The organism is Pseudomonas sp. UM16 (assembly GCF_050312595.1).
In the GTDB taxonomy this organism is placed as follows: domain Bacteria; phylum Pseudomonadota; class Gammaproteobacteria; order Pseudomonadales; family Pseudomonadaceae; genus Aquipseudomonas.
Window position 1 is genome coordinate 57,672 of record NZ_JBNPJT010000003.1, and the last position, 56,547, is coordinate 114,218.

Here is a 56,547-nt window from a genome sequence, read left to right on the forward strand (position 1 = left end):
CGACACCGGTAATCGCCGATGCGTATTGCGACGGTCTCACGCCATGCAACACCCATTGCTGCTCGTCCCCCTCGAGCGCCATTCACGAACGTCCTCCTGCGGCGCATTCGTTTTTATCCCGTTTCCCAACACCTCCTGGACCACCTCCGACTACCTGCCGATGCGCCAGGGTTCTTCGGGTGGACTGGATCACATGCTCAATACCTTTCACCACCGTGCAGATAAGCCCAGGACAAGCGCCTCGATAGCGTCCCTGGGCGCGTATGCCCTGACCGATCCTGCCAGCAAATAGTTGCCCCCCTGCAGCGCCTGGTTGACAGGGCTTCGTGCAAGCCGCAAACCGTGCCTGCAACACACCCACGTTGAAACCGGCCTTCAAGCCGGAGAGGAATATCCATGCCCAAGACTTTACTGGTCAAGAACGCCGAACTTGTGGTGACCATGGACGGTGAGCGCCGAGAGATCAGGCGCGGCGGCCTGTACATCGAGGACAACCTGATCAAGCAGGTCGGCCCTAGCGAAACTCTGCCACAGGAGGCCGATGTGGTCCTGGACATGACCGGGAAAGTGGTCATTCCTGGCCTGGTCAACACACACCACCATATGTACCAGAGCCTCACCCGCGTCGTACCGGCGGCCCAGGATGGCGAGTTGTTCAACTGGTTGACCAACCTGTACCCCATCTGGGCACGACTGACGCCAGAAATGATCGCAGTGTCGACCCAGACGGCGATGGCTGAGCTGATTCTGTCCGGCTGCACCACCTCCAGCGACCATCTCTACATTTATCCCAACGGCTGCAAGCTCGACGACAGTATCCATGCCGCCGAGGAAATCGGCATGCGCTTCCACGCAGCGCGCGGAAGCATGAGCGTAGGTCAGAGCCAGGGCGGTCTGCCGCCTGATTCAGTGGTGGAGAACGAAAGCGACATCCTCAAGGAGTCTCAGCGTCTGATCGAGGACTACCATGATGCCCGTCATGGCTCGATGCTGCGCGTGGTCGTGGCGCCCTGCTCGCCTTTTTCGGTGAGCCGCGACCTGATGCGTGAAGCCGCAGTGCTGGCGCGCCAGTACGGTGTGTCGATGCACACGCACCTTGCCGAGAACGTCAACGACATTGCCTACAGCCGTGAAAAATTCGGCATGACGCCTGCCGAGTACGCCGAGGACCTGGGCTGGGTCGGTCACGATGTCTGGCACGCTCATTGTGTGCAACTCGACCAGCACGGCATTGAGCTGTTTGCGCGTACCGGTACCGGCGTCGCCCATTGCCCATGTTCGAACATGCGCCTGGCCTCGGGGATCGCGCCGATCCGTAAGATGCGCGACCACGGCGTACCGGTGGGCCTGGGCGTCGACGGTTCGGCCTCCAACGATGGCGCCAGCATGATCGGTGAAGTACGCCAGGCGCTGCTGTTGCAGCGCGTCGGGTTTGGCCCCGATGCGATGACCGCCCGCGAGGCGCTGGAAATCGCCACTTTAGGCGGCGCCAAGGTACTCAACCGTAACGACATCGGTGCGCTGGCGCCGGGCATGGTTGCCGACTTCGTCGCTTTCGACCTTGGCCATGTAGCCTATGCCGGTGCCCATCACGATCCACTGGCAGCGCTGGTGTTCTGCACCCCGACCCACGTTGACACCAGCGTGATCAATGGCCGTGTAGTGGTCAAGGACGGTCGTATCACCACCGTCGACCTGCCTCTGGTGCTGGAACGCCACAATCAGTTGGCCCGCCAGCTAGTCTGCGGCGACTGACCTGTTCAGGCCGTTGCGCTCAACGCTGAGTGCAACGGCCAGACACCCGTTCTGCATCCAATGCGACAGGGACCTGCTGACGATGTAGAGGGGCAGCACCGCATCACAGTGCCGGTCCGAACCGGTGCCCATCGGGCGCTCAGTGGAAAACACAAGCCACGGCCGTAATTGCGCAGCGCGGTCAATACCGCCGGCATTGCCCATCGGCTATGATGATCGCCCGTCAGACAGCTGGACGTCCGGTCTTCATGCTCAAACCCTTGGCCGTTCTGGCCCTCGCCAGTGCTGCTGGCTACGCCAATGCCGCGCCCAACGACCTCGCCGGTGTTTGGAAAGGCACCCTCGGCAAGTCGTCGATCACCGCTTGCTTTAACGCCGCCCCCGACAGCAATGGCAGCTACTACTACCAGCGCTTCCTAACGCCGATTCAGCTAAGTCAGGAAAAGGCCGGTGAACCCTGGGCTGAAGAGGGCAACACGGGGCTCTGGCAACTGGACGCCCGCCAAGGTGATACGTTGACCGGAACCTGGAACAAGGCCGCAGGCGGCACGCCGTTGCCCTTGGCCCTGACACGCTCAAGTGCCGAAGGCTGCGGCGGCGATGCCTTTAACGCGCCAATGGAGGCGGCACCGCTGCCCGTCAAGGCAGAGAAAAACACCTTCGGCGAGCACGCCTATCAGGTCAGGACCCAAGGCGCCCAGGTCACCTTAAAGCTGGAGGGGAATGAGCCGGCTATTGACAAGATCAATCAACACCTGGCACGTCTGGCCATCGGCCCCGAGGGCCAGAACGCGTTCTTCAGCGAGCGACGTGAATACCTGGGCCGCAACGGCTCCGCCTACACCAGCGAGATCAGCGTTGCCCCCACGTACTGGTCGTCTCAGTGGATCACCGTCAGGTTTTACCGCTGGAGCGCAGGCTTTGGTCGCAACGGCATCAGTTGGGGCTTGCACACCTGGAACCTGCAAACCGGTGAAAGCGTCGATCCCTGGACCTGGCTCGGTACGCGTTTTGAGTGGTACAGCCCCTTCTCCGGGTATGTCAATCTGCCGACAAATGTCGCCACCTGGCTCAAGACCCAGGCCACGGCGGACAGCGACTGCCCCGACGTGGCGAGCTACGAGAACTACGACCTGAGTTTCGACACCCAAGGCATGCGCCTGGCCAATCAGCCCACCGGCGATGGCTGTGACGTTGACCTGACCTTCAGTTGGAAACAGCTGGAACCGATGTTCTCGGCACAGGGGCGGGCAGCGCTGCCGAGCTTGCAGGTGCCGTGAGCAACACCTGGATGTAGCCGGTCAGCCGTTCTTCTCGCGGGCCTTGCGAGCGATCCTGGCTGTTATGGGCCAGGCGCACGGCCTGTCCCACACAGTGCATCATCTGCTTGCCATCGCCCGCAAGCGCAGCGCGCAGCGCCAGGCAGCGCGGCCGGAAGCTTGGCGAACACCAGTCGGTTTCGTCGTTGAACAGATAGCCCTGCAGCTCGCCGGCATCGCCCTCAAGCATCGCCCGGGAGAAGGTCAACTCCGCACGCACAATGGCAAGCAGTAGCATGCAGTGCATCAGCGCCAGGGGGTGCGATGCCAATAGGGCCTCCAACTCATCCCCAAGCGCCACGGCACCTGCCCAATCCGCCCGGTTTTGCCGGGCATATACGCGATAACCCAGCGCACTCAACGACGCTGGCAGCGGCTCGGCACCCAGGTAGTCAAGATCGGCACCGGGCAAATCCTCAGCCTGCGTACCCGCAACACTCAGGGCGATCAGCCGCACACGGGCCAGCGCCTGGCCCTGTTCATCTGGTTTGTGCAGCCAGGCTAGAAATCCCGCACCATCACTGACCCGCCCCGCCCCGACCGTGGGCACCAGGTTGGCCAACCCTGTGCTCAGATTGCACACCCCGAGCGCCAGCACCAGCGCGGCGAACGCGCCGCCAAGCAGCGGATAAAGAACCAGGCACAAGCCCGCGAGCAACAGGTTGAGCAACGGCCCCATCACCGTGAATACCAGCATGGCCCGACGCAATGGCTGGTGCGGCGGATGCGCTGCCATGACATAGCCGCCCAGTGGCTGGCCTTTGGCGCGGCGCGACCAGCGCACCTTCCAACCACGTCGCAGCGGTTGAATCTCCATGGCCAGCACCCGCACCGACAGCACCGTCATGCCACACCATTTGGCGCCCAGATAATGCCCGCCTTCATGCACGCAGAGGCTGACCACCCCGAGGAGGAAGGCCATGAACATGGCTGAAAACGGCTGCAGGCCGATATCAATACTTTCGCCCAAGATGAGCGCTGGCAGAAAAAAGCCTACGGCGCCAATGATCAGTTGCAGCAGTACCAACAGCCGATGGATCCCTTTGAACAGCATTATCGAGTCCTTTATAAACGGCCACGCTGGCGTGCCGGGTCAAGCGGGCCGCGCATTGAAACACCGGTATTGGAGCCAGATCAATTTTCATTCTCAGACCAATCGACCGGGCGCTGCTTCACCTCACATCAGGCAATAAAAGTCGCTGACTTGTGCAACAATCTCACGCTTGTCGTTGTACAACCGACCTTCAGGCGTGAACGCCATCGAGCGCCCCTCAAGCACATAACGTTTGCCCGCTTCGAAATGCGCGTAATTGAAGGTCAGGTAACAAAGGCGTACGGACGGGCCACCCATCAAGCCTACGCCCGCGCCGCCGGCCACTTCGAAGTCAAACCGAACGATCAGTTCATGGCTGCCAGGGGTGACTTGGAAAAAGCGCCCATCGCTCAGCCTCTGCTTATCCAGGCGCTCAGCCAAGAGCAATCGGTCATTAGGGAATGGCGTAGAGAAATCGACCCAGGCCATCTGTGGATTCGCCACCGGCAACGGCGCCTGACAACCTGCGACAACACAGGCAGCGAGTAACAGCATCAAGGTACGCATGTTGAATGTCCAAGGGTTAGGCGCTCAGCATAACGCCGACCAGAAAGGTTGGCAGCCCGTTTGCGGAGGCTTGCTCGTCACTCCCCTGTGACGCTTCGTACAATTGCACAGCCTTGATAAAAATGAGATATTCGCGACTGTGAACCATTCTCATTAAATCAAAGAAATCATGCCCCCTAACCTGCTTTTGGTAGAAGACGACGCTAGGCTGCGCAACGATCTGACCGCGCACTTCCGCCAGCGCAACTTTGTCGTCACCGCCTGCGCAGACGGTTCCCTTGGGCTGGTCGCTATACAGACCAAGCGCTTTGACCTGGTACTGCTGGATATCATGCTGCCCGGTCTGGACGGGTTATCGCTGCTCGAATCCTTGCGCTGCAACCAGAACATACCGGTGATGCTGATGTCGGCGCTGGGTGCCGAGCAGCACCGGATTACCGGTTTTACCCGGGGCGCCGACGACTACCTGCCCAAGCCGTTCAGCCTGGCTGAACTGGATGCCCGCGTCGATGCGCTGCTGCGGCGCATAGCGATGGTACAACGTGCACCGACGACCCGGCAGGACGGCGCGCTGCTGTTTGACGAACCCGCTCAGGACATCACCCATCAAGGCCGCTACGCCGGCTTGACTGCTTCCGAATACCGCTTGCTGGTCACCCTGTACGAGCACCCGGGTGAGGCCTTGAGCAAGGTGTTTCTCTATCAGCACGTGCTGCACCGGATCTACACCCGCCTCGATCGCGGGCTTGATGTGCATGTCTGCAATCTGCGGCGCAAGCTGAGCGCGGTCGGTGCAAACCATCTGCAGATCCAGGCAGTGCGCGGCCAGGGCTATCTGCTGGTAGACACGGAAAAAACCTGATGCGTCGCCATCCCTTGCTGTGGAAGCTGGCGCTGTTGCAGGTCTGTTTCTGCCTGTTGTTGACCTGGTTCATCTGGATCTGGGGCCTGTCGGCGGAGCGTCAGACCTATTTCCTCGACCCCGCCGACCGCATTTACCTGGCGCGCTACGCGCAGCAGGCCCAGGACATCTGGCGCACAGAAGGTGAGCTCGGGATCGAGCGATTTCGCGCCGAACTGTCGGCCAAAGAAGACACTTGGGTGGCGATCATCGGCCCGCACCTGCAGAGCCTGGGCAGTACACCTCTGAGCGCTGAAGAAGCCAGCCACCTGACCTTCATGCGCAAACTCGACTGGCCCATGAGCCGCCGCCTGCAGGATGAGTTGCCGTATGTCAGCATCGAGTTTGCGCAGTACCCACAACAGGGGCGTCTGGTCCTGCAACTGCCCGAGCGCCTGCTGCCCGGCGGCCTCACGCCCTGGACCCACCTGATCAGCCACGGCCTGCTGCCGACCCTATTGGCCGCCCTGCTCGGCCTGTTGATCTATCGCCACCTGGTGGTACCGCTCAACCGCCTGCGTAACCGCGCCGATGCCCTGCGTGCCGACGACCTGGACAGCGACGGGCCGGGCATGCCACTGCTCGACCGGCGTGACGAGCTCGGTGAACTGGCGCACGCCTTCGAGCATATGGCCGAGCGCCTGCGCCAGAGCCTGGGCCAGCAGCGAATGTTGCTGCGCACCTTGTCCCATGAGCTGCGCACGCCTCTGGCGCGTCTGCGTATTGCCCATGACAGCGGCCTGGCGCCGGAGCAACTACGCCAGCGCCTGGACCGCGAAATCGACGATATGCAGCGCCTGCTGGAAGACACCCTGGACCTGGCGTGGATGGACACCGAACGCCCGCAACTGCCCAGCGAACCGGTGTTGCTGCTCTCGGTATGGGAAGCGCTGCGCGAAGACGCTTGTTTCGAAAGTGGCTGGGATCCGGTGCGTTTGCCTTGCTCCCTGGGCCTCGACTGTTGCGTCCAGGCACACCTCGACAGCCTGGCTCAAGCCTTGGAAAACCTGTTGCGCAACGCCATCCGCCACTCGCCGGTAGACGGCCAGGTGAGCTTGAGCGGACGCCGCGAGGGTGACTGCTGGCACCTGTGCCTAAGGGATCACGGTCCCGGAGTCGACGAGCAGGACCTGGAACGGATCTTCCTGCCCTACCAACGCCTGGCCAACCACAGCAGCGAGGGCTTCGGCCTCGGCCTGGCCATTGCCCGCCGCGCTATCGAGCTGCAGCAGGGCCGTTTATGGGCCAGCAATGGCCAGCCCGGGCTGTGCCTACACCTGCTGTTACCCGCGGCAGAGGGCGAGAAGTGTTTAGAAAGTTAATGCGCTTTACTATCAAACAATAGTTATTATCATTCGTGATCTTCCCGTTCCACGCTGTCCCCGGAGATCAACGATGTCGTCCCGTTCGCTGCGCCCTTTGGTTCCCTTCCTGCTGTCCAGCTGCTACCTGCTGTCCTGCGCCGTACACGCCGCCACCGAAAACCCTGAGGACAGCCAACCGCCGGCCCTGGTACTGCAAACCCAGACCATCGTCGCCACCGCCAAGGAAGAGACCAAACAGGCCCCCGGCGTGTCAGTGATCACCGCCGAAGATATCCAGAAGCGCCCGCCCGCCAACGACCTGTCACAAATCATCCGCACCATGCCGGGGGTCAACCTGACCGGCAACTCCACCAGCGGCCAGCGCGGCAACAACCGGCAGATCGATATCCGTGGCATGGGCCCGGAAAACACCTTGATTCTGGTGGATGGCAAGCCAGTGGGCAGCCGCAACTCAGTGCGTTATGGCTGGCGCGGCGAGCGCGACAGCCGTGGCGACACCAACTGGGTGCCGGCCGATCAGGTCGAGCGCATCGAGGTTATCCGTGGCCCGGCCGCTGCCCGCTACGGTAACGGTGCGGCTGGCGGGGTGATCAACATCATCACCAAACAGGCCGGGGCCACGACCCACGGCAACGCCACGGTCTACACCAACTTCCCGACGCACAAGGACGAAGGCGCAACCAAGCGCATGAGCTTCGGCCTCAACGGGCCGCTGACCGAAAACTTCAGCTACCGGGTCTACGGCAATGTGGCCAAGACCGATGCCGACGACTGGGATATCAACCAGGGTCACGAATCGGCGCGCACCGGTAATCAGGCCGGGACGCTGCCGGCGGGCCGCGAAGGCGTGCGCAACAAGGACCTCAACGGCCTGCTGAGCTGGCGCCTGAGCCCGGAACAGACCGTGGATATCGAGGCCGGCTTCAGCCGCCAGGGCAACCTCTATACCGGCGATACCCAGAACACCAACAGCAACGCCAATGTGAAAAGCATGCTCGGCCATGAGACCAATCGCACCTACCGCGAAAACTACTCGCTGACCCATCGCGGCGAATGGGACTTCGGCAGTTCCATGGCCTACCTGCAATACGAAAAGACCCGTAACAGCCGCATCAACGAGGGGCTGGCCGGCGGCACCGAGGGCATTTTCAGCGATACTAACTTCTACACTGCAGTGCTGCGCGACCTCACTGCCCACGGCGAGGTCAACCTGCCCCTGCACGTTGGCCTGGATCAGACCCTGACCCTGGGCAGCGAATGGATGCAACAGAAACTCGACGACCCAAGTGCCAACAGCCAAAGCACCACTGAAGGCGGTGCGGTCGATGGCCTCACCAGCAGCGGTCGTGACACCTCGTCGTCGGCGCAGATCTTCTCGCTGTTCGCCGAAGACAACATCGAGCTGGCGCCCGGCACCATGCTCACCCCGGGCCTGCGCTTCGACCACCACAGCATCGTCGGCGACAACTGGAGCCCTTCGCTCAACCTGTCCCATGCCTTGACCCAGACGCTGACCCTCAAGGCCGGTATCGCCCGGGCCTACAAGGCGCCGAACCTGTATCAGCTGAACCCCGACTATCTGCTCTACAGCCGTGGCCAGGGCTGCTACGGGCAAACCACCAGTTGCTACCTGCAAGGCAACGAGAACCTCAAGGCCGAGACCAGCGTCAACAAAGAACTGGGCCTGGAGTACAAGGCTGACGGCTGGGTGGCTGGCCTTACGTACTTTCGCAACGACTACAAGAACAAGGTCGAGTCCGGCCTGGCGCCGGTGGACCAGGCTTCAGGTGGCAGCGGCAGCAATGCCAACGCCGCGGTATACCAGTGGGAGAACGTACCCAAAGCACTGGTCGAAGGCCTGGAGGGCACCCTGACCATTCCACTGGCCACGCAACTGACCTGGAACAACAACTTCACCTACATGCTGCAATCGAAAAACAAGGAAACCGGCGATTACCTGTCGGTAACCCCTCGCTTCACCCTCAACTCGATGCTCGATTGGCAAGCCAGCGACGACCTGTCGCTGCAGGCGAGCGTGGCCTGGTACGGCAAGCAGACACCGAAGAAATACGACTACCACGGCGACCGCGTGACCGGCAGCGCCAACAACCAACTGTCGCCCTACGCCATTGCCGGCGTCAGCGGCACCTACGCCATCACCCGCAACCTGAGCCTGACCGCCGGGGTCGACAACCTGTTCGACAAACGCCTGTACCGCGAAGGCAACGCCCAAGGCGTGAACAACATCGCAGGCGCTGGCGCCGCGACTTACAACGAACCCGGCCGCACCTTGTACACCAGCCTGACCGCATCGTTCTGAACCTATAACGAGATCGCCTGATGAGATTTTTTACCCGGCCCCTGGCCTGGGCCTTCGCAATGCTGTTGCCTGGGCTTGCACCCCAGGCGCAGCCGGCGCCGGACCAGTCGATGGACACACGGCTGCTGCAACGCCAGGATCTGCCCTACCGCTTCAGCAGCCTGCAACTGGACTCGGCCGACGGCCAGCGCCATTACCAGCTTTGGATCGGCCAACCGCGCTACCCTGCCCCCAAAGATGGCTACCCAGTGCTATGGATGCTCGATGGCAACGCTGCAATCGGTGCTCTGGATGCCGAGCAGCTCAAGCGGCTGGAGCCAAGCCGTGCGCCGCTGCTGGTGGCCATCGGTTACCAGACACCGCTACGCATAGAGCGCACCGCCCGCACCTTCGATTACACTCCGCGTCTTGCAGGGGTGGCGAAGCAGGAAGATCCACTGACTGGGCAACCCAGCGGTGGTGCCGACGCGTTTCTCGAGCTGCTGCGCGAACGCATCCAGCCGACTGTAGCCGCGCAGGTGCCGATCGATACCCACGAGCAAACGCTATGGGGGCATTCCTACGGCGGCCTGTTGGTGCTGCATGCGTTGTTCACGCAGCCGGGAGCGTTCCAGCATTATGCGGCGGCCAGCCCATCGCTGTGGTGGGGAGATCAAGCGATCCTCACGCACACCCGGGGCCTGGCGCAGCGCCTGCACGGACAGCACGCTCAGCTCCTGTTGATGCGCGGTAGCGCCGAACCCGCCACCCCACGCGGGCCGGTCGACCCGCAAGCGGAGCGCCTGACGCGACAATTGCTGGAGGCGCTGCAAGGAACAACTGGATTGACGCTGAAGTATCACAACTTCGACGGGCTCAGCCATGGCCAAACCCTGGCAGCATCGCTGCGGTATGTGCTGAAAACGCGGTACTCACGGGATACTGCCGAGCGGTGAACAGCACACCTTTGGGCCGCCCCTACAACCCCTCCTGCACGGCGACCATATCGGCTGGGGTGTTTGAATCCCGGGCCTGCTGCGCGGCCTGAATCAACTGGAAGTTACGATTACGTAAACTGACGTTGCGACCAACCCGCAGGTTTGAGCGCGCTGCCAATGTTTCAGCCTGCTGGTATTGCCCCTGCTGAAGACGCAACACTCCCAGGTAATGTAGCGTCGCCGGGTTGTTTGGCTGGATATGCAGGGCACGTTCGAGCGTGGCAGCTGCTTGGTCCAACTGGCCATTTTCATACTGGCGTGAGGCGGTTTCAATCAAGGTGGTGGATGCACTGTTGCTTTGTGCATGTGCGCTTCGCTCGGCAGCCACCGAACAAAGCGGAGCACCCGCGCAGAACGCCAGGATGATGCCCGGTAGCAGATGCAAGAAACCCAGCCCAAGGCCGGGTCTCTGCGTACTGAATGACGGTTTCAAAGACAACCATCCACAGCCGAGCCAATCGGCGAAAGTTCGCTAGGCAACAGTGCTGTTGTCCCCAAGACAAATGCACTGGCAACGACGGCCACCAGGGTTTGCTGCATGATTTTTACGCCTCCAAAGGCGAGTATCTAGGTGAAACGTCAGACCTGCGGCCAGTGTTTAAGTTCTTGCCCGGCCAACAAAATGCGAAGGTGCGTTTACCGAGCATGATTCAGTTTGAGGTCTCTCCAAGGCTCACGTTGTAACCCCAATCGCTGCACCCACCTTGCATCGCCGTCCTTGTAGGATGGCTTATATCGTCCTATCGTTAATATTCCCACCCCAACGAATTTTTTTCGTTCTGCGCGGCCCAACCACCTCGGTCAGCGCCTGCAGTGGATGACAGCGACACGAAGTGATTGAGTACTCTGGAACAGGAGGAAGATCATGATTCGCACATACTATTTGACCGCCCTGACCACACTGGCCATTGCAGCCGGCAGCGTGTGTGTTCCCACGTTGAGCTACGCGACCGACCAGGCGGACCAACGTCAGGAATCGCGTGATACCAAACAGGAAGGGCGCGACGCCGCTCGGGAAACCAAGGAAGAATGCAAGGAAGGTGATGAAAAGAGCCGGGCCGACTGCCGCCAGGACAAGCGCGACACCAAGCAAGATACCCGCGATACCGCTCGCGATATCAAATACTAGCGGCACCCTATGCAAGAAGCCCAGCACCGAGCTGGGCTTGCGCATTAATTGAAAGTCTCAAAACCCATCAGTCAACGCTCGCTCGGCAGTTGCCTGAACGAGAGCAATTGACATCCCCCCCGGCGACTACCCATTACAGGTGGTTTTCTCTATCGCCCTGATTGTCCACTATCGAGAACAGACAAGTTGTGACCGGAAACGTGAAGGTCATACCTGCTTCGTAGCAGCAGGCATCTTTGGTGCTGTGGGCGGTCACCCTCCTCTATCAAAAATAGCCTGCTGCTACTTTTTCTTTGTCGATCTGCGTCAGCACGGCTTCAGATGAGTGGTCGGCAAAGGGACAGCAGGCAAAAGGTTATGCAACTAACGTTATAGATCCGCACTGCCACTTCGGCACTCTTAAAGCGGTGACCCCGATGGAAAAGATCGCCAAAACGTTGATCGGATCCTCAGTTGCCCGCATCAACCAAGCGGGTCTGCTATTGATCATTGGATTTGCCACGGCAACCACTGCGCACGCCGATGAGGCATACGCTAAAACCCAACTCAAGAACATGTCCGACTATATGTCGGCGCAAAAAAGTCTGTCATTCAACTATGACACCCTCCTTGAAGTCGTCACCCAAGATCAGCAGCGACTCGCATTGGCCGGGTCCGGCATGGTGGTGATCAACCGCCCTGACAAGATACGCAGTACGCGGGCCAGTGGCTTTGCCGACATTGAGATGCTCTTTGATGGCAAGACCCTGACTCTGTTCGGCAAAGGTAAAAACCTTTACGCGCAGGTGCCAATCCCGGGGGACCTTGATCATTTACTCGATGTACTCAGGGATCAATACAACAGGCCGCTGCCGGGAGCCGACCTGTTCATGTCCAATCCCGAGAAACAATTGATGGAGGGAGTAACCGACATCAAGGACCTGGGCAGCGGTGTGATGGGTGGCGTTGAATGCGACCACCTGGCCTTTCGAAAAAAAGAAGTGGATTGGCAGATATGGATCGCCCAGGGCGAACACCCCTACCCGTGCCGGTATGTCATCACTTCAAAACTGATTGCCGGTGGGCCGCAGTACAGCATTCAGCTGAGTGACTGGAAAACGGCTGAGGCGGTCGCGACGGATGACTTCACGTTCAAAAATTCTAGCCAGGCGAAAAAGATTGACCTCAAAGACCTGCCAAACACCGAGGACTTGCCGAGCAACTTTTTAAGAGGAAAAGACCAATGAACCTGTTGATCAAATCGGCTGGCTTGCTTGTCATCGGGTTGGTGCTGCTGTGTGCCCTTGAGGTTGGCCAAAGCCTGTCGATTCCGGGTATCCACAGTTGGATTTCTGAAGCCAATGCAGTCGTTGGCCGCCCTCTCACGCCCGTGAGCGTAGCCGGGGTAGCCAGACGCACATCGCGACGCGACTAATTGAATAGACTGACCGCGGTGCTTTTCCGGGTCAGGTACTGGTCGTGGGCATGCCCTCCATCAACTTTTCAAGACTGATCGGTAAATCACGCACGCGCTTGCCCGTAGCGTGGTACACCGCGTTGGCCACTGCCGCAGCCAATCCAGTGATGCCGATTTCGCCAATTCCGCGAGCACCGAACTCATTGAGGTTGTAGTCGGGATAGTCGAGCAGGATCACCTCAATCTCCGGCTGATCGGCATGCACCGGTACCAGATACTCGGCATAGTTGTTGTTAACCGGCATCGCGTTGCGTTCGTCGTAATCGGTAGCTTCGAACAGCGCCATGCCTATCGCCATGACAATTGCACCTTCGACCTGGTTTCGCGCGGTCTTGGCGTTGACGATCTTGCCTACGTCGATCGCACTGACCACCCGCGCCACCCGCAACCGGGATATTCCCGGGTCCCAGCGCACCTCGACAAAATGCGCGCCAAAGGAGCTGAAGGCATGTTTGGGCTTCTCGACCATGCCAGTGCTGGCCTCGCCTTCAGCACTGGCGATCTTCAGGCGCTTGAGTACGTTGGCAAAATCTTCGCGCTGATCACCCGCTGATAACGTGCCGTTGCTCACCATCATGGCCTCGGGCTTGACGTTGGCCATGCCGCCCTGCTCGCTCGCGGCGAACCCTTTAAGCTGCTCAAGTGCCTTGCGTGTGGCTTCGGCGACCGCTGGCAACACGCTGGCGGTGAGCCACGACCCTCCAGAAACAGGCGCTGGGGGAAACGATGAGTTGCCCAGTTGCACATCGATTTTGTCCATCGGCAAGCCGGTCAGTTCACTGACGCATTGGGCAATCACGGTATAGGTACCGGTGCCAATATCCTGGGCGGCGCAAAATACTTGGGCACGGCCATCGGACTTAATCGCCACCCGTGCCTGGGCGGGAGTGCGAAAGGCATCCCAGTTGCACTGGGCCATACCGTAGCCGATGACTTCATGGCCATCGCGCATGCTGCCAATGCCCGCTTTACGTGTGGCCCAGCCAAAACGCTGAGCGCCCTGCTCCAACGCTTCTCGCAGGTGATTGCTCGACCAGGGCAGATTGTCCTGCTCATTGTGTTCGGCGAAGTTGAGCTGTCTGAACCCCAGAGGATCCATCTGGCATTTCTCGGCCAGTTCGTCGATGGCCGATTCAAGGGCAAACAGGCCGGGGGCGGCGCCCGGTGCGCGCATCGAGGTGGGAGCACCGCGGTTGACCTGGACGATGCCATGGCTGATTTCAACATTGGCACAGGCATAAAGGCTGGCGCTCATGCCGCCGCAGTTCTCGACATAGTTGTCACCAAAGCCTGCGGTATTGAGCGACTCATGTCGCAACGACACCAGCTTGCCCTCGGCATCCGCGGCCAAACGCATGCGTTGGCGGGTTTGTGGACGGTGCCCTACGGTGGTGAACATTTGCGCCCGTGGCACCACCAATTGTACCGGCCGCCCCAACTTTTTCGCCGCAGCGCACGCGGCTATACAATGTGGCCAGACCCACAGTTTGCTGCCAAAGCCTGAACCTATGAACGGTGCTCGCACCTCCACCTTTTCAGGTGGCAGGCCAAATACCTGCGCCAATGTGTTGCGCTGAACCACCACCGATTGCGTGGCTTCGTACACCACCAGGCGGTCACCCTCCCAGATCGCGACCGTCGCGTGCATTTCCATGGGGTTATGGGTTTGCACCAGGGTGCTGTAGGTCTGATCGACTTGCTGTACGCCATTATCGAAGGCTGCCGCCGGATCGCCGCGCTTGTGGCCCTGACCGCCATCGGCCGGCGCTTTGTGTTTCAAACCTTGGGCAAGGTTGGCAATCGCCGCACTGGCGTTGTAGGTAACCGTGACCTTAATTGCCGCCTCGCGGGCATGTTCAAAGGTATCGGCAATGACCAGCGCGACAAATTGCCCGGCATAGAGGATGCGTTCATCCTCGAACGGTAAACGTTTCTCGTCGGTGCGTGTGCCGGTGAGTACCCCAGCCAATGAAAATGGCACCGGTGAGGTGTGAAAAGCCTCAGGGAAGTTACCGTGGTGCAGAATGTCGATCACGCCGGTGCTGCGCCGGGCCGCTTCGCTGTCCAGGGACTTGATCGAACCACTGGCCACCGTGCTGAACACGCCATAGGCGAACAGCATGCCTGGTGGATGTTGATCTGCGGTATACAGGGCCTGCCCGGTTACCTTCAGGCGGCCGTCAATGCGCCGGGGCGATCCGCCGATGATGGATTCGCTCATGCTGCACCTCCGCGGCTCAAGGTCATCAGATTGCGTACGATGGCCTGCTGGCCAAGCGCAATCTTGTAAGCGTTATGAGTAAAAGGTACAGCGCCTTGCAGGGCCATCGCGGCAATCTTGGCAAATTGTGCCGGGTCAGCGGTTACACCGCGCAGCGCCTGTTCGGCCTCCAGTGCCCGCCAGGGCTTGGTGGCAACGCCTCCCAGGGCAATTCGCGCTTCTTTGATCACCTGGCCCTGCATCACCAGAATGATTGCACTGGACGCCAGGGCAAACTGATAAGAGGCCCGGTCACGTAACTTCTGGTAAGCGGATGTATTGCCCGCCAATGGCGCAGCCAGCGTCACGTGGGTGATCAGTTCATCTTTAGCCAGTGCATGCTCTTTCCAGGGTGTATTGCCAGGTAACAGGTGAAAATCCAGAAAATCGATTGCCCGCGTCCCTGAAGGCCCCAGCACTTCTATCGTGGCGCCAATCGCTGCCATGGCAACGCACATGTCCGAGGGATGGCAGGCAATGCACTGGTCGCTGGTCCCCAGCACCGCATGCACACTGCGATTATGGCCGCCGATCGCAGCGCACCCAGAACCCGGGTCGCGCTTGTTGCAGGCCGATACACCGTCGCGAAAGTAGTTGCAGCGTACCCGCTGCATCACATTGCCAGCGGTGGTGGCCTTATTGCGCAATTGGGTGGTGGCACCGCTGAGCAGCGCCTGCGACAGTACGGCGTAGGCCTGCTTGATTCGCAGGTCATGGGCAAGCTGGGTATTGGTGACCATGGCGCCAATCCGTGTGCGGCCATCGCTCAACACCTCAATCTGGTTCAATCCCAGGGTATGTACGTCGATGACACGATCAGGCTGCATGACGTCGAGCTTGACCAGATCCAGCAGCGTGGTGCCACCTGCCAGGTACGCGCTGGCCGGGTTACGCGCATGCAGTGAAATCGCCTGTTCAGGGCTGGTGGCGCGCAGGTAGTCCAAGGGTCTCATCAGCTGGCCCCCTGCATCTTGCCCCGCGCGTCCTGGATGGCAGCGAGGATGTTCTTATAGGCGCCACAGCGACAGATGTTGCCGCTCATGGCCTCACGCACGCTGGCGTCATCCGCACCGATGTTCGGGTCGTTGAGGATGGCGACTGCCGTCATGATTTGCCCCGAGGTGCAGTAACCGCACTGAAACGCATCGTGGGCCCAGAACGCTTCTTGCAGCGGGTGTAGCTGACCATTGCGCTCCAGCCCTTCAATGGTGGTGATGTCGTCGTCCTGGTGCATGGCCGCCAATGACAGGCAACTGTTCACCGGCTGGCCATTGACGTGCAAGGTACAAGCGCCGCACTGGCCATGGTCACAACCTTTTTTGCTGCCGGTCAGTTGCAGGCGATCACGCAACACATCCAACAGCACAGCATTGCCGGGGACATTGAGGGTATGTGACTGACCATTGACCTTGAGGGTGATGCGCTGCTCACCTTTGACCAAAGGTTTATCGCTGTCGTTGATGGGTGTTTCTGCTTGCCTGGATTGTGCCCATACCGGTGCTGTAGCCGCAGCCATGCCGGAAATCCCGAGGGTGCGCAAGAAGTTGCGCCTCGAAGGCGTGGCCAAGGCGTTGAGCACTAACAGCGGATTGTCGGGATCGGTAACAGGCTTGTCAGTAGGAGCGGTCATGGCGGCGGTCCTCATTGGCTATTCATGGGATCAGCTCACGGGTTCAGTTCCTTTGCGTTCATAACGCGAACTGGCTTCAAGGCTAGCCGACAAATGCGCTGTAGTGCGTCCACTACAGCATTTTCATGTCTCCCTGATGCTGCGTGGCTGTCGCTGTGCGTCAGTATCTCGCCAGTACACAGTCTGCAGAGGAGATAGCTGATGAACATGGCCTTTGCGCGATTTCGGTCCAGGGTCCATCAGGCCTGGATCATCGCTTACGCGTTTACCCATCGCGGGCATCCTTGCATGGCCTTGGCGCGTAACCCCACCACCCGGCGGCCAGTACCGTGCAACCCCGTGGCAGCCCTGATGGCGGCCCAAGAAGCTGAAGAAGCAAAGAGCTTGGCATGGGTGATGCACAGGCAAAGTCAGAGGGTTCAGCCGAAATAGCAACAGCCCGCTACGCTGAGGATGGTTACCTGTCTTATAAATGAAACCTTTCGGTCATATTATCGCCGTTGCTCCTGATTTTTTATTCGGCCGCAGGACTTACAAGGATCTTAGCCGCATGCGTCGCGTCGTATTCAATCAGAAAGGTGGCGTTGGCAAATCCAGCATCGCCTGCAACCTTGCTGCCGTCAGTGCTGCCGAAGGGTATCGCACACTGCTGGTGGATCTTGATTCCCAGGCAAACTCCACGCATTACCTTACTGGCCTGAGCAACAATGATATTCCCCCGGGTATCGCCGACTTCTTCAAACAGACCTTATCCAGCGGCCCGGCCAGCAAAAAGTGTCGAGTGGCAATCACCGAGACGGCTTATGACAATTTGCATCTGGTGACAGCAAGCCCGGAACTCACCGATCTGCAGCCAAAGCTTGAGAGCAAATTCAAGGTCAACAAACTGCGCAAGCTGTTGATTGAGCTTTCCGAAGACTACGAGCGCATCTACATCGATACGCCGCCCTCGCTCAACTTCTACACCTTCAGCGCCCTGGTCGCGGCGGACAGGCTGCTGATCCCGTTTGACTGCGACAGCTTTTCGCGCCAGGCGCTGTATAGTGTGGTTGCGCAAGTGAATGACTTGCGCGACGACCATAACCAGTCGCTGCAGGTCGAAGGTGTGGTAGTCAATCAGTTCACTGCCCGCACCGTGTTGCACCAGACGCTGATTAACGAACTACTTGCCGAGGGCTTGCCTGTGCTGCCGGTCTATCTCAGCAGCTCGATTAAAATGCGCGAGTCGCACCGTGCGTCAGTGCCTATCGTGCATTTGGCACCCACTCATAAGCTGGCGAAGGAATTTACCCGTTTGCTGGGTGCGCTGGAGCGCGCAGCCTAGCTGTATCGCAGTGGCGCAATAGTGACGTCGAAGCAGCCAAGGGCGAGCACCAGGCTCGCCCCTCGCTACTGCCACCGTCAATTGCTGCCTCCTCTGCCCACGCCTGTGCAAGCGCCGCCATTCAGCTCGGCATCTTCGCGTAGCGCGCCAATTGCGGGTCGCTGCTCATGACATTCAAGGTATTGCTCAGCACCTGTTCCCCGGTCACATCCGGCGTTGTGAAGATTGTGGCGAAGTTCTGGTGGGTAACTTGGGCGAAATGGGCGCGATCAGCCGGGTCGATGCCCAACAGCGTGGCGTAAGCGTTCAAGGCTTCACCCTGGCCCTGAGCCATGTCTTCGGCAATGGTATCGAGCATATTGTTCATTGCCAGCCATGAGCGGCCACCGTACCCCAAGTGTGCTTTTGAATCGCAACCATTGGTCCCTGAGGTCAGGCCGAAGGTGGCGTTACCCGACGTGCCGTTGGTGGTGGTTGCCAACAGGTGTGGGAACAAGCCGTTTTTGCCTTCGAACAGCATGTTGCCCCAGCCGCAGCCATTGCCACCAGCCTGGTCAGCATGCGCCAACGCCCCGGCGGTGCTCAACAGACCGATAACAAACGCGTTTCGAACAAGTTTGTGTGTCATGAGCGGTGTTCCTCTGTGATGAGATGTGCCTTTACAGACATCAGGTAGCCTAGCTGCAGGATCTGCATCATTCCAACTTCGGCCTGTCGCCGCAGCGCCCTACCCGAATGCGCAGGCCTCCGCTTGGCGCTGAGCTACGCCGTGGACTGGTGATACGCATCAGGCATGCACACTCCATTGGCAAGCATCGGCGGCGACAGGGGCGTCATCGATAGCCTGAATCATGCCGGTTCGCAGTGCCTCTTGGGGCGTGAGGATGCGTGGGTAGGCCATCAGGTAGCGTGGAATATCCAGCGGTTCTGCTGCTCCTCGGGTACGTTCGGCGACAATCTCGGCGTACAGGCGTAGGTCGTAGTCCAGGCTCATGGCATATTCGGCCATCCGTGCATGGTCCACAGAGCCGTGCACGGTCCAATGAAAAGGGTGAAATAGAAACTTGCTGTGTGCACAGGCCGTGCGCTGTTCACCCGCCAGGAACAGAATGTTGCCCATCGATTCCACCGTCCCCAGGTTGTGGGTATGCACCGGCAGCGGCAAAGCACGCAGGAAGTTGTACAGCGTGAAGCCGTAGCTGCACTCACCGCCCATGGTGGCGATATTGATCTGCAACACGTCGGCGCCCTCGCGCTGAGCACGCGCACAGGTGGTGATGAAGTTGCCGCAGGTGGATGAATTGATCGGGCCGGTGAAGTGGATGATGTGCCTGGCCATGGTGGCCTCCTGTGATGGCGAGTCATTCCAGTTAGTGCGGCGAACCGCTATCAGGCGGTGTTTTGCGGCAAATAGACCACTATCGCGCTAAGCGGTGGAAACGTAGTGGCGGGCAAAGTTCAACGCTTTCGCCAACGTGAACACCATTCGTCATTCCTGCTGAACCGTAGCGCCGGCTATCGGTCGTTAGCGTATGGACCCATACGGTGATAGTAATTGTGACCAAGACCTCGCCAGCGCCCACCTGTGTTATCGACCGGGCCACCGCCGTGCACCGCCTGAACGTGCTGACGATCAACGTGCACAAGGGCTTCACCGCCCTCAACCGGCGCTTCATCCTGCCGGAGCTGCGCGAGGCCGTGCGCACCACCGGGGCAGACTTGGTGTTCCTCCAGGAGGTGCATGGCAGCCACACCCAGCATGCCCGGCGCCATCCAGCCTGGCCAGACGCTCCGCAGTATGAGTTTCTCGCCGACAGTATGTGGCCGCAGTTCGCGTATGGCCGTAATGCAGTTTATCCCCATGGCGATCATGGCAATGCGCTGTTGTCGAAGTTCCCGATCCTCGAATACCACAACCTGGATGTGTCGATCGACGGCAACGAACAGCGCGGCTTGTTGCACGCTCGCTTGGATGTGCCGGGGCATGATCAGGTCCATGCTATCTGCGTGCACCTGGGCCTGCGCGAAAGCCATCGCCAGCAACAGGTGCGCTTGCTGTTGAAATTACTCGATACCCTGCCGGCCGATGCTCCGGTGATTATCGCCGGGGATTTCAATGACTGGCGGCTAAAGGCCGATATCGTGCTTGGTCAACGCCTGCTCGAAGCCTTCGGCAAGATTCGTGGCGCCCTGGCACGCAGCTTTCCGGCCCGTTTGCCAGTGCTGCGCCTGGACCGTATCTACCTGCGTAACGCCTACCCCACCGACGCCCAGGTGCTGTCCAGCTGGCCATGGTCGCACCTCTCTGACCATGCTCCGCTGGCAGCGCAGGTGAACCTGTGAACAGACCCTGGGTTGATGGCAATAGTGTGCAGCTGCTGATCAACGGCGAGGATTACTACCCCCGCGTGTTCGCAGCAATTGCTCAGGCCCAAGAAGAAGTGTTGCTGGAAACCTTCATCATCTTTGATGACAAGGTGGGTCAAGCGCTGCAACAGGTGCTGATTGAAGCGGCGCAACGCGGTGTACGGGTCGAAGTGGCGGTCGATGGTTATGGCACCGCTGACTTGCCACAAACATTCATTAGCGCCATGACCGAAGTCGGTATCAGTTTTCATGTGTTCGATCCGCAGCCGCGCCTGATCGGGATGCGCACCAACCTGTTCCGCCGCCTGCACCGCAAGATTGTGGTGGTCGACGGCGAGCAGGCGTTCATCGGCGGTATCAACTATAGCGCTGACCACCTGGGTGACTATGGGCCGATGGCCAAACAAGACTATGCGGTGGAAGTGACCGGGCCGGTGGTTGCCCAACTGCATGCCTCCAGCCGCCGCCTGTTGGCGCCGGTGCTGGAGCCGCCCAGCCAGGTACGGCCACCGCGCCAGCCGACGGGTAAAGTCAGCGCTGTATTGGTTGAACGTGACAACCAGCGTCAGCGTAATGCCATCGAGGCGCAATACCTGCAGGCCTTTCGCTCGGCGCGCAAGCGTCTGGTGGTGGCCAACGCTTACTTTTTCCCTGGTTATCGCCTGCTGCGCGAGCTTCGCAATGCAGCGCGCCGGGGTGTCCAGGTCACCCTGATCCTCCAGGGGCAACCGGACATGCGTTGGGTTCGCGCCCTCTCGCGGCTGCTGTACAACTATTTGCTGCGCGACGGCGTGACCATCTATGAGTACTGCCAGCGTCCGCTGCACGGCAAGGTCGCCCTGGTTGACGACGAGTGGTCAACGGTAGGTTCGAGCAATCTCGATCCGCTGAGCCTGGCCTTCAACCTTGAGGCTAACCTGCTGATCCGCGATCGCGCCTTCAATCAGCATCTGTATGAGCATTTAAGTGAGCTCGGGGCCCAGCACTGCAAGCCGGTCACCCTGGAACGCATGGTCCATGGCTATTGGTGGCGCGCACCGTTGATTTTCATGTGTTTTCATATCATCCGGCGCTTTCCGGTGATCGCCGGCTGGTTCCCCGCCCACCGCCAGAAGTTGCAGTCACTACAGCCGGACACTGAAGCCGATGGCAGCTTCCATGAGGGCAAGACCTGATGCAGCAACAGCGCTGGCTCAGCTGGGGTAAGCGGTTGTTGACGGTGTTGTTCTTGCTGCTGATCCCCGTGCTGCTGTACTTCCTGGCTCGCAACCTGGACTGGAACGAAGTCAAACAGTCATTGCAGGCTTACAGCCCTTTGACCCTGGCCGTCGGTCTGGGGCTGGCGCTGTGCAGCTTCATCCTGTTCAGCTGCTATGACCTGCTCGGGCGTGCCTATACCGGCCATCACCTGCCGGTGCGTCAAGTACTGCCAGTGGCCTTCGTCTGTTATGCCTTCAACCTTAATTTCACCACCTGGGTCGGTGGCGTGGCCTTGCGCTATCGCCTGTACGGCCGGTTGGGCCTGGACACGGCAACCATCACCCGGATCATCAGCCTGGGCATCCTCACCAACTGGGTCGGTTACCTGGCCCTCGCGGGCACGGTATTCGCCCTGCGCCTAGTCAAATTGCCGGCCAATTGGACAGTCGGCACAACGGGTTTACAACTGATCGGCATGTTGATGATGCTACTGGCCGTCGCCTACCTGCTGGCCTGTGGTTTCGCCCGACGCCGTACCTGGCGCTGGCGCGACCATGAGATCACCCTGCCGTCGTGGCGCCTGGCGCTGATTCAGGTAGCTATGGGCGCGAGTAACTGGGCATTGATGGCGGCGCTGATCTACTGGCTGTTGCCCGATGAGCTGTTCTACCCGTCGATTCTGGGGATTTTACTGATCAGCTGTGTCGCCGGGGTGATAGCCCATGTGCCCGCAGGCCTGGGTGTACTGGAGACAGTATTCCTGGCCCTGCTGCAGGGTCAGCTTGGCCAAGGCACGCTGGTCGCGGCGCTGCTTGGCTATCGCACGCTGTACTACTTGATACCGCTGTTGTTGGCGTTGGTCGCCTATCTGGTTCTGGAAAAACGTGCCAAGGCGATGCGCCAGCAGGTCAAGCGCGATTTGCGCAAGACCTGAGCGTCTGTGGGTTTGTGGGTATCCAGTTAAATTGAACTCTCCCCCTCGCGCCGCCCTCCCACCTCTAGAGACTCGCCAATTGTCCTGGAGTCGCCATGGCCAAGCCCCTGCAGGAATACCAACGCAAGCGTGACTTCAACGCCACCTCCGAACCCATGGGCAAAGCACCCCGCGCCAAACAAGCGCATGCCTTGCAGTATTGCATCCAGAAACACGATGCCAGCCACCTGCACTACGACTTTCGCCTGGAGCTCGATGGCACCCTGAAAAGCTGGGCAATCCCCAAAGGGCCGTCGCTTGATCCAAAGGTTCGGCGTCTGGCAGTGCATGTCGAAGATCACCCGCTCGACTACGCCAGCTTCGAAGGCACCATTCCTGAAGGGCACTATGGCGCCGGCGATGTGATCGTCTGGGACCGCGGGGTCTGGCAGCCCGAGGGTGACCCCCGCCAGGCCTATGCCAAGGGCAAGCTGCGGTTTCGCCTGCAAGGCGAGAAGCTGGCTGGGGTGTGGAACCTGTTTCGTACCCGCCTGGCCGGCAAAAAAGAGCAGTGGATGCTAGTCAAATCCGAAGATAACGAAGCCCGCAGTACCGACGACTACGATATTGTCCAGGCGCAGCCCGATAGTGTGCTCAGTGAGCGTACCTTGCTCCCACGCCAAGCCACTTCATCAGCCGGCCAACGTCCTGCACGTGCCAGCGCCGCACGTAAGGCCAAGCTGCCAGAGCACTTGCATCCGCAGTTAGCGACACTGGTCGAGTCCCCACCCAGTGGCGACTGGCGCTACGAAGTGAAGTTCGATGGTTACCGCCTCCTTGCGCGTATCAAGGCTAACGAGGTACGGCTGTTCACCCGCAACGGCCACGACTGGAGCGCCAAGATGCCCCATCAGGTCGCAGCGCTGCGTACCTTGAAGCTAAAGTCGGCCTGGCTCGATGGTGAGATGGTGGTCGTCGGCGAACAGGGCGTTGCCGATTTCCAAGCGCTGCAGAACGCCTTCGACAGCAATAGTGACGAGCAAATCCGTTATTACCTGTTCGATTTGCTCTACCTCAATGGCAAGGACCTGCGCCAGTGCCCGTTGCAAGAGCGGCGTGCCCAGCTGCACGCATTGCTCGAACACAACACAGCCAGCGAACTGGAATTTTCTGCCGACTTCGACGAGCCCGTCGCGTCGCTGCTCGACAGCGCCTGCCGTATGCAGCTCGAAGGTTTGATCGGCAAACGCGTGGACAGTAGTTATGTCGGAAGACGCAGCCGCGATTGGATCAAACTCAAATGCAAGCAACGCCAGGAATTCATTATCGTCGGCTACACCGACCCGAAAGGTAGCCGCCATGCATTCGGCGCGCTGTTGCTGGCCCTGCATGATAATGACAGCGGCCAATTGCGTTACGCCGGCAAGGTCGGCACCGGCTTCAGTGCGACCACCCTCGACAGCATTCATGCCCGACTCAAGCCATTGGCCGCTGAGCGCCCTGTGTTGATCAATGCCCCCAGCGGCGCCGAGGCACGCGGCGTGCACTGGCTGCAACCGCGCCTGCTGGCCGAAGTCGCGTATGCGCAGATGACCCGTGAAGGCATTGTTCGTCATGCGGTGTTTCACGGGTTACGCGATGACAAACCTGCGACGGCGATTGACCTGGAGCGCCCTATGCCGAATAAAACCATGGCCTTGCCCGAAGACCTGGGCGAATTACGCCTGACCCATCCCGATCGCCTGATTGATCCCAGTAGCGGTGCAACCAAGCGTCAAGTCGCCGAATACTACGCCCAAGTAGCGCCGTGGATACTGCCACACCTCAAGCAGCGCCCGGTGGCCCTGGTACGCGCACCGGACGGCTTCGATGGCGAACTGTTCTTTCAGAAAAACGCCAGCAGCCTGGGTATTCCCCACCTCGTCACCTACAACAAGGACCAGGCCGGTCAAGCGGCGATGGTCATCAATCGTCCAGACACGCTGCTCGGTGCCGTGCAAATGAACATGCTCGAGCTGCACACCTGGAACGCTACCGACAAGCAATTCGACAAACCCGACCGCTTTGTTCTTGACCTCGACCCGGACCCGGCGCTGCCATGGAAAGCCATGCTGGAGGCCACGCAGCTGACCCTGACTCTGCTCGACGAACTGGGGTTGCGCACCTTTATCAAGACCAGTGGCGGTAAAGGCCTGCACTTGGTAGTGCCGCTCACCCGCCGTGCTGGTTGGGATGAAGTCAAAGACTTCAGCCACGCCATCGTCGATCACTTGGCCGGGGTGTTTCCTGATCGCCTGTCGGCGGTGTCTGGGCCAAATAACCGGGTCGGGCGGATCTTCATCGACTACCTGCGCAACAGCAAGGGCGCGACCACCGTCTGCGCCTACTCGCTGCGCGCCCGTGAGGGGCTGCCGGTGTCGCTGCCGATCTGGCGCGAGGAACTGGCGCAACTCAAAGGCGCCAACCAATGGAACCTGTTCAACCTCGGCGAACGCCTGGCACAGATTGATGACCCTTGGGCTGAATACGCCAACACCCGGCAATCAATAACCGCCGCCATGCGCAAGCAGCTGGGGCTCAGTTGATGAACCCGTGGGTCGACCTGTTGCAGTGGCCGGCGATGGTGCTCACGGTGCTTGCCGCTTGGTGCATCGGCTCGAACCAGCCTCGCCGTCGGCGCCTGGGCTTTTGCTGCTTTATCAGCAGCAATGTGTTGTGGGTGGCCTGGGGCTGGCAGATCCAGGCTTGGGCCTTGATCGTCCTGCAGTTTTGCCTGTGTGCCATGAACCTGCGGGGCTGGAAAAAAAACGCCAAGGCGGCCCAGGCCGGGCCCAAGGAGTCAATCTCATGAGCATCATTCAGGATTCCGATCTGGGCAACCTCGACCGCCTGTTGCACAGCTTCACCAAACGCCCCCAGGCGCTTAACCTCGATACCCAGCTGCCAGCGCTGATGCAGGCGCTGCAGAACGATCATCTCGACTTGCTGCCGCTACCCGGTCAAGGCCACACCTTGCAGCGCTGGCAGACGCTGGCACGGGTCGCCGGTTGCGACCTGGCCCTGGCCAAATTGTACGAAGGCCACACCGACGCCTTGGCGATCCTTTCCGAATGCTCGGCAGCGCACCTGGTCGGCAATGGCATCTGGGGCGTCTGGGCTGCCGAGCCGCCTTACGCTCGCACGCGGATCGTCTCTCGAGAGGGTCACCAGGTGCGCCTGGGAGGCCGCAAAGCCTGGTGTTCCGGGGCCCTGCAGATCGACCGGGCGCTGCTCACCGCCTGGGATGATCAAGACCAGCCGCAATTGGTCGCTATCGAGCTTTCGCACCCCAGCCAGCATATTGATATTGAGCAGTGGCAAGCCGTAGGCATGGGCATTACCACCAGTGTGGAGATAGTGTTCGATGAAGCGCCAGGCATCGCTGTCGGTCAACCCGGGCAGTACCTGGCACGTCCCGGCTTTTGGCATGGAGGGGCGGGTATCGCCGCGTGTTGGTATGGCGCGGCGCAGGCCTTGGCCGACTATTTGCGTGAACACTGTCGGCAACCTCGCCCGGACCCTCACGCCGATGCGCACCTGGGTGCGGTCGATGCGGCGTTGCTTGGCGCCCGCGCAGCCTTGCGCGAATGCGCCGCCTGGATCGATCGTCAGCCAAGCGCGGATGCCGGCTTTGAGGTCCGCCGTGTACGAGCGCAGGTGGAGCACGCTGTCGAGCAGGTCATCCGCCATGTTGGCCGTGCCCTCGGTGCCACACCGTTCTGCCGCAGCAGCCACTTTGCCCGGCTCAGCGCCGACCTGCCGGTGTTCCTGCGCCAGAGTCACGCCGAAAAAGACCTGGCAGCCTTGGGCCAACAGGTGGCGCAAGTCCCTGCTCAAGCGTGGCAGCTATGAGCAATAATCGAATTGCCGCGAATCAAGGCACACCGTGGGCGCACTGGCAGCAGTCAGCCCATCTAGCCCGCGCCAGCTGGATTAGCCCTGCGCAACTGTGCCTGCCCGGCCAACGTCTGGTGGTCGTCGCACCGCACCCTGACGATGAAATTCTTGCCTGCGGCGGGTTGCTGTGCAGCTTCCACGGTCGAGAGCACGCGTTACTGCTGATTTCGGTCACCGATGGTGAAGCCAGCCATCGGCGTTCCAGGCAATGGACCGAGCACCGCTTGCGCCATGATCGGCCGATGGAGAGCCGCCATGCGCTGCAATGCCTGGACCTGACAGTCAATGACCTCGACTGGCGCAGACTGCGACTCAAAGACAGTGCCGTGGCTCGCGATGAAGCCTACCTGGTCAATTATCTTATCCAATTGCTCACCCCGCAAGACGTGCTCCTCACCACTTGGCAGGACGACGGCCATGCCGACCATGAGGCTGTCGGCAGGGCCTGCGCCCAGGCCGCCCGGGCGCGGGGTGTGCGCCTGGTGGAAGTGCCCGTCTGGGCCTGGCACTGGGCCACAGCAGAAGACAGCCGATTGCCATGGTCACGCGCGCATCGGATTCAGCTCGACGAACAAAGCCTGGCGCGCAAACGCCGGGCGATTGCCGCGCATGCAAGCCAAACCCGCTCAGACAATGGCCAGGATGCAGTACTACCCCCAGCCTTGCTGGAGTGTCTGCTGCAACCCTTTGAACTGGTGTTCCTATGAGCCTTGATGCCGGTTACTTCGCCGACTTGTACAAAAACAACGATGACCCGTGGGCGTTCCGCAGCCGTTGGTACGAGCGTCGCAAGCGTCAGCTGCTAATGGCCAGCCTGCCGCGCCAGTATTACGCAAGGGTCTTTGAGCCGGCTTGCGCCAATGGCGAACTGAGCGCTGCGCTGGCCGAACGTTGCGCCGAACTGTGGTGTCAGGACATTGATCCGACCGCCGTTTTGCTCGCGCGCAAGCGGCTGCGCAACGCCACCCATGTGCGTGTCGATCAGGGCCATCTGCCGGGCGATTGGCCGTGTGGGCGCTTTGACTTGATCGTCCTCAGTGAGATCGGCTACTACCTGGACCCAACCCAGTGGTTACAAGTGATAGAGCAATCGCTGGCCAGCCTGGACGATAGCGGCGGCCTACTGGCCTGCCATTGGCTTCACCCCATCGCAGGCTGCCCACAAACCGGACACCAGGTGCATACGCTACTGGCCAGGCATTTACCCTTGTACCCGGTATATCGCCACGAAGAAGCGGATTTTCTCCTGGAATACTGGGCGTGCCGGCCCAGTGTCGTCGACCTCGAAGAGACCTGCGCATGATTGCCGTCATCATTCCCGCGCACAATGAAGCGCGACGCCTGGGTCGCTGCCTGTCGGCGGTCAAACGGGCTGCACGCGAGGTTGAGCAATGCGGTCAGCAGGTGCAAGTACTGGTAGTGCTCGACCGCTGCAGCGATAGCAGTCCAGCCATTGCCCAGCGCCATGGGGTGCACACCTTGCAGGTGGATGCCGGTAACGTCGGCATAGCCCGACGTCTGGGCGCGGCGTTGATGCTTGAGCGTGGCGCGAGCTGGTTGGCTTGTACTGACGCCGATAGCCGGGTACCGCCGCATTGGTTGTCGTGGCAACTGCAGTGTGCGGCGGATGCGGTGTGCGGCACCGTGCATGTCGAGCGCTGGCAAGGCTGGCAGGATGGCGAATTACGCCGGCGTTATCGCAACAGCTACCTGGCTTGCGAGAACCACCGGCATATCCATGGTGCCAACCTTGGCGTGTGCGCCCTCGCCTACCAGCGCGTAGGCGGCTTTGCCCCGTTGCCGGCCCATGAGGATGTGCACTTGGTCCATGCCCTGATGGCCAATGGCGCGCGAATTGTATGGACCGCGCAGCATAGTGTGGCAACCAGCAGCCGGGCAGATAGTCGGGCACCGGAAGGGTTCGCCAGCTATCTCAAAGGCCTGGCGCAACACACTTCACCTGATGTCGAGGAAAACGCCGTCCGACGCTAATCCCGCTCCCCCCTGCAGGAGCCAGCGTTGCTGGCGAAGCTGTCGACGCGGTATCAGCTCAGGAAGCTTTCTTGCTGGACTTCTTCGCCGCCCCACCTTTGCCCCCCAGGCTGCGCTTGAGCAGCTCAGTCAGGTCGATGATGTCCGCGCCTTTCTCTGCACCACCCTCCTTGGCCGCTTCGACCACGCTGACCTTGCCTTTACTGGCCTTCTCTGCCACCAAATCCATGATGGTCTGCTTGAATACGTTGTGGTATTCATCTGGCGCCCAGTTGCCGCTCATGTCCTCGACCAGACGTTTAGCCATTTGCAGTTCGCGTTTGTCGACCTTGGCATCGGTAACACTCGTGTCCAACTCCAGGCTCTGCAACCCTCGCACCTCCTGCGGCCAGCGCAGGGTAATCATTACCAAGGCATCTTCTAGTGGGCGCAACAGCGCCAAATGCTGCTGGGTATGCAACACCACAGTGGCCAGGGCCACCTTGCCAGCGCTCTCCAGAGTCTCGCGCAGCAGCGCATAGACCTTGCCACCCCGACGGTCCGGGCTCAGGTAATAAGGCGTATCGAAATGCTGCAAAGGAATCTCGCCAGCATCGACGAAGGAGAAAATATCGATGGTCTGGGTCGCCTCAGGGCGGGCGCTGCGAATTTCTTCTTCGCTGATGACCACGTAGCGACCCTTCTCGACTTCCACACCCTTGACGATATCTTCCTTGTTGACCTCCTTGCCGTTAACTTTGTTGATGCGCTTGTAGCCCACCGGATCCATGCTGCGCTTGTCCAACCAGTCGAAATCGATGCGTTCGCTGCGCACGGCGGTGCTGAGGCTGACGGGAATGTGCACCAGCCCGAAGCTGATCGCCCCTTTCCAGATGGCTCTGACCATGTTGTGTTCCTCACGCCCGAAAATGGTGGGCATCTACTGTCACTGACTGCTGGGCGCAGGGAAGGTTTACTGGCCCGGACCTATGGCAATGGATTACCCCCGGTAACGCCAAACACCTCGCCAGTGATATAGCTTGATTCCTGGCTCGCCAACAACACATACAGTGGCGCGCATTCGGCGGGTTGGCCTGGGCGTTTCATCGGCGTGTGCGCGCCAAAATCGGGGATTTTTTCCGGCGGTTGCCCGCCACTGGGCTGCAGCACCGTCCAGATCGGCCCTGGGGCCACCGCGTTGACCCGGATACCCCGCTCGATCACCTGTTTGGCCAAGGCCTTGGTGAAGGCCACGATGCCGGCCTTGGTCGTGGCATAGTCGAGCAACGTGGCTGAGGGTTGGTAAGACTGAATCGAGGCGGTATTGATGATGGTCGCTCCGGCCGGCATCAACGGCACTGCCGCCTGGCACAGCCAGAACATCGCGTACAGATTGGTCTTCAAGGTGGCATCGAACTGTTCACTGCTGATCTGCCCGACTTCTTTGCGCGCCACCTGCTTACCGGCGACGTTGACCAGAATATCCAGGCCGCCCAGTTGTTCATGGGCCTGATCGACCAACTGTTTGCAGAAGGTCTCGTTTTTGATATCGCCAGGCATGGCGAAGGCCTGACGGCCCTCGGCCTCAATCAGTTTGACTACTTCACGGGCGTCACTGCGCTCCACCGGGAGGTAGTTGAGGACGATATCCGCGCCTTCGCGGGCAAAGGCAATAGCCACGGCCCGGCCGATACCCGAATCGGCACCCGTGATCAGCGCCTTGCGCCCGGCCAGGCGGCCAAAGCCCCTGTAGGTCTGTTCACCGTGGTCAGGCTCCGGGTGCATCTTGGCATCGAGCCCCGGTGCAGGTTGACTCTGGGCGGGGAACGGTGGATGCGGATATTGGGTCAGCGGGTTTTGCATGCTGAATTGATCACGCGGTTTGCTGTTGGGCATGGGCCACCTCCTGAACGTGCGACACCGATGGGCGGGCACTACAGATTCGACGCCAATGGCGCCGGCTTGGTTTGCCGTAACTGAGCGGCGGGCCGACGGACGGTTTTTTGTTCATGCCAGGCCATGCACGGCTTCGCTGCTTTGATACCGCGTACCACGGGTTTCTTCCATTACGTGGTCAACCACTGCACGCAATGCCTGGCGATTACCTACAGCGCTGCGCATTGCTTGGGCATAGCAGCGCAACTGGCGGTCGGCGCTGTTACCGTCGCGCAAGATCCGCCGGGCGTGCCGCAAGGCCCGTTCGCTATCGAGCGTTGCGCAGTTCAGTTGCCCTTGCAACTGGCCGAGCCAGGCCAGAGCGTCAACCGGTTGTTGCTGATGTTGTCCGATGAACTGCCCATGGCGCCCATAGCGCAGCGCACGCCAGTAGTTCTCCTGGAGCACCCAGCGCTGCTCACGGCTCAATATTGCAGGTTGGTAGTGGTCGACCCTGAAAGACTCGACCAGACAACGGAACAGGCCGGCGATACACAGTGCATCTTCAAGCCGTGGGCAGGCGTCACAGATACGCAACTCCACCGTCGGAAAGCGTCGCGAAGGCCTGATCACCCACCACAGATCTGCGGCCTCGGGCAGTGCACCGGTACGTTGCAGCAGCGCGCGATAACGCTGATAGGCACTCCAATCGGCCAGCTGCTCAGGTAAGCCCATGTGCGGCCATTGCGCGCAGATCACCCGCCGGTAGCTCATGTATCCAGTCGCCTGGCTGCCCCAGAACGGTGAGGAGCCGCTGAGCACCAGCAACAGCGGTATCCACGGCAGCACACGGTTGATCAGTTGCATGCGATCGCAGCTCGCCGGCACCCCGACATGCACGTGCAGCCCGCTGAGCACGCTGCAGCGGGCAACGTGCTGGACATCCTCGAACACGTGTTTGTAGTGTTCACCGCTGCGTTGATGCTGAGCTTGCCAGCGCACGCTGGGATGGCTGGCGGCCCCATACAGGCCGACCCCCTCCTGCGCTAATGCCCGGTTCAAGCGCTCACGGCTTTCGCTGAAGAACGCCTGGGCTTGATGCAGGTTGGCAAACACCGGCGATGCAATTTCAATCTGGCTGCGGAACATCTCCTCGGCAAAGTAACGCCCCATTACCTCTCGGCACAGGCGGTTAACCGCCATTGAAGGGGTGGCCAGCACCGTGCCGCTGGCCAGGTTGACCAGCAAATACTCCTCTTCAATGCCGAAATCACATGGTGCGTTCATCAGCGCTGTCAGTGCCTGGGTTACAGGTCACGCTCAAAGCCACGGCAGCAATGCGCTCGACCTGGTCATAGCCAGGCTCAAGCAGTTGCTCGCCAAACACGTCGGGGTCCAGCTCGCGATAGTGCCATTGCCACTGTTGGCCTTGAAGGGTTGTGCGGCACGCCTCCAGCAAACAATCGCGGCCGTCGACGATGGCTACGCCGGTATACAGCAATAGCGTGCCGCCCGCGGACAGGCGCTGTATCGCCTGTTCGAGTATGCGCAACGACAGCGCCGCGCCCAGAGCACCGCCACCGTGACGGTAGGTGCGTTCGCGGGCATCTAGCATGTAGGGTGGATTGGCAACAATCAGGTCGAAATTGCCGCTGATGCCGTCGAGAATGTCACTGTGTTCAATGGAAAGGTTGGCGACCCCGGCGAGTGCCGCATTAATTGCCGTGTAACGCAATGCCTTAGGGTTGATGTCGACAGCCGTCACTTGTGCATGGCGCGCCGCCTGGGCAATGAGCAAGGCACCGATACCGTTGCCGCAACCTATATCCACCGCATGCTGGACCGGCTGGTAACGGTGCTGCAGATGATCGTGGATAACCTGGGCAAAACGATAGCTGTCTGGACCGAAGAACACTGCGTCCGTCTCTTGGGTGGGAAAGCCGCTGTGCAGCAAGAGCATGTCATCCAGGCTCGACCAGCGCACGTTACTGCGCAGCCACGGCCCTTCGCGGTTGAGGATCGCTGCGACTTCCATCTGTTTGAGCTGATCAGCGCACAGCAGCTGTTCGGCGAACGGGCGGTTCCAACCAAAGACATCACGTAGCGAATGTGCCTGCTGCGCCTCGGGCCGGGCATTGTTGTGTGCCTGGGTAGCCGGGGTCACGCAGGTGAACCGGTAACCATCAGCGCGCAAGCGGCGGCCCAGTTGCAACAGGGCCAGATCGGCAGCACGTTGTTCTGCGCTCAATTGCATCAGTGGGCACTCCCTTGGCCGAGGCCGGTCAGGCGGATATACGCACGTGTCGCTGCAAGACCTTCGGGCAAGGCGTGCGCGGCGCCGGCCATCTTGCTGATGAGCGCGTCAATGGCGCTTGGCGCTGGCACTTCAGGCTGCTGCTCCACTGCATCGGGCGTCGGACAGTGGCCGACTTTAGCGGCGGCGGGTGCCTGCCAGTCAGCGGCGATCCAATCGTGCAGCAATTGCTTTTCGTAGGGGCTGAACACACCGAACATGACGGCCCTGGGACCTTCGACCAACTGCCAGAAGCGACTGCCTGCCGGGTCCTGGTTGCGCTTGATCCACCCCTGATGCTCGAGTGCCTGAAGAAACGCCAGCACACTGCCCGGTAGCGCGAGCCATTGATTGACGGTACGTCCCTGCACACGGCAGTAGTCGGAATGCAAATACTGGCCGAAGCTGCGTTTGCGCTCCAACGCCGCCAACAGCTCACGCTCAAGGTCGAAGCTGGCGATCACGCTTGGCGTGTTGTCACCCAGATCATTGAGGCGATAGCCGCAGCTCAGGCGCTGATAAAAATCTTCGTCAGCGTTGCCCGGCCACAACGACTGCACAGCCTGCACGGCTTTTTGCGCATGACCGCTGGCAGGGTTGTCGATGGTCACGTGCAGGCGGAAGTAATGGCCGTCGATACCCAGCTCCGCCAGCTCATAAGCGCTGATCAACAAATGCAGGGGCAATTGTTCATAGCCGAGGTTATAGCCAAGCACCTCTGGCAGGAAATCATCGCTGTTAAAGCCCAGTGCCAGTTGCAAGGCACCTTGCAGGTAGCGCTCGTCGGCCAGTGGCACAGGCTCCAGACAGTTCAGTTGGCTGAGCAGACGCTGATAGATCAGCACATGATTGCAGGCCGCAACACCGTCGCCCAGTTCTTCAAGGTAAGTGCGGATCAGCCCGTGGTAGCGTGGGTCCTGCCAGTGTCGGAGCATGCCATACAGCCAGGCACCGTCGACTTTCTTGGTCGGTGCCACTTGCTGGAGGAAATACAACGCATGCGACCGGTTCAGGAAGTAGCGCCGAGGTTGACCATTGCGTCTGCCCTGTAAATACACAGCGTAGGCCTTGGCCACTTGGGCGGCGCGCTTGCAGCTCCAACGTGAGAGCGATTGCGCAGATGCCGGCAGGTCATCCACTCGTGTGGCGACTCGGTCCAATTGCTCCCGCAACCATTGGGCGCTGCCACGCTGGTCGCCTGACAGGAGTGAGTGGTAACGCAGCACAAGCCCTGAAGCAGCTTGCAGGTCAACGGCGGGAACCCTTACGGCAGGCGGCATGACGGTCATGGAGCAGCTCCCGGTCAATAATCTATTGCCGACGATGCGGCAACGGGCGCACTGCAGCTTGCGGGCGCCCGCCGCGGTTTGCAGCCAGAGCCAAGAACGGCCCTTTACTTCTGGGTGCGACCACCGCCAGCGCCTGGCTGTTGACCACCCTTGTCAGTACCCTGACCGCCTTTGCGACCCGCTTCCGATGCTTTGTTCCGGTCATTGGCAGGATTGCCTTGATTGCCCTGACCGCCTTTTGCGCCGCCTTGGTTGCCCATTTTGTCTTGATTGTGAGCCATGATCTTTCACCTCTTACTGGATGAAACGTTACACAGCAGGTGCCGTGTATAAGGTAGGAGTTCAGCCAGTACGGTGGATTCGTTTTAATTGCGCAAACGGCGGACGAGTGGCGTTAAATACTCAAGCCTGGATGTTTGTGGCAGCGGCAATTGGCGCTTCCTTGCGCCTACTCTCACCCTGGTGAAGAGGATCAAACGCTAGCGGCCCCAGAGCCCGGCAAGGTCACGGGCGTCAATAGCGGCCAGCACTTGTTCGGTGTGCGCACCACGGGTGGGGATGGCGCCTGGGGTCACCACTTGGCCGTCGAAACGTGGCGCCGGATGGGCTTGGAGCAGCCCATCGCGTTCGAAATACACGTTGCGTTCGAGCATGTGTGGATGCTGGGCGGCTTCACGGGGGCTGAGCACCGGGGCAAAACAGGCATCGCTGCCTTCAAGCAGATCGCACCAGTACTGGCGAGGCTGGCTGGCAAACAGTTCGGCAAACGCCTCGCGCATTGCTGGCCAGGCGTTGCTGTCCCATTGCCGCGCAAAGCGTGGATCGGCCTGCAGGCCGAGCTTGTCCAGCAGCAGTGCGTAGAATTGCGGTTCCATTGAGCCCAGCGCGACGTAACGATCGTCGGCACAGCGATAGGTCGCGTAAAAATGCGAACCGTCATGAACACTCTTGCCGCGTTGTTCGTCGAGCAGCCCGCGCTTGGCCAGGGACATCATCAGCTGCATCATGTGCGCCGATCCATCAACGATCGCGGCATCGACCACACTGCCCTGCCCGCTTTGACGCGCCTTGAGCACGCCAGCGAGCACACCGATTGCCAAATACAACGCGCCACCACCGATATCACCGATCAGGGTGATCGGCGAAGACGGCGCTTCGCCCGCGGTGCCGCTGTGGTACAGCGCACCGGACAAGGCGATGTAGTTGTTGTCGTGGCCGGCGGCATTGGCCATCGGCCCGTGTTGACCCCAGCCAGTCATGCGCCCATAGACCAGCGCCGGGTTACGCGCCTGGCACTGTTCCGGGCCCAGGCCCAGGCGTTCCATCACACCCGGGCGCATGCCTTCGATCAGCACATCGGCGCTTTCGATCAGTTTGAGCACCAGCGCTCGGCCTTCAGCGCTTTTGAGGTCCGCCACCACCGAGCGCTTGCCGCGATTGAGCGGGTTGCTCGGGGCATTTTTGTCGCCGGTGATCGACGTGGATTCGGCGCGTTCAACCGCAATCACATCGGCACCCAGATCCGCCAGGTGCATGGCGCAGAACGGCCCGGGACCGATACCGCAGATTTCGACAATCTTGATACCTGACAGCATGTGCTCTCCTAAAACAGTGGACTTGTTGTTATGCGGGCACGCTAGCAGAGGACAACCGTGCAATCCTGCCCCCCGCCACGGGGGGCTTTAGCCACCCACGGTGCTGGCTACTCTGGACCTGGCAACCGCTGGCAATAACAACAAAAGGATAAGAGCGTATGTTTGAGTTACCTCCTCACTGGGCCCTCTGGGCCGCCTGCTGCCTCAGCGTTCCTGCAGTGGCTTCGGCGCAAACCCAGGTCGCCCCACCCAACCCGTACCTGGCACAGTCATACAACAACCAGACGCACTGGAACGATGGCGCCTCCGACAGCACCGCCATCAACGTCGCACGCGGTTCGTACAAGATGACCCCAGACGCTTACCGGGTGGTGCCCAACGAGTCGGGCAGCCTGATGCAATACACTGACAAGGTGAACGGCACCGACGTGTACTGGTACTGGGCCGGTTTTTCCCTACGCAAGCTGAAGATCAATGATGACTTCACGTTCAGCGAAATCGCCCGTGTCGATCTGCCCGTGAAACTGCCTAACTTCAAGGCAATTACGCCTGAGCAACGCCTTGACCAAGCCGCCCAGACCCAAAAATTTCTCGACGCCAAGGACGAAAAAGGTCTGCTTGACTACATGCAGGCGCAACCCAACCGCATGCTCACGGCCACCACCGATCAACTGCTGGGTGGCGCTATCTACTCGGTCCTGACCCGCGACAACGCCTTTATCGGTGCCAGTGCCCGTCGTGTCTTCCGCATCGACCAGAACGACCCCAAAGACCCCACGTCCGGGATGAAACTGACCCAAGAAGTGCAACTGCCAGACGCGTTGTTCGACAACGAACGGACCAAGCGCGGAGTCCGTATGCCGATGGACACCACCTTCGGCATGGGCATGACCCTCAATGGCTACTTGGTGATCAACACAATGGGTGGCACCGTCGCCACCCTCGATCGCAACACCCTGAAACTGATCGACAGCTACCGCCTTGAAGGCAATGACGAGGTGTTCCTCAACTCCTTCTCCACCGGCCCTGAAGTCAATGGTGGCGCGGTGTATGTCGCGTCCAACCAGAACATGTACCGTTTGGTTGTCGATAAAGACGGCAAGCTCCATGCTGACGAGGCCAGCGGTGCCTGGAAAGCACCCTATGAGCGTGGTGTACGCTTCTCTTCGGTGAAAATCGCCGATGGTACTGGGGCCACGCCGACCCTGATGGGGTACGGGCCAGACGAAGACAAGCTGGTGGTGTTCACTGACGGTTCGAAGAAAATGAACCTGGTCGCCATGTGGCGTGACCAGATCCCGGCTGGTTGGAAACAAAAGCCAGGCACCCTGTCGCCGCGGATTGCCGACCAGCGTGCCGTGGACTTGGGCGATGCGATCCCGACGGTGCAATCGGAGCAATCAGTCGCTGTGTATGACGGCCATGCGTTCGTGGTCAACAACATCCCAGCAGAAGACAAGCCAGCACTGGCCAAGTCTGGCTACTACGTCACCATGCTCAACGGCATGACCCGCCCGGCTGCCAAGGGTGTGGCGATGCTCAAGTGGGACAGTGCCAAGGATCAGTGGAACACCTTGTGGACCCGTACCGACGTCGGTTCGGTTTCGGTGGTACCGATGATCAGTGGCGGTAGCCGTATGGCCTTGATCAACGGTGTTTACACAGCACGTCAGGGTGAGGGTTATCACATTGGTATGGACCTGGACACGGGTAAGACCGTGCTGGAAATCGCCACGGGTAGCGATCCGGTGTTCAACGGCATGTATGCGCCGATCAAAGTCGATGCTCAGGGACGGCTGATGTATGGCATGGCCTTCGGTTTGGTACTGATGGACACCAGCCGGATGCAAAAGGTTGAGCAGGTTGCCAAGAGCCAATAAGTTCTGATTGTTGCAAACAAACGCCTGGTGCTCTGCACCGGGCGTTTTTTTGTCGTGTAATCGCGTCTCCCCTGACACCACATCGATAGCATCGCCAGCAAGGCTGGCTCCTACAAAAAAAAACCGGGCACTAGGCCCGGCCAAACCTGCGCGTTGGATCAGCTGCGACCGTACAAGGTCACCACACAAGCCCCCCCAACCCCAGGTTATGCTGCAAGGCCAGGCTGGCCCCTTCAACCTGGCGCTTATCGGCGGTACCACGCAGCTGGTGAGTCAACTCATAGCACTGAGCAAGACCGGTGGCGCCCAGCGGATGCCCCTTGGACAACAGCCCACCCGACGGATTAGTCACCACCTGACCGCCATAGCTGTTGTCACCATCAAGCACAAAACGCTCAGCACCACCAACCGCACACAGCCCCAAGGACTCATACGTCAGCAGCTCGTTATGAGCAAAGCAGTCGTGCAGCTCAACCACACGAATGTCCTGCGGATCAACACCGGCCTTCTCGTACACGGCCTGGGCAGCCCGTTGCGCCATGTCAAAACCCACCACCTCAATCATCGACATCGCTTCATGACAAACCGCCGTATCGGTGGTCAACGACTGTGCCAGGATCACCACATCGGTGTTCAGGCCATGCTTCTTGGCAAACGCTTCGGAGCAAATGATCGCCGCCGCCGCACCGCAGGTTGGCGGGCAGGCCATCAAACGAGTCATGACCCCCGGCCAGATCACCTGATCGTTCATCACGTCTTCGGTCGTCACAATCTTGCGGAACAGCGCCAGCGGGTTGTTGCTGGCATGACGGCTGGCCTTGGCGCGAATAGCAGCAAAGGTGCTCATTTGCGTGCCGTACTTTTGCATGTGCTCGCGGCCCGCGCCGCCAAACATTTGCAACGCACTGGGGATACCGGCGACATCGGCGCACAGCTCATCGATCACCGCTTGGGTCATGTGCGTGGTCGCACGCGGGCGGTCGTCCCAGACGCTCTTCAGCGCACCCGCCTGCATCTGCTCGAAGCCAAAGGCCAGGGCACAGTCCACCGCCCCGCTCTCCACCGCCTGGCGTGCCAGGAACAAGGCACTGGAGCCGGTGGAGCAGTTGTTGTTGACGTTGACCAACGGAATACCGCTCATGCCAACCTCATACAACGCCGCCTGGCCACTGGTGGAATCACCATAGACATATCCGGCGTAGGCTTGCTGCACCAGGCTGTAATCCAGGCCAGCGTCTTCCAGGGCCAGGCGTACCGCCTGCGAACCCATCTCGATATAGGTACCGCTGGTGCCAGGCTTAACGAACGGAATCATACCGACGCCGACAACGTAAGGTTTTTGCGACATTACAGTGCTCCTGAATCAGGGAATTACACGGTGTTAATCAAGGGGAAAGTTGCTCAACGGGGTACTGTCCGCCCGATGTGACGGGCGAACAGCTATTGCTCATAAACTCAGCGGATACCAGCGTTACGCAACGCCGCGGGGGTAAAGTCGTTGACACTCGGCTGATAGGCGTAATTGATGCCTTGCTTGTTCTCGTTGCCCAGGTTCGCCACCACATAACGACCGGCCATCAGGTCATAGGTGCCGATGCCAGCGAACGCTGTCAGCTTTTGCACGTAGTCGGTGTAGGTGTGCCCTTCACTGACCCGCCACAGCTGGCCACGACCGTCATAGTGGTCGATCTCCACAGCGGTCCAGGTGTCTTCGTCGAAGAACATGTTGCGTTTGGCGTAGATATGCCGTGAGCCAGATTTGAGCGTGCCAACCACTTCCCATACCCGGTGCAGCTCATAACGGGTCAAGTCCTGGTTGATATGGCCGGGCTGGATGATGTCCTTGTACTTGAGCGTTGGTGATTGCAGCACATAGCTGTTGTAGGGGATGTAGATTTCCTTCTTGCCCACCAGCTTCCAGTCGTAACGGTCCGGTGCGCCGTTGTACATGTCGGCGTTGTCCGCTACGCGCAAGCCATCAGCGGCGGTGCCTGGGCCGTCATAGGCCACCTGCGGGGCGCGGCGCACACGCCGTTGACCGGCGTTGTAAGCCCAGGCCATGCGCGGCTCGGCCACTTGATCAAGGGTTTCGTGGATCAACGTCACGTTACCGGCCATGCGCGCCGGTGAAGTAACCGTCTGCTTGGCGAAGAACAAGATGTTGTTGATGTCCTTGGGTTTGGCGTCTGCCATGATCCACGGAAAGCCGCTGGCGATTTCGATGTGCACCGGCGTGAAGTCGCCGTTGACCTGCGGGGTCGCCTGAACCTGGACGTTGATGTAGTTGTGCCCGCGATAGCGCGTCAGGTGATTCCACACCACTTCCAGACCGTTTTTCGGGATCGGGAAGGCAAAGTAATGCGACTGCTCAAAGTTCTTCAGCGAGTAGCCGTCGTTGACCGCTTCGGTAGTCACCGCGCTTTTTTTCGCCGCGTCATAGGCCGCTTGCGGCATGGTCGCGCTGCGTTGAGTCTTGTACACCGGCATGCGGTAGGTTTCAGGGTAACGCTTAAACATCGCCAACTGACCTGGGGTCAGTTTGTCCTTGTACTGCTCGGCGTTGGCTGCGGTAATCACAAACAGAGGTTTTTCACCGGCATAAGGGTTACCCATGAAGCCATTGCTAACCGGTGCTGCGTCGGTTTTCAGGCCACCGGTCCAGGCCGGGATGCTGCCATCGGCGTTGCCTGCCTTTTCTGCGCCCACGGGCGTGAGACTGGTGCCCAGCTTGGCGGCTTCCTGTTCAGAAACCGCAGCCATGACACTGCTGGCAACGAGGGACAGGGTGCAGGCGGTGAGTAGAAAACGTAAAGGTTTCATTGTTGTTGTTCCTCTCGCTGATGGGTGTCAGAAGTTCACGCCGAAACTGAGGGCGACGTAGTCGCGATCAGTGTTGGTGTTCCACTTGCCGCCGAAGTAGTCGGTGTAGCTGAGGCTGGCGGTGTAGGTGTTCAGGTAGTCGGCATCCACACCGAGGCTAACGGCCTTGGTGCCCTCTTCGAAGTTCGGCCCGACGCCATCGACGTCATGCGACCAGGCGACGTTGGGCGACAGATTGATGCCGGCAATCACGTTGGGGTAGTCGAACTTGGCGCGCATTCGGTAGCCCCAGGAGCTGCTGGTGTAGAAACCATGGCTGTTGCATTCCTGCTGCGGATTGCTGCGGGTGGTGACGCCGGGTTGCCCCGGCACGGGTTGTACCGCGCCGATGCAGACCGCCTGGTTGACCAGTTCACCGGCACCGAACACGGTGTTGCGGCCAAAACGCAGGTCGCTGCCGTCACTGGAACCCAGGCCGTTGATGTGGTTGTAGCCAACCTCGCCAACCAGGGTCAGACGGTCACTGCCCAGCACCTGATCGAAGAAATGCGTCGCGCTGACCTGGGCTTGCAACACCGGCATACGCTTGTAACCATCAAGACCGGCACCGGCGACGTTGTCGGAATTACCGCTTTGGAACAGTGGCGAGGTCGGGTTGCCCAAGGCCGCCAGGTTGATGTCGGCACCGTTGAGGTTGAGTGGCATGTTCGGCCGGTAGCTGACCTCACCACCGATCGCGGTGCCCTCAACGTTGGTGGCAAAACTCACGCCGTACAGGCGCACGTCTTCGGGGTAGACCACGTTGTAGCTGGCGCTGCGAATGGCAGCGACCGCATTGGCGGTATTGGTGGCGCGGGTGAAGTTCAGGCTCGGGTTACGGCTGTGGTAGTTCATGGCGTAGAAGCCGAACTCGGTATCGTTCATCTCCGGCACAAACCAACGCAGCGCCAGGCCATACTGGCCGCTGTCGCGGGCATCCTTGGTTTTGGTACGGGTGATGTAGGCATCATCATTGACCCCAGGGACACCGGTGTTGCTGGCGGCGCCGGGCGGCAGGTCGAGGCCGGCCAAGACTGCGCGGTCGGTACAGCCTTCAGGGGTGACGTCGTTGCCGAAGAAGGTGCCGCAGTTGTCGATGACCGAGCTTTCCCATTCGATCTGGTAGAACATCTCGGCGGTCAGGCTATCGGTCAAGCCTTGGGACAGGTAGAACATGTTGACCGGAATCAGGCCTTCCTTGACCTCGGCACCGGGGCGGCGCAAGGCCGCAACGTCAATCGGGTTGATCGTGTTGATCGAGTTGCCGATGAAGGTGCTCTCACCCCAGCTGACGACCTGTTTGCCGACCCGAACGTTGCCCGGCAGGGCGCCGAGGTTGTAGTTGTGGTACACGAAGCTGTCGAGGAACATTGCTCCGGACGATTTGGCGGCGCGGTCACGGCCACTGTCGTCGATGTCGTAGAACAGCCGGCTTTCATCCTTGAGTTCAAAGTCATACCAGTACTTGCCACGGACAAATACCCCGGTCTCACCGTACTTGAGCTCCAGGTCGTGCACGCCCTTGAAGATCTTCGAGAAGGTTTCACCCTTCTTGAAGTTCAGCCGGTTGTCGTCGTTGGTACGCGACGCCGCGTTACCCCTGACCCCCTGTGAGTTGAAGTTGGAGATAAAGTCCGGGTCCGGGCCGCGCACGGCCCAACTGGCGCCAATCGACAGCGAGGAATCAAAGCTGCCTTCGAGCTCACCGATGGTGAAGTCTTTGGCATCGGCCTGGGACTGAACGGCGATGGCCACGGCGACGGCCAGCAGGTGCGGAGCGCGAATGGCGCGCAATGTCGTCAGGTTCATGGGTACTCCGGTGTACACGGGACGCAAGGAAGGCCTGCCACACGCGTCGGTGCGGTTCTGGTCTTTGCGATTACGAAAGAAAAGCGCGGCCGTCATGGCCGCGCGGCACACAAGACTCAGGCGATCCCGCGCTTGTGGTTTTCCCAGAACGGCTTGCGCAGTTCGGTCTTCAACACCTTGCCGACGCTCGTCAGCGGCAGCGCTTCGCGGAACTCGATGCTGCGAGGCACCTTGTAGCCGGCGATCCGTTCCCGGCAATGGCCGATGATGTCTTCTGGGCTGGCGACCACACCCGGCTTGAGGATGATCACCGCATGCACGGTCTCTCCCCATTTCTTGCAGGGAATACCAATCACAGCGCTCTGTGCCACGGCCGGGTGACTGGCAATGGCGGTCTCGACTTCGGCGCTGTAGATGTTCTCGCCGCCGCTGACCACCATGTCTTTGAGTCGGTCACAGATGTAGATAAAACCATCCTTATCCATGTAACCGCCGTCACCGGTGTGCATCCAGCCGCCACGCAGCGCCTCGGCGGTGGCTTCTGGCTTTTTCCAGTAACCCAGCATCACATTCGGGCCGCGAACGGTAATCTCCCCCACGGTGCCGCGCGGCACTTCGTTGTCCTGGGCATCGACCACCCGCACTTCGACACAAATACCCGGCAGGCCGGCCGAGTACATCTTGCCGCTGGCCTGGTGCTCGGGCGTGTGGTACTCAGGCCCCAGGGTGGTGGCCACAGGAGCCAGTTCGGTCATGCCGTAGCCTTGGGAAAATTCGGCATTGGTAAACATCGCCTGCGCACGGTCAAGCAAGGATGGCGTGATGGTCGAAGCGCCGTAGCCAACACGTTTGAGCGAACTGACGTCAAGGTGCTGACCTTGGCTCTGGTACCAGTCCAGGAGCATCTGGATCATGGTCGGTGCCAACAGCACTTCGTTGACCTGCTCCTGGTCGATGGCTTCAAGCGCGGCCTGCGCGGTAAAGGATGGCAGGACGATATGCGTGCCGCCGGTGACAAACAGCGCGACCATGGCGGCAAAATCAGCGAGGTGAAACATCGGCATCGAGTGCAAGAAGCGTGCATCGACACTGCATTTGCCGGTATTGACCGAGTTCATTGCCGAGAAGGCCACATTGGTGTGGCTGAGCATCACCCCCTTGGGAAAACCGGTGGTGCCGCCGGTATAGAAGATCCCTAGCAAAGCATCGCCGCCGCGTCGTGCGTCCTCGACTGGGGCGCTGTTGGCAATCAGGGTTTCATAATTGAGCATTCCCGCTGGAGTCGGGCCATCACCGGCGTAGATCACTTGGCGCAACGTGGTGGCCTGCTCGATGATTTTTTGCGCGATGTCTTTGTGGCGATCGTCAACAATCAGCACGGTGGTTTGCGAATCCTCCAACGAGTAGACGATTTCCGCCACGCTCCACCGGAAGTTCACTGGGTTGACCACGGCATCGGCCCACGGTACGGCCAGGTAGTACTCCAGGTAGTACTGGCAGTTGAAGGCCAGCATGGCCACGCGGTCGCCGCTGGCAACGCCCAACCCTTTCAGTGCACCGGCAAGCCGCGCTACCCGGTCGCCATACTCGGCATAAGTGGTGCTACGGCCCTGGGCGCGGATGGCCACCGCTTGCGGTCGGCTCTGCAGTTGACGATGCAGTCCTTGAGTGATGTACATACTGAACTCCAAATAACTTTTTATTCTTGGATTGATTTGGATCGAGTCGCGTTGTGCGGCGGGCTAACACGCAGCGCCAGCCCTGCCTGTGTCTCGGGTTACAGGGAGCGGGCCACCACCTCACGCTGGATCTCGTTGGAGCCGCCATAGATCCGTGCGACCCGGGCATCGGCCCACATCCGCCCGATCGGGTACTCGTTCATGTAGCCGTAACCGCCGAACAGTTGCAGGCAACGGTCGAGTACTTCGCCCTGGCGTTCGGTCAGCCAGAACTTGCCCATCGACGCCAGGGTGGTATCCAGGCTGCCGTCGATCCAGCGCTGGACGATCAGGTCGACAAAGGTCTTGGCAGCGAGCACCGTGGCCTTGACGTCAGCGAGGACGAAGCGACTGTTCTGGAAATCGATGACCGGCTTGCCAAAGGCTTTGCGGTCTTTGGTGTATTCCACGGTCAGGCGCAAGGCGCGCTCCATCACCGCGACAGCGCCAACACCGATCTGCGCGCGCTCGTACGGGAGCTGGCTCATCAGGGTGTAGAAACCGCGGCCTTCGACTTCGCCAAGCAGGCAATCAGTCGGCACTTTGACGTCGTCGAAGAACATCTCCGAGGTGTCTTGAGCGTGCATGCCGACTTTGCTCAATAGCTTGCCGCGGCGAAAACCCGGGGTATTGGTATCGACCATAAACAGCGAAACGCCTTTGGCGCCCTGGCTGATATCGGTCTTGGCAATCACCAGGACCATGTCGCAGGTCTGGCCATTGCTGATGAAGGTCTTGGCACCATTGATGACGTAGTGCTCGCCCTCCTTCACCGCGCGGGTCCGTACCGACTGTAAGTCGGAGCCGGCACCCGGCTCGGTCATGGCAATGGCGCAGATCACTTCACCGGAACCGATCTTCGGCAGCCAGTGTTTCTTCTGCGCTTCGGTACCGGATTCAAGAATGTAATGCGCAACGATATGACTCAGGCCGATGCCCAGGCCACCGCCGAACGAGCTCATGGTTTGTACGACGCAGGCATAGTGACCAATGCCGCCGCCAGCACCGCCGTACTCCTCGGGTACATCAGGCAGGATCAGGCCCAGTTCGCCAGCCTTGAGCCAGGCCGAACGGTCAGCATAGTGTTGCTCGCGCCAGTGCAATTCATTAGGTTCCATGTACTCTTTGGCGAAGCGCTGAACCATGTCACTGAACTGTTCCAGGTCTTCGTTCATCCACGGTGAGCGGTAGTTTTCCAGCATTGCACAGACCTCTTGTTCGATACGCCCCGGCGCTGCAACGGCACTCGGGGCTGCAGGGCAAAGGAGCAATCAGAAGTTGGAGCCTGGGCCACCGCCGCAGTAGATAACCTGACCGGAGCAGTAATCGGACTCGGGCAGGCAGAACATCACCACCGCACCGGCAGCTTCTTCGGGCTTGCCCGGGCGACCGAGTGGGATAGTCTGGCTGGCGCTGTCCAGACGCGACTGCTGAACACCGACCTTGATTTCACGGCCTTCGATATTCACCGTCTTGCTGTCTTCACCGGCCAGGGCCTGGGTCAGACGGGTTTCGACCAGGCCGAACGCCACGGCATTGACGTTGACCTTCAGGCGCCCCCACTCTTTGGCCAGGGTTTTGGTCAGGCCCAGCATGCCGGCCTTGGCCGAGGAGTAGTTGCTCTGGCCGACGTTGCCACCGGCGGCACCGGAGGAGATGTTGACGACCTTACGCAGTACTTCGCGGCCTTCGGCGGCTTCTTTCTTGGCTGCAGCGCTGATCACCGGCTGGGCGGCACGGAGAATGCGAAACGGCGCCGTCAGGTGGCAATCCATGATCGCGTACCACTGCTCGTCGCTCATCTTCTGGATCACGTTGTCCCAGGTAAAACCGGCATTGTTGATGATGATGTCGATAGCGCCGTAGTTGTCGACCGCCGTCTTGACCAGACGCTCGGCGAAGTCTGGGGCTGTGACGCTGCCCACACAGGCAACCGCTTCGCCACCGGCGTTGCGGATGGTGGTGACCACTTCTTCGGCAGGTTCAGCGTCCAGATCGTTAATCACCAACTTGGCGCCGTAGGCCGCCAGTTGCAGCGCGACTTCACGGCCGATACCCCGACCGGAGCCGGTGACCAGGGCAACTTTGCCTTCAAGCTTTTTCATCAATCGATTCCTTAAATGCGTTGGAGGGGGATCAGGCCAGGGCGACCACGGCTTCACCGAGCAGTTTGTCTTCGCCGTACTGGTTGGCGCAGCGAATGGTCAGACGTACGCGCTTCTCGCCGTTCTCTTCGAACTTTTCGGTGACCTTGCCACTGCACGTCGGGATATGGCCCAACTGAGTGATGCCGGTGAACCGAACAGACAGCGCACGCACTTGCTGCTGCGGCACCCACTGGGTCAGCAGGCGACCCAGGTAGGCAGCCGAGAGCATGCCGTGGGCAAACACATCGGGCATGCGCGACTTACGGGCGAAATCGATATCGACGTGGATCGGGTTGTGGTCACCCGATGCGCCGCAGTACAGAGCCAGGGTGGTACGGTTGACTGGCTGCAGTTTGAGCAGCGGCACTTCGTCGCCGACCTGGAGATCGGAAAACTGAACGTGATTGGCAACAGACATCGGCAATTCCTCAGCGCTGGACAAGAGACGAGCGGACATCGGCGACGTGCTCGCCATCCTGGTTGGTCACCCGTGATTCGGTGACCACGAACTGCAGGGCACCGCCCTTCTTCTCATAGACTTCCGAGATCACTGCATCGAAGGTCAGCACGTCACCGGCATAGGCCATCTGGTGGTACACGAATGACTGCTCGGCATGCAGAATCCGCCCGAGGTCGAAGTCCACCAGCTTGAGGAAGGTGTTGAGGTCACGCCCCTCACCTTCCAGACATTTGAAAAAGGTCGGTGGCACTGGCAGGGACTTGTGTCCCGCCGCCTTGGCGACGGCTTCGTCGGTGTAGACCGGATCGATTTCACCAATCGCCTTGGCGAAGAAGCGCAGGCGGCCCTTTTCTACTTCGGTGGAGAACGTCCCGAGCTTGTGCCCGATCAGATTCTTGTCAGCCATGTGTGTGATTCCTCTTGTTGTTGTAAGGGACAGCGAACCGGCTCAGTTGCGGCCGTACATGGTCACCACACAGGCGCCGCCCAGGCCCAGGTTGTGCTGCAGGGCGATGTTCAGCCCATCGACCTGGCGCTTGTCGGCGGTGCCCCGTAGCTGGTGGGTCAGCTCGTAACATTGGGCCAGGCCCGTGGCGCCCAGGGGGTGCCCCTTGGAAAGCAGACCGCCGGAAGGGTTGGTGACCACCTGGCCGCCATAGGTGTTGTCGCCATCGAGGACGAACTGTTCACCACCGCCCACCTGGCACAGGCCCAGGGCTTCATAGGTGAGCAGCTCGTTGTGGGCGAAGCAGTCATGCAACTCGACGGCGCGTATGTCTTGGGGGCCGAAACCGGATTGCTCATAAACCAGGCCGGCGGCGCGTTGGGCCATGTGAAAGCCGGCATAGGCGATCATCGACGGCGGATCGAAGGACTCCACCGGGTCGGTGACCATCGACTGCGCCAGAATTACCACGTCGCTGCGCAGGCCATGCTTTTTCGCAAACGCCGGCGAGCAGATGATCGCCGCGGCAGCGCCACAGGTTGGCGGGCAGGCCATCAGACGGGTCATGACCCCAGGCCACATGACCTTATCGTTCATCACCTCTTCGGTGCTGACAATGGTCTTGAACAGCGCCAGGGGATTGTTGGCCGCGTGGCGACTGGCTTTGGCGCGAATGGCGGCAAAGGTTTCCATACGCGTACCGTACCTGTGCATGTGTTCACGGCCAGCACCGCCAAAGGTCTTCAAGGCGCGTGGCAGGTCAACATCGCGGGTCAGGTCTTCCATCACATGGACAACACTGGCGCGGGTGATCGGACGATCGTCCCAGTGCGACTTCAAGGCACCGGCCTGCATCTGTTCGAAACCCAGCGCCAATACACACTCAGCTTGACCGCTTGCTACCGCAGCACGTGCCAGGTACAACGCGGTGGAACCTGTGGAGCAGTTGTTGTTGACGTTGATGATCGGAATACCGGTGCGGCCGACTTCGTACAGGGCTGTCTGGCCGCAAGTGGAGTCACCGTAGACATATCCGGTAAATGCCATCTGCACCTTGTCATACTCAATGCCGGCATCCTTGAGCGCCAAACGCGTTGCCTGCGCTCCCATGTCGGTATAACTAGGGCTCGCACCGGGCTTTGAGAAAGGGATCATGCCGACCCCGGCTACCACCACTTTGTCGCTCATCGTTTGATGTCCTTTGCAATGCTCACTCAGTTGGCTAGCCGCCGGCGGGCCGGTGGTCATGGGTACCCATCCTAGAAGTGGCAGCGCCCGTGCTACGACCGTCGAAGGGATGAAAGTTGCGGATTAACCGGGAGGCGTTCGAAGGAACGTCGCAAGGGAGTAGCCATACGCGGCAGCGGCAGGGCACGCCCCTCCTCCCTCGCTACGCCCATTCGAACGATGCGCTGCATACTCCGCAGCATCATCCCTTCGGCGCTCTCAGGTGCTGCGTCCGGTTCCCTAGGATGGCGATACCGCCCCTCCCCCCTAAGGATTGCAATGAGCGACTACAGACCATCATGGCTTACCGAAGACATGGCCATCTTCCAGCAATCGGTACGCCGCTTCGCCGCCGAAGAGCTGGTACCCCATGAAGAACGCTGGGCCAAGCAGCAGCACGTCGACCGCCAGACCTGGTTAAAAGCCGGTGAAATGGGCATGCTCTGCCCGGGTATCCCGGAGGAATACGGCGGTGGCGGCGGCAGTCATGCGCACAACGCCATCGTTGGCTACGAGCTGGCCCATGCCGTGGCCACCAGCCTGGGCACCAACGTCCACAGTGCGATCAGTGCGCATTACATCCTGCGTTACGCCAGCGAGGCGCAGAAACAACGCTGGCTGCCACGGATGGCCAGCGGCGAGCTGGTCGCCGCCATCGCCATGACCGAGCCCGGCGCTGGCACCGACCTGCAAAACGTCAAGACCAAAGCCATCCGTGACGGTGACCACTACGTCATCAACGGTTCCAAGACCTTTATCACCAATGGCTACCTTGCCGACCTGGTCCTGTTGGTGTGCAAGACCGACCCGAGCCTGGGCGCCAAGGGCATTTCCATCATCGCTCTGGAAACCAAGGACCTGCCGGGCTTTCGCCGCGGTCGCATCCTCGACAAGCTGGGCCAGAAAGGCCAGGACACCTCCGAGCTGTTCTTCGACGATGTACGCGTGCCGGTAGACAACCTGCTTGGCCCGCAGGAAGGCCAGGGTTTTGTCCAACTGATGCAGCAACTGCCTGAAGAACGTATGTTCATCGCCATGAACGCGCTGGGTTCGATGGAGCGCGCCGTGGAAGAAACCATCAAGTACACCCAGGACCGCAACGTCTTCGGCAAACCACTGATGGACATGCAGAACACTCGATTCAAGCTGGCGGAAATGCAGACCACCGTCACCATCGCGCAAACCTTCATCGATGCGTGCATGAACAAGATGGTCAAGCACCAACTCGACGCGACCACTGCAGCCAAGGCCAAGTGGTGGACCTCGACCCAGGCCTGCCAAATCATCGATGAGTGCCTGCAGCTGCACGGCGGCTACGGCTACATGCTCGAATACCCGATCGCCCGCCTCTACATCAACACCCGGCCAATGCGCATCTACGGTGGCTCCAACGAAGTCATGAAAGAGCTGATCGCGCGAACTTTCTAAGGCATACATCGTGCCCCGGCTGTTGATAGCCGGGGCATTTGTGACGCTGGAACGGAGAGGTCTGATGTCAACACTTGAATTTTCCAGGCACGAAGGTGTGGCCACCCTGGTGATGTCGCGCCCAGGCGTCAAGAACGCCTACAACGCTGAAATGGGCGCCGCCCTGCTCGATGCCCTTGAGCAGATCCGTCGCGACCCGCAGGTACGCGCGGTGGTGCTGACCGGCGCTGGCGAGGATTTTTGCGCTGGCGGCGATGTCGGAGGGATGTCACGCATGGCATTTACTGCCGCTGAACTACGGGCACGAATGGAAATCGCCAACCACGCGGTCATCGCCCTGGCGGCACTGCCCTGTCCGGTTATCGCTGCGGTGGACGGTGTCGCCATGGGTGCGGGGTTCAGCCTGGCGCTGGCAGCGGACTTCATCGTGGCCTCCGAGCGGGCGCGATTTTGCATGGCATTCGCGCGTATTGGTGCAGTGCCGGACATGGGCGCCACCTATATCCTCCCGCGCCTGGTAGGCCTGCAAAAGGCCCGCGAGCTGATCTATTCAGCAGGCGAGATCAATGCAGCCCGGGCGTTGGAAATAGGCATCCTCTTGGAGGTGGTGGCCAACGCCGAAGTCCAGGCACGGGCCGCGGAACTGGCGCGCAGCATGACCGCCCTGTCGCCTACGGCCTTTGCAATGACCAAACGCCTGCTCGACCATTCGCTGAACAATGACTGGAGTAGCCAGCTGGCCGATGAAGCCAGCGCCCAGGCCATCGCCATGACATGCGACTACTTCAAAGAAGCGACCGCACGATTTATGCGCAAAGAGCCGTTTCTCTATCGTTGGCCGCGACCGGCAAGGAGTGAACGCACATGAGCACGGCGATTCCCGAAAGCGTTGCGCTGATTGTCGACGACGCACCGCCTGCTGGTTTCATACCATTGCTGCGGGCCGGTTTCGTTGCCCAGTGCACCGGCCTGTACTACCACCCGCAGCGCACCGTGATGGCGGCACGGATCCGCGCAGAACACCTCAACCCATTGGGAATCGCCCATGGTGGTTTTCTCGCCACTCTGGCCGACACGGCCTTCGGTCGGGTGCTCAAGGATGCCGTTGACAGCGACATACCACCGGCGACCATCAACTTGAGCATCGACTACTTGAGCCCGGCACAGTTGGGCGCTTGGGTCGAGGCGCATGTCCAGGTCCACCGATTGGGCCGGACCCTCTACCACGCCAGCCTCGACCTGCTCGACGGTGAACGTCTGGTCGCCCGTGGCAAGGCGACCTTTATCGGTAACGCCTTGCGTCAACGCTGATCACAACGTGGTGTTGTCGGGCAGTTTCAGGTCCAGGTCGCGGGCCTTGGCGATAGCCTCGTCGCGACCTGTCACCCCCAGCTTGTAGAAAATGTTCTTCATGTGCCACTTCACCGTTTCCGGTGACAGGTTCAACACCCGCGCGATTTTCTTGTTCGGCAGTGCCCTGGCCACCAGGCTCAGCACCTCAAGCTCACGGACACTGAGCAGTTTCGCCGCACCCTCGTCGTCGGCACGATTGGCACCGAGCGCACTGCCGCGAGCAATCTCCAGCAACCGGCGAGTGTAGAACGCCAGTACCGGATCGAGCACCTGTTCCTGCTGCAGCACTTCGAGCACGGCAGCAATACCCGGCCAGGCATCGAGCAGGCTGCGCACCAGGCCAAGCCGATGGCCTTGGCGCAAGGCTTCGATGACCAGCTCGCGGGCCAGCTGCGCTCGCCCACACCCTTGCTCGCTCACCGCCCGCTGCAGCAGCATCGGCACCACCCGCCGCCAGCGGCGCTCACGCACCGATGTGTCGATCAAGGCCTGCAGGCAAGCACTGGCGCCGATAAAGTCACCGCGGTAAAGCAAGCGCTCAGCGCTGGCACGGCGGCATACAGTCAGGGTATCCAAGAGGGTGCCTGGCCCCTGCGGCGCGAGGCGCAGCGCAATCTGTTCGAGTTGCTGCTGGGCCATATCGGCCTGTTGCGCCTGCCCGCTTTGTTGCGACCAGCGCATGCGCAGGACCAATGCCGACGCCTGCAAACGATCCAGTTCATAGCGTTCGGCATGCTGCTCCAAACGCTCCACCCAGTGCCAGGCTTGAGTGTGGCGACCGGCCAACCAATGGGCCATGGCCAGGGTCTGCATCGCCTGCAATACGCTGTCGGGTATCGCCACCCGTTCCAATAGCCGCATCCGCGGTTCCAGCAACTGGCAGGCTGCTTCATAGTCACCCTGCTCATAGAGCGCAGTGCCGAGCAGACTGGCGGCCAAGCTGCTGACAATCAGATAGGCCACACCATGACGCTCGGTTTCATCGAGCACTTCGCGATACAGGTGCTCGGCCTCGCCGATACGGCCTTCAAGTGCCAGGCTCATACCGTTCAGGCAGCGGCCCATAAGGCTGCGACGCGATGAACCCTGCAGGCGCTCGGCGCCTTCGAGCACTGTCCTGGCCTGCTCGAATTCGCCCTGGTACATGTAAAACCAGGCCAAGGTATTGTTGCGGCCAGAGTAGGCGAAATCATCGGCGTCCGCGGGAACGGCGAGCAGTTCGGGCAGCACCTTGAACATCGCGTCACTGTTGTCGCGGCATAAGGCCAGGCTCGCTTTGAGCACCGTAAACACATGCTGTTGGTTACGGTCCAGGGCCGCGTATTGGCGTTGCAGCAGCTCCATGCTTTGCTGCACCACAGGAAAATTGCGCGCATACAGTGACAGGTGGGCCATCACCAGTTGCAAGCCGATGCGTGCATCGGTCTGTTCCTTGGGCAGACGACGCAGCAGCGCCGAAACCTGGCTGAGGTCGCCGCGGCTGAGCAGGTCGTAGGCGCAGGCCTCGACGATGTCGGCCGCCGCTTCAGCGTCGCCGGCCTGTACGGCGTGGCGCACGGCCTCATCGAGGTGACCATGCTCGCTGAACCAGGCACGGGCGGTGGCATGCAGGTCGACCAGATGCTCCTGCGGCTGTGCGTCCAGGCGTGCGCGCAACACTTTGCCCAGCAGCGGATGCAGGCGGTACCAAGTTTCACTGTCGTGACTCTTGACCTGGGTGATGAACAGGTTGTCGCTGTCCAAGCGGGTCAACTGGGTGAGCATCCGCGCAATGGCATGAGGCTGGCCAAGCAGCGTTGCACACAATGACGCACAGAAGCGTTCGCAGATCGACACCCGCGTCAGCAGGCGCAAGTCTTCGGGTTGCAGTCGCACCAATACTTCACGTTCGAAATAACTGGCGAAGGCACCGGGGTCGCGCACCTGCACACGATCAAAGCGCCCGCCTTGCTTTGCCTTGAGGTCCACTGCAAACAATTGCAGCCCAGCAACCCAACCATCGGTCAGTTCGTGCAGCACGGCAGCGTCGCGCGGGTCGATGCTGCCGAGTTGTTCGCGCAGAAAGCGCTCCGACTCTTCAGCGCTGAAGCGTAGATCGCGCAGGTCGAAATCGCTGACTTGCCCGCGTGCGCGCAGGCGTGCCAGGCCGAGCGGCATGGCCATGCGCGAACAGAACACCAAGTGCAACTTGGCCGGGGCGTAATCGAGCAGCCACTGCAGCGCCTGCACGATACGCGGATCCTGCACATGGTGCAGGTCGTCAAGCATCAATACCAGCTCACGCCCATGCTGCTCGATACTTTGCACCAGGGTGATGACCCAATGCTCCAAGGCCATGTCGCCGTTATCGCGGCCAAGTAAGAACCCTGCATCGCGGACAAGTTCGGGGTTGATCTCGGCAAGGCTGGCCTGCAGGCAGTGACAAAAACGCTCCAGGTTGTTGTCTTCAGCGGCCAACGACAACCAGGCGACATCGAAATTCAATGCCAGCAACTCGCGCCGCCAGCCTAGCAAGGTGCTGGTCTTGCCTGACCCTGCTGGCCCCTGGATCACCACGCAGCGCTGGCGCCGGGCGTCCAGCAAGCGTCCCAGCAAGCCCTCACGGGCCACCAGGCGGCGCGCACCACGGGGCGGTACGACTTTGGTGTCGACGCTGTAATGATCGGCATGCTCAAGGTGAGCTGAGGAGCTCGGAGCAGTGCCTGAATCGGGCGGTAACGACATGATCGAAAACTTCCAGGAAAGCGGCCAGCGCGACGCTGCAGTGTACGGGCTAATGTTGCGCTTGCCGATACCGGATTGCTATCGGTTAGCGCCCATAGCGTGCTCGATGAAAAAACGAGCTGTCGGGTTGATCGTATCTTCCAACACCGCCACCGCAGTGCCCATCACCAAGCTGTCAGCCAACTCATCAAGCGGCAGGAATACCACCCCCGCGCCGCTGTAACGACACGCGCATCCGGCAGCAGCGCCACGCCCAGGCCCGCTTCAACCAAACCCAGAACAGTCTGCACCTGCACCGCCTCCTGGACGATAGGCGGCTGAATACCAGCAATCTGGAAGGCGTACAGGGTCATGGCATGCATGCCCGGCACCAGTCTGCGGGGGTGGACGATGAAGGGATGCTCACCAAGGTCCGCCAGTTTCAGCCCGACGTGCCCCACCAGCGGCGAATCGGCACTGACCGCCAAGACCATGCGCTCTCGCTGCAAAGGAATGACCTTCGCTGCCGCCGGTTCCAGCACCGGGTAGCGCACCAGGGCCACGTCCAACGAGTGCTCCTCAATACGCCGGAGCAAATCACTGGTAGTAGACTCCTCAATCTGCAGCTGCACGGCTGGGAACTGGCCACGATAGCTACGGATGATTTTCGGCATCAACGCGAACGCGGCTGAGCCGACAAAACCAACCCGCACCCGCCCCTGACTGCCTTGCTGGCCGTCACGCGCGGCACGGCGGATCTCATCGGCGAAGAACAGCGAGCGCCGGGCATAGTGCAGTACCGCCTCGCCCGCCGGGGTCAGTTTCAAACCACTCGACAAGCGTTCGAACAACAGCATACCCAATTCACTTTCGAGTTTTTTGATCGAGGTCGACAACGGCGGCTGGGCCATGTGCAGTTGCTCAGCAGCCCGGTGAAAATTGAGGGTCTCGGCCAGCACCAGAACCTGCTTGAGTTGACGTAATTCCATGCTAACTCTGCTAGGCCATTAGCCGTGCGTATCGGGTGATCTGGATCGAGTATTGGACGCCTGGCAACGGCTGGCCAATCATGGGCCGATGACTATGCGTGCCGTGGCGGCGCGCCCTCAACCACTGCGAAGGAAGACACAAATGGGCCCACTTGCTGGTGTGAAAGTTGTCGAACTGGCCGGTATCGGCCCCGGCCCCATGGCAGCGATGATGCTCGCTGACCTGGGCGCTACGGTGTTGCGTATCGAGCGTCGAGAGGCAGTCGATCTGGGCGTCAAGAAGCCGCTCAAATTCAACCTGCTGCTGCGCAATCGCCACGCCATTGCCCTGGACCTGAAAGACCCGCAGGCAGTCGAGCTGGTCAAGGAACTGGTAGCCGACGCTGACGCCCTGATTGAAGGTTTCCGCCCCGGCGTCACCGAACGCCTGGGCCTGGGTCCGGAAGCACTCCTGGCACTCAACCCAAGGCTGGTGTACGGACGGATCACTGGTTGGGGGCAAACCGGGCCGCTGGCCAAAGCTGCCGGTCACGACATCAACTACATCGCCTTGACCGGCGTGCTCAATGCCATTGGCCACGGTGTTTTACGGCCTGGTCGGGGCTGGCAGCTGGAACCCTCAGCGTGGCAGCAATGTGCTCGACTCCGGTGCGCACTTTTATGATGTCTACCCCTGTGCCGATAACCAATTGTTCTCCATTGGCCCGATTGAAGGCCGCTTCCATGCCGATTTGTTGCGCCATCTGCAGATCGATCCGCAACTGATCGGCGAGCAGCACGACCCACGCAACTGGCCAGCGGCGCGCCGTTTGTTTGCCCAAGCCTTTGCCCAACGCACACGGGCACAATGGTGCGAGCTACTGGAGGGCACAGATGTCTGCTTCGCCCCAGTGTTGTCGTTCGCTGAGGCACCGGACCACACGCACTTGAAGGCCCGAGGCACCTTTGTCGAAGCTGACGGGGTCGTCCAGCCAGCACCGGCGCCACGCTTCAGTCGTACACCGGCGTCGACACCCACAGCGCCACAGGCCGCCACCCTGGCCGGTGTCAATCAGGCATTGGCCGGGTGGCTGAATGAGCAACGCATCGGCCACTGGACGGCCCAAGGTGTGATGGGCGACAACCCGCAGTAACGCCACTCCCGGCACAACACAGTCATGCGGGACAAGCCGATGCTCATCCCGCATGGCCGGCTTACCCCGTTGGTCGCACGCGCATCATGCGCAGCGGTGTGTACTCCATAACCGTCTCGCCGCGCTGATTGATTACCGAATTGCGCGTGCGCACCAGGCCCCGATCAGGCCTGGAACTGATGCGCTGCTCGACAACCTCACACTGCACATGCAGGGTGTCACCGATGAAGGTCGGCCCCTGCATGTTCAGGTTCGCGTTGAGAAATGCCAATCCCGAGGCCTGGAAGGATGCTGCGACCAACCCCTCGGCGAAGGTATAGACCAGTCCGCCTGGCACCACTCGGCCGGGAATGCCCATCCGCGCCCGGTCTGCAGCTTCGGCGTTGGTAAACAGTTCCTCGGTCAACCAGGTCAGGTTGGTAAAATTGACCAGATCGGTTTCCGTTACCGTGCGTTTTTTGCTGTGAAAGCGGGTGCCCACCGGCAAGTCATCGCAATAGATGCCCACCTCCAACGACAGGACTGTAGGCTCATCAATGGCCATGTTCACCCCTCAATAGGACTTGGGCATGCCGAGGACCTTCTCGGCAATAAAGCACAGGATCATTTCCCGGCTGACCGGGGCGATGCGCGGGATCATCGCTTCGCGCAGGTAGCGCTCGACGTGATACTCCTTGGCATAGCCATAACCGCCATGGGTCATCACTGCGGTTTCACAGGCGTGGTAGCCCGCCTCAGCCGCCAGGTACTTGGCGGCGCCGGCTTCGACTCCACACTCTTGGCCGCCGTCGAAGCGCGAAGCGGCGTGAAAAGCCATCAGGTTGGCAGCTTCCAGCTCCATCCAGCATTTGGCTAACGGGTGCTGGATTGCCTGGTTCAGGCCGATCGGCCGGTTGAACACTTCACGTTCCAGGGCATAGTTTGCCGCCCGCGCCAGCGCCGCACGCCCCAGGCCCACGGC

49 protein-coding genes and 3 pseudogenes (1 of these 52 cut by a window edge) are annotated in these 56,547 nt (G+C 60.4%); 24 read left to right on the top strand and 28 right to left on the bottom strand.

What is annotated here, in order from left to right; all coding sequences use genetic code 11:
* The first annotated feature begins 396 nt into the window (after positions 1 to 396).
* Entirely contained in the window at positions 397 to 1,755 is a 1,359-nt protein-coding gene (locus ACQRAX_RS04050; RefSeq protein ID WP_412039327.1) for an 8-oxoguanine deaminase, read from the top strand.
* Between the two features lie 248 nt (positions 1,756 to 2,003).
* Positions 2,004 to 3,035, top strand: coding sequence for a hypothetical protein (locus ACQRAX_RS04055; protein WP_412039326.1), 1,032 nt, complete (start codon positions 2,004 to 2,006; stop codon positions 3,033 to 3,035).
* Here the strand turns inward: ACQRAX_RS04055 and ACQRAX_RS04060 are convergent.
* Both ACQRAX_RS04060 and ACQRAX_RS04065 read right to left on the bottom strand, forming a co-directional pair.
* Positions 2,962 to 4,128, bottom strand: coding sequence for a site-2 protease family protein (locus ACQRAX_RS04060; protein ID WP_412039325.1), 1,167 nt, complete (start codon positions 4,126 to 4,128; stop codon positions 2,962 to 2,964). The two genes, ACQRAX_RS04055 and ACQRAX_RS04060, sit on opposite strands and share 74 nt — an antisense overlap.
* A 123-nt stretch (positions 4,129 to 4,251) precedes the next feature.
* The gene (locus tag ACQRAX_RS04065; protein WP_412039324.1) at positions 4,252 to 4,674 is read right to left on the bottom strand and encodes a hypothetical protein; all 423 of its coding nucleotides are present in this window, start codon (positions 4,672 to 4,674) and stop codon (positions 4,252 to 4,254) included.
* Positions 4,675 to 4,843: 169 nt separating this feature from the next.
* Here ACQRAX_RS04065 and ACQRAX_RS04070 point away from each other — a divergent pair, with 169 nt between their 5' ends.
* The 4 genes from ACQRAX_RS04070 to ACQRAX_RS04085 all read left to right on the top strand — a co-directional run bounded on the left by ACQRAX_RS04070 (position 4,844) and on the right by ACQRAX_RS04085 (position 10,155).
* Positions 4,844 to 5,536, top strand: a complete 693-nt coding sequence (locus ACQRAX_RS04070; protein ID WP_412039323.1) for a response regulator transcription factor — start codon at positions 4,844 to 4,846, stop codon at positions 5,534 to 5,536.
* The gene (locus ACQRAX_RS04075) at positions 5,536 to 6,897 is read left to right on the top strand and encodes a HAMP domain-containing sensor histidine kinase (RefSeq protein ID WP_412039322.1); all 1,362 of its coding nucleotides are present in this window, start codon (positions 5,536 to 5,538) and stop codon (positions 6,895 to 6,897) included. The genes ACQRAX_RS04070 and ACQRAX_RS04075 overlap by 1 nt, the downstream gene beginning before the upstream one ends.
* Positions 6,898 to 6,970: 73 nt before the next feature.
* The gene (locus ACQRAX_RS04080; RefSeq protein WP_412039321.1) at positions 6,971 to 9,220 is read left to right on the top strand and encodes a TonB-dependent siderophore receptor; all 2,250 of its coding nucleotides are present in this window, start codon (positions 6,971 to 6,973) and stop codon (positions 9,218 to 9,220) included.
* 20 nt (positions 9,221 to 9,240) lie between these two features.
* Complete coding sequence (locus ACQRAX_RS04085; RefSeq protein WP_412039320.1) at positions 9,241 to 10,155, top strand: alpha/beta hydrolase; 915 nt, start codon at positions 9,241 to 9,243, stop codon at positions 10,153 to 10,155.
* Positions 10,156 to 10,180: 25 nt separating this feature from the next.
* Here ACQRAX_RS04085 and ACQRAX_RS04090 read toward each other — a convergent pair.
* A pseudogene (locus ACQRAX_RS04090) lies at positions 10,181 to 10,591 on the bottom strand (tetratricopeptide repeat protein); the annotation flags it as partial.
* A 471-nt stretch (positions 10,592 to 11,062) separates the two neighbouring features.
* Here ACQRAX_RS04090 and ACQRAX_RS04095 point away from each other — a divergent pair.
* The 3 genes from ACQRAX_RS04095 (at position 11,063) to ACQRAX_RS04105 (ending at position 12,740) form a co-directional block, all read left to right on the top strand.
* Positions 11,063 to 11,326 (top strand): hypothetical protein, encoded by a 264-nt coding sequence (locus tag ACQRAX_RS04095; RefSeq protein WP_412039319.1) that lies wholly within the window; start codon positions 11,063 to 11,065, stop codon positions 11,324 to 11,326.
* A 416-nt stretch (positions 11,327 to 11,742) separates the two neighbouring features.
* The gene (locus ACQRAX_RS04100; protein ID WP_412039318.1) at positions 11,743 to 12,552 is read left to right on the top strand and encodes a DUF2092 domain-containing protein; all 810 of its coding nucleotides are present in this window, start codon (positions 11,743 to 11,745) and stop codon (positions 12,550 to 12,552) included.
* Entirely contained in the window at positions 12,549 to 12,740 is a 192-nt protein-coding gene (locus ACQRAX_RS04105; protein ID WP_412039317.1) for a hypothetical protein, read from the top strand. Before ACQRAX_RS04100 ends, ACQRAX_RS04105 begins: the two co-directional genes overlap by 4 nt.
* 31 nt (positions 12,741 to 12,771) lie before the next feature.
* Here the strand turns inward: ACQRAX_RS04105 and ACQRAX_RS04110 are convergent, their stop codons facing one another.
* Genes ACQRAX_RS04110 through ACQRAX_RS04120 form a run of 3 tightly spaced genes read right to left on the bottom strand, consistent with a single transcriptional unit; the run spans position 12,772 to position 16,672 of the window.
* Complete coding sequence (locus ACQRAX_RS04110) at positions 12,772 to 15,003, bottom strand: xanthine dehydrogenase family protein molybdopterin-binding subunit (protein ID WP_412039316.1); 2,232 nt, start codon at positions 15,001 to 15,003, stop codon at positions 12,772 to 12,774.
* Positions 15,000 to 15,995: an FAD binding domain-containing protein gene (locus tag ACQRAX_RS04115; protein ID WP_412039315.1), complete on the bottom strand. Its 996-nt coding sequence runs from the start codon at positions 15,993 to 15,995 to the stop codon at positions 15,000 to 15,002. The genes ACQRAX_RS04110 and ACQRAX_RS04115 overlap by 4 nt, the downstream gene beginning before the upstream one ends.
* Positions 15,995 to 16,672, bottom strand: coding sequence for a (2Fe-2S)-binding protein (locus ACQRAX_RS04120; RefSeq protein ID WP_412039314.1), 678 nt, complete (start codon positions 16,670 to 16,672; stop codon positions 15,995 to 15,997). Before ACQRAX_RS04120 ends, ACQRAX_RS04115 begins: the two co-directional genes overlap by 1 nt.
* Before the next feature lie 550 nt (positions 16,673 to 17,222).
* Here ACQRAX_RS04120 and ACQRAX_RS04125 point away from each other — a divergent pair.
* Entirely contained in the window at positions 17,223 to 17,996 is a 774-nt protein-coding gene (locus ACQRAX_RS04125) for a ParA family protein (RefSeq protein WP_412039380.1), read from the top strand.
* A gap of 121 nt (positions 17,997 to 18,117) precedes the next feature.
* Here ACQRAX_RS04125 and ACQRAX_RS04130 read toward each other — a convergent pair whose 3' ends face one another.
* Both ACQRAX_RS04130 and ACQRAX_RS04135 read right to left on the bottom strand, forming a co-directional pair.
* Complete coding sequence (locus tag ACQRAX_RS04130; RefSeq protein ID WP_412039313.1) at positions 18,118 to 18,624, bottom strand: DUF3015 domain-containing protein; 507 nt, start codon at positions 18,622 to 18,624, stop codon at positions 18,118 to 18,120.
* A gap of 159 nt (positions 18,625 to 18,783) precedes the next feature.
* Positions 18,784 to 19,335, bottom strand: a complete 552-nt coding sequence (locus tag ACQRAX_RS04135) for an ATP-dependent Clp protease proteolytic subunit (RefSeq protein ID WP_412039312.1) — start codon at positions 19,333 to 19,335, stop codon at positions 18,784 to 18,786.
* 218 nt (positions 19,336 to 19,553) lie between these two features.
* On the opposite strand from ACQRAX_RS04135, the gene ACQRAX_RS04140 reads away from it, so the two are divergent.
* The 9 genes from ACQRAX_RS04140 (at position 19,554) to ACQRAX_RS04180 (ending at position 28,404) form a co-directional block, all read left to right on the top strand.
* Positions 19,554 to 20,339 carry an endonuclease/exonuclease/phosphatase family protein gene (locus tag ACQRAX_RS04140; protein WP_412039311.1) on the top strand — a complete coding sequence of 262 codons (786 nt, stop codon included), beginning with the start codon at positions 19,554 to 19,556 and terminating at the stop codon, positions 20,337 to 20,339.
* Positions 20,336 to 21,538 (top strand): cardiolipin synthase ClsB, encoded by a 1,203-nt coding sequence (clsB, locus tag ACQRAX_RS04145; protein ID WP_412039310.1) that lies wholly within the window; start codon positions 20,336 to 20,338, stop codon positions 21,536 to 21,538. Before ACQRAX_RS04140 ends, clsB begins: the two co-directional genes overlap by 4 nt.
* Positions 21,538 to 22,497: a lysylphosphatidylglycerol synthase domain-containing protein gene (locus tag ACQRAX_RS04150; protein ID WP_412039309.1), complete on the top strand. Its 960-nt coding sequence runs from the start codon at positions 21,538 to 21,540 to the stop codon at positions 22,495 to 22,497. Before clsB ends, ACQRAX_RS04150 begins: the two co-directional genes overlap by 1 nt.
* A gap of 95 nt (positions 22,498 to 22,592) precedes the next feature.
* Complete coding sequence (ligD, locus tag ACQRAX_RS04155; protein WP_412039308.1) at positions 22,593 to 25,061, top strand: DNA ligase D; 2,469 nt, start codon at positions 22,593 to 22,595, stop codon at positions 25,059 to 25,061.
* Positions 25,061 to 25,327 (top strand): hypothetical protein, encoded by a 267-nt coding sequence (locus ACQRAX_RS04160; protein WP_412039307.1) that lies wholly within the window; start codon positions 25,061 to 25,063, stop codon positions 25,325 to 25,327. The genes ligD and ACQRAX_RS04160 overlap by 1 nt, the downstream gene beginning before the upstream one ends.
* Positions 25,324 to 26,367, top strand: coding sequence for an acyl-CoA dehydrogenase (locus ACQRAX_RS04165; protein ID WP_412039306.1), 1,044 nt, complete (start codon positions 25,324 to 25,326; stop codon positions 26,365 to 26,367). Before ACQRAX_RS04160 ends, ACQRAX_RS04165 begins: the two co-directional genes overlap by 4 nt.
* Entirely contained in the window at positions 26,364 to 27,119 is a 756-nt protein-coding gene (locus tag ACQRAX_RS04170) for a PIG-L deacetylase family protein (protein WP_412039305.1), read from the top strand. Before ACQRAX_RS04165 ends, ACQRAX_RS04170 begins: the two co-directional genes overlap by 4 nt.
* A complete protein-coding gene (locus tag ACQRAX_RS04175) occupies positions 27,116 to 27,715 on the top strand; it encodes a class I SAM-dependent methyltransferase (protein WP_412039304.1) in 600 nt (199 codons plus the stop codon). Before ACQRAX_RS04170 ends, ACQRAX_RS04175 begins: the two co-directional genes overlap by 4 nt.
* A complete protein-coding gene (locus tag ACQRAX_RS04180) occupies positions 27,712 to 28,404 on the top strand; it encodes a glycosyltransferase (RefSeq protein ID WP_412039303.1) in 693 nt (230 codons plus the stop codon). The genes ACQRAX_RS04175 and ACQRAX_RS04180 overlap by 4 nt, the downstream gene beginning before the upstream one ends.
* 58 nt (positions 28,405 to 28,462) lie before the next feature.
* Here ACQRAX_RS04180 and ACQRAX_RS04185 read toward each other — a convergent pair whose 3' ends face one another.
* From ACQRAX_RS04185 to ACQRAX_RS04215, 7 genes are all read right to left on the bottom strand, one after another.
* Positions 28,463 to 29,290 carry a Ku protein gene (locus ACQRAX_RS04185; RefSeq protein WP_412039302.1) on the bottom strand — a complete coding sequence of 276 codons (828 nt, stop codon included), beginning with the start codon at positions 29,288 to 29,290 and terminating at the stop codon, positions 28,463 to 28,465.
* An 80-nt stretch (positions 29,291 to 29,370) separates the two neighbouring features.
* Positions 29,371 to 30,279 carry an SDR family oxidoreductase gene (locus ACQRAX_RS04190; protein WP_412039301.1) on the bottom strand — a complete coding sequence of 303 codons (909 nt, stop codon included), beginning with the start codon at positions 30,277 to 30,279 and terminating at the stop codon, positions 29,371 to 29,373.
* 111 nt (positions 30,280 to 30,390) lie between these two features.
* Positions 30,391 to 31,545: a carboxylate-amine ligase gene (locus ACQRAX_RS04195; RefSeq protein ID WP_412039300.1), complete on the bottom strand. Its 1,155-nt coding sequence runs from the start codon at positions 31,543 to 31,545 to the stop codon at positions 30,391 to 30,393.
* Entirely contained in the window at positions 31,529 to 32,512 is a 984-nt protein-coding gene (locus ACQRAX_RS04200) for a methyltransferase (RefSeq protein WP_412039299.1), read from the bottom strand. Before ACQRAX_RS04200 ends, ACQRAX_RS04195 begins: the two co-directional genes overlap by 17 nt.
* Positions 32,512 to 33,840: an iron-containing redox enzyme family protein gene (locus ACQRAX_RS04205; RefSeq protein WP_412039298.1), complete on the bottom strand. Its 1,329-nt coding sequence runs from the start codon at positions 33,838 to 33,840 to the stop codon at positions 32,512 to 32,514. Before ACQRAX_RS04205 ends, ACQRAX_RS04200 begins: the two co-directional genes overlap by 1 nt.
* A 104-nt stretch (positions 33,841 to 33,944) precedes the next feature.
* A complete protein-coding gene (locus ACQRAX_RS04210) occupies positions 33,945 to 34,121 on the bottom strand; it encodes a KGG domain-containing protein (RefSeq protein WP_412039297.1) in 177 nt (58 codons plus the stop codon).
* A gap of 198 nt (positions 34,122 to 34,319) precedes the next feature.
* A complete protein-coding gene (locus tag ACQRAX_RS04215) occupies positions 34,320 to 35,435 on the bottom strand; it encodes a CaiB/BaiF CoA transferase family protein (protein WP_412039296.1) in 1,116 nt (371 codons plus the stop codon).
* A gap of 158 nt (positions 35,436 to 35,593) precedes the next feature.
* Here ACQRAX_RS04215 and ACQRAX_RS04220 point away from each other — a divergent pair, with 158 nt between their 5' ends.
* Complete coding sequence (locus ACQRAX_RS04220) at positions 35,594 to 37,315, top strand: hypothetical protein (RefSeq protein ID WP_412039295.1); 1,722 nt, start codon at positions 35,594 to 35,596, stop codon at positions 37,313 to 37,315.
* Between the two features lie 158 nt (positions 37,316 to 37,473).
* Here the strand turns inward: ACQRAX_RS04220 and ACQRAX_RS04225 are convergent.
* The 9 genes and pseudogenes from ACQRAX_RS04225 to ACQRAX_RS04265 all read right to left on the bottom strand — a co-directional run bounded on the left by ACQRAX_RS04225 (position 37,474) and on the right by ACQRAX_RS04265 (position 47,941).
* Positions 37,474 to 38,663: pseudogene (locus tag ACQRAX_RS04225) on the bottom strand (lipid-transfer protein).
* 107 nt (positions 38,664 to 38,770) lie between these two features.
* A complete protein-coding gene (locus ACQRAX_RS04230) occupies positions 38,771 to 40,135 on the bottom strand; it encodes a DUF1329 domain-containing protein (RefSeq protein WP_412039294.1) in 1,365 nt (454 codons plus the stop codon).
* 27 nt (positions 40,136 to 40,162) lie between these two features.
* Positions 40,163 to 41,983 carry a DUF1302 domain-containing protein gene (locus ACQRAX_RS04235; RefSeq protein WP_412039293.1) on the bottom strand — a complete coding sequence of 607 codons (1,821 nt, stop codon included), beginning with the start codon at positions 41,981 to 41,983 and terminating at the stop codon, positions 40,163 to 40,165.
* Positions 41,984 to 42,099: 116 nt separating this feature from the next.
* The gene (locus ACQRAX_RS04240) at positions 42,100 to 43,662 is read right to left on the bottom strand and encodes a long-chain-fatty-acid--CoA ligase (protein ID WP_412039292.1); all 1,563 of its coding nucleotides are present in this window, start codon (positions 43,660 to 43,662) and stop codon (positions 42,100 to 42,102) included.
* 98 nt (positions 43,663 to 43,760) lie between these two features.
* Positions 43,761 to 44,903: an acyl-CoA dehydrogenase family protein gene (locus ACQRAX_RS04245; RefSeq protein ID WP_412039291.1), complete on the bottom strand. Its 1,143-nt coding sequence runs from the start codon at positions 44,901 to 44,903 to the stop codon at positions 43,761 to 43,763.
* Positions 44,904 to 44,972: 69 nt separating this feature from the next.
* The gene (locus tag ACQRAX_RS04250; RefSeq protein WP_412039290.1) at positions 44,973 to 45,806 is read right to left on the bottom strand and encodes an SDR family NAD(P)-dependent oxidoreductase; all 834 of its coding nucleotides are present in this window, start codon (positions 45,804 to 45,806) and stop codon (positions 44,973 to 44,975) included.
* A 31-nt stretch (positions 45,807 to 45,837) separates the two neighbouring features.
* Complete coding sequence (locus ACQRAX_RS04255) at positions 45,838 to 46,266, bottom strand: MaoC family dehydratase (protein ID WP_412039289.1); 429 nt, start codon at positions 46,264 to 46,266, stop codon at positions 45,838 to 45,840.
* Positions 46,267 to 46,276: 10 nt separating this feature from the next.
* Positions 46,277 to 46,714 carry a MaoC family dehydratase N-terminal domain-containing protein gene (locus tag ACQRAX_RS04260; protein ID WP_412039288.1) on the bottom strand — a complete coding sequence of 146 codons (438 nt, stop codon included), beginning with the start codon at positions 46,712 to 46,714 and terminating at the stop codon, positions 46,277 to 46,279.
* A gap of 42 nt (positions 46,715 to 46,756) precedes the next feature.
* Positions 46,757 to 47,941, bottom strand: coding sequence for a lipid-transfer protein (locus ACQRAX_RS04265; protein WP_412039287.1), 1,185 nt, complete (start codon positions 47,939 to 47,941; stop codon positions 46,757 to 46,759).
* Positions 47,942 to 48,259: 318 nt separating this feature from the next.
* Here ACQRAX_RS04265 and ACQRAX_RS04270 point away from each other — a divergent pair, with 318 nt between their 5' ends.
* The 3 genes from ACQRAX_RS04270 to ACQRAX_RS04280 all read left to right on the top strand — a co-directional run bounded on the left by ACQRAX_RS04270 (position 48,260) and on the right by ACQRAX_RS04280 (position 50,719).
* Complete coding sequence (locus ACQRAX_RS04270; protein WP_412039286.1) at positions 48,260 to 49,408, top strand: acyl-CoA dehydrogenase family protein; 1,149 nt, start codon at positions 48,260 to 48,262, stop codon at positions 49,406 to 49,408.
* A gap of 64 nt (positions 49,409 to 49,472) precedes the next feature.
* Positions 49,473 to 50,276, top strand: coding sequence for an enoyl-CoA hydratase/isomerase family protein (locus ACQRAX_RS04275; protein ID WP_412039285.1), 804 nt, complete (start codon positions 49,473 to 49,475; stop codon positions 50,274 to 50,276).
* The gene (locus ACQRAX_RS04280) at positions 50,273 to 50,719 is read left to right on the top strand and encodes a PaaI family thioesterase (protein WP_412039284.1); all 447 of its coding nucleotides are present in this window, start codon (positions 50,273 to 50,275) and stop codon (positions 50,717 to 50,719) included. Before ACQRAX_RS04275 ends, ACQRAX_RS04280 begins: the two co-directional genes overlap by 4 nt.
* Here the strand turns inward: ACQRAX_RS04280 and ACQRAX_RS04285 are convergent, their stop codons facing one another.
* Entirely contained in the window at positions 50,720 to 53,485 is a 2,766-nt protein-coding gene (locus ACQRAX_RS04285; RefSeq protein WP_412039283.1) for a LuxR C-terminal-related transcriptional regulator, read from the bottom strand.
* 164 nt (positions 53,486 to 53,649) lie between these two features.
* Positions 53,650 to 54,453 (bottom strand): LysR family transcriptional regulator, encoded by an 804-nt coding sequence (locus ACQRAX_RS04290; protein WP_412039282.1) that lies wholly within the window; start codon positions 54,451 to 54,453, stop codon positions 53,650 to 53,652.
* 142 nt (positions 54,454 to 54,595) lie between these two features.
* On the opposite strand from ACQRAX_RS04290, the pseudogene ACQRAX_RS04295 reads away from it, so the two are divergent.
* Positions 54,596 to 55,586 (top strand): annotated as a pseudogene (locus ACQRAX_RS04295) (CaiB/BaiF CoA transferase family protein).
* A 61-nt stretch (positions 55,587 to 55,647) separates the two neighbouring features.
* Here ACQRAX_RS04295 and ACQRAX_RS04300 read toward each other — a convergent pair.
* Together ACQRAX_RS04300 and ACQRAX_RS04305 are read right to left on the bottom strand one after the other, a co-directional pair.
* Positions 55,648 to 56,130, bottom strand: a complete 483-nt coding sequence (locus ACQRAX_RS04300) for a MaoC/PaaZ C-terminal domain-containing protein (RefSeq protein ID WP_412039279.1) — start codon at positions 56,128 to 56,130, stop codon at positions 55,648 to 55,650.
* 9 nt (positions 56,131 to 56,139) lie between these two features.
* A protein-coding gene (locus tag ACQRAX_RS04305; RefSeq protein WP_412039278.1) for an acyl-CoA dehydrogenase family protein crosses the window boundary here: on the bottom strand, positions 56,140 to 56,547 show its end. 777 nt of this gene lie beyond the right edge of the window; the window shows 408 of its 1,185 coding nt (coding positions 778-1,185); its start codon lies off the right edge, out of view; it ends in the stop codon at positions 56,140 to 56,142.

Excerpts from the sequence above, each read along its gene's own strand:
- ACQRAX_RS04050 (WP_412039327.1), top strand. The coding sequence starts at position 397 with ATGCCCAAGACTTTACTGGTCAAGAACGCCGAACTTGTGGTGACCATG.
- ACQRAX_RS04055 (WP_412039326.1), top strand. The coding sequence starts at position 2,004 with ATGCTCAAACCCTTGGCCGTTCTGGCCCTCGCCAGTGCTGCTGGCTAC.
- ACQRAX_RS04060 (WP_412039325.1), bottom strand. The coding sequence starts at position 4,128 with ATGCTGTTCAAAGGGATCCATCGGCTGTTGGTACTGCTGCAACTGATC.
- ACQRAX_RS04065 (WP_412039324.1), bottom strand. The coding sequence starts at position 4,674 with ATGCGTACCTTGATGCTGTTACTCGCTGCCTGTGTTGTCGCAGGTTGT.
- ACQRAX_RS04070 (WP_412039323.1), top strand. The coding sequence starts at position 4,844 with ATGCCCCCTAACCTGCTTTTGGTAGAAGACGACGCTAGGCTGCGCAAC.
- ACQRAX_RS04075 (WP_412039322.1), top strand. The coding sequence starts at position 5,536 with ATGCGTCGCCATCCCTTGCTGTGGAAGCTGGCGCTGTTGCAGGTCTGT.
- ACQRAX_RS04080 (WP_412039321.1), top strand. The coding sequence starts at position 6,971 with ATGTCGTCCCGTTCGCTGCGCCCTTTGGTTCCCTTCCTGCTGTCCAGC.
- ACQRAX_RS04085 (WP_412039320.1), top strand. The coding sequence starts at position 9,241 with ATGAGATTTTTTACCCGGCCCCTGGCCTGGGCCTTCGCAATGCTGTTG.
- ACQRAX_RS04095 (WP_412039319.1), top strand. The coding sequence starts at position 11,063 with ATGATTCGCACATACTATTTGACCGCCCTGACCACACTGGCCATTGCA.
- ACQRAX_RS04100 (WP_412039318.1), top strand. The coding sequence starts at position 11,743 with ATGGAAAAGATCGCCAAAACGTTGATCGGATCCTCAGTTGCCCGCATC.
- ACQRAX_RS04105 (WP_412039317.1), top strand. The coding sequence starts at position 12,549 with ATGAACCTGTTGATCAAATCGGCTGGCTTGCTTGTCATCGGGTTGGTG.
- ACQRAX_RS04110 (WP_412039316.1), bottom strand. The coding sequence starts at position 15,003 with ATGAGCGAATCCATCATCGGCGGATCGCCCCGGCGCATTGACGGCCGC.
- ACQRAX_RS04115 (WP_412039315.1), bottom strand. The coding sequence starts at position 15,995 with ATGAGACCCTTGGACTACCTGCGCGCCACCAGCCCTGAACAGGCGATT.
- ACQRAX_RS04120 (WP_412039314.1), bottom strand. The coding sequence starts at position 16,672 with ATGACCGCTCCTACTGACAAGCCTGTTACCGATCCCGACAATCCGCTG.
- ACQRAX_RS04125 (WP_412039380.1), top strand. The coding sequence starts at position 17,223 with ATGCGTCGCGTCGTATTCAATCAGAAAGGTGGCGTTGGCAAATCCAGC.
- ACQRAX_RS04130 (WP_412039313.1), bottom strand. The coding sequence starts at position 18,624 with ATGACACACAAACTTGTTCGAAACGCGTTTGTTATCGGTCTGTTGAGC.
- ACQRAX_RS04135 (WP_412039312.1), bottom strand. The coding sequence starts at position 19,335 with ATGGCCAGGCACATCATCCACTTCACCGGCCCGATCAATTCATCCACC.
- ACQRAX_RS04150 (WP_412039309.1), top strand. The coding sequence starts at position 21,538 with ATGCAGCAACAGCGCTGGCTCAGCTGGGGTAAGCGGTTGTTGACGGTG.
- ligD (WP_412039308.1), top strand. The coding sequence starts at position 22,593 with ATGGCCAAGCCCCTGCAGGAATACCAACGCAAGCGTGACTTCAACGCC.
- ACQRAX_RS04160 (WP_412039307.1), top strand. The coding sequence starts at position 25,061 with ATGAACCCGTGGGTCGACCTGTTGCAGTGGCCGGCGATGGTGCTCACG.
- ACQRAX_RS04165 (WP_412039306.1), top strand. The coding sequence starts at position 25,324 with ATGAGCATCATTCAGGATTCCGATCTGGGCAACCTCGACCGCCTGTTG.
- ACQRAX_RS04170 (WP_412039305.1), top strand. The coding sequence starts at position 26,364 with ATGAGCAATAATCGAATTGCCGCGAATCAAGGCACACCGTGGGCGCAC.
- ACQRAX_RS04175 (WP_412039304.1), top strand. The coding sequence starts at position 27,116 with ATGAGCCTTGATGCCGGTTACTTCGCCGACTTGTACAAAAACAACGAT.
- ACQRAX_RS04180 (WP_412039303.1), top strand. The coding sequence starts at position 27,712 with ATGATTGCCGTCATCATTCCCGCGCACAATGAAGCGCGACGCCTGGGT.
- ACQRAX_RS04185 (WP_412039302.1), bottom strand. The coding sequence starts at position 29,290 with ATGGTCAGAGCCATCTGGAAAGGGGCGATCAGCTTCGGGCTGGTGCAC.
- ACQRAX_RS04190 (WP_412039301.1), bottom strand. The coding sequence starts at position 30,279 with ATGCCCAACAGCAAACCGCGTGATCAATTCAGCATGCAAAACCCGCTG.
- ACQRAX_RS04195 (WP_412039300.1), bottom strand. The coding sequence starts at position 31,545 with ATGAACGCACCATGTGATTTCGGCATTGAAGAGGAGTATTTGCTGGTC.
- ACQRAX_RS04200 (WP_412039299.1), bottom strand. The coding sequence starts at position 32,512 with ATGCAATTGAGCGCAGAACAACGTGCTGCCGATCTGGCCCTGTTGCAA.
- ACQRAX_RS04205 (WP_412039298.1), bottom strand. The coding sequence starts at position 33,840 with ATGACCGTCATGCCGCCTGCCGTAAGGGTTCCCGCCGTTGACCTGCAA.
- ACQRAX_RS04210 (WP_412039297.1), bottom strand. The coding sequence starts at position 34,121 with ATGGCTCACAATCAAGACAAAATGGGCAACCAAGGCGGCGCAAAAGGC.
- ACQRAX_RS04215 (WP_412039296.1), bottom strand. The coding sequence starts at position 35,435 with ATGCTGTCAGGTATCAAGATTGTCGAAATCTGCGGTATCGGTCCCGGG.
- ACQRAX_RS04220 (WP_412039295.1), top strand. The coding sequence starts at position 35,594 with ATGTTTGAGTTACCTCCTCACTGGGCCCTCTGGGCCGCCTGCTGCCTC.
- ACQRAX_RS04230 (WP_412039294.1), bottom strand. The coding sequence starts at position 40,135 with ATGAAACCTTTACGTTTTCTACTCACCGCCTGCACCCTGTCCCTCGTT.
- ACQRAX_RS04235 (WP_412039293.1), bottom strand. The coding sequence starts at position 41,983 with ATGAACCTGACGACATTGCGCGCCATTCGCGCTCCGCACCTGCTGGCC.
- ACQRAX_RS04240 (WP_412039292.1), bottom strand. The coding sequence starts at position 43,662 with ATGTACATCACTCAAGGACTGCATCGTCAACTGCAGAGCCGACCGCAA.
- ACQRAX_RS04245 (WP_412039291.1), bottom strand. The coding sequence starts at position 44,903 with ATGCTGGAAAACTACCGCTCACCGTGGATGAACGAAGACCTGGAACAG.
- ACQRAX_RS04250 (WP_412039290.1), bottom strand. The coding sequence starts at position 45,806 with ATGAAAAAGCTTGAAGGCAAAGTTGCCCTGGTCACCGGCTCCGGTCGG.
- ACQRAX_RS04255 (WP_412039289.1), bottom strand. The coding sequence starts at position 46,266 with ATGTCTGTTGCCAATCACGTTCAGTTTTCCGATCTCCAGGTCGGCGAC.
- ACQRAX_RS04260 (WP_412039288.1), bottom strand. The coding sequence starts at position 46,714 with ATGGCTGACAAGAATCTGATCGGGCACAAGCTCGGGACGTTCTCCACC.
- ACQRAX_RS04265 (WP_412039287.1), bottom strand. The coding sequence starts at position 47,941 with ATGAGCGACAAAGTGGTGGTAGCCGGGGTCGGCATGATCCCTTTCTCA.
- ACQRAX_RS04270 (WP_412039286.1), top strand. The coding sequence starts at position 48,260 with ATGAGCGACTACAGACCATCATGGCTTACCGAAGACATGGCCATCTTC.
- ACQRAX_RS04275 (WP_412039285.1), top strand. The coding sequence starts at position 49,473 with ATGTCAACACTTGAATTTTCCAGGCACGAAGGTGTGGCCACCCTGGTG.
- ACQRAX_RS04280 (WP_412039284.1), top strand. The coding sequence starts at position 50,273 with ATGAGCACGGCGATTCCCGAAAGCGTTGCGCTGATTGTCGACGACGCA.
- ACQRAX_RS04285 (WP_412039283.1), bottom strand. The coding sequence starts at position 53,485 with ATGTCGTTACCGCCCGATTCAGGCACTGCTCCGAGCTCCTCAGCTCAC.
- ACQRAX_RS04290 (WP_412039282.1), bottom strand. The coding sequence starts at position 54,453 with ATGGAATTACGTCAACTCAAGCAGGTTCTGGTGCTGGCCGAGACCCTC.
- ACQRAX_RS04300 (WP_412039279.1), bottom strand. The coding sequence starts at position 56,130 with ATGGCCATTGATGAGCCTACAGTCCTGTCGTTGGAGGTGGGCATCTAT.